The organism is Bradyrhizobium sp. USDA 4501 (genome assembly GCF_054062115.1).
In genome coordinates, this window is record NZ_JBSSEX010000001.1 from 506306 (window position 1) to 563976 (window position 57671).

The following is a 57671-nucleotide window of genomic DNA, read 5'->3' on the forward strand; positions in this document are numbered from 1 at the left end:
GGCCTTCTCGAACACCTGGGTCAGCACCACGTCGACATTGTCGCCCGGCCTGATCAGACCGGACACACCGGTCTCCTCGTCGACCTTGATGCTGATGGCGCGGCTGTCCGGCGCCAGGACGCTGGCAAGGAAGCCGCGATCCTTCGGACGCAGGATGTCGTCCAGTGTAATCGCGCTGCCGGCTTCGACGAACTTGCGAACCAGCGAACCGGGCAACCCGGCCTTGGAGTCAGGCGTTTCAAGGATCGCCCCCGCAGGGACACGGTTCGGTGCTGTCTGGCGCACCGCGAAATCTTCGTCCCGCGCCAGCGTTCCCTTCGAAAGCGGGCGGGTCGCGACAAAGTAGCCGACCGTCGCGGCCGCAGGCGCAGGCTTCTCTTCGACTGCCTGCGCAACAACCGGATCTGCAGGTCGGTTCATGCTGTAGGCGATCATTCCAAGCGCCGTAGCCGCAAGCAGCAGCACCATGATGATCGAGACACGGAGAGCGGACGACATGTCAAATTCCTTTGCTCAAAATGGCCCAGATACCGCCGCATGCGATGGCGACCCCGTAGGGAAGCGGTGCATGTCGCAAATGACGCCAGCGCTCGACCGCGTAGACCCGGCGCATCAGCGATGATCCGGCGGGCGCCAGCTTCGGTTGGGGCAGACGGCGCATCATCAGATGCACCGCGGCCAGAACGCCGCCGGCCAGTGCAGTTGCCGTCAACAGTTCAATCACGCCGGTCAGCGGCAGACCGATCGCCAGGGCAACCAGCAACTTGACGTCGCCACCGCCGATCGCTCCCCGCAGGTAAATCACGAAGAGCGCCAGGAACAGGATTGCGGCAACGATCAGCGACTGGCCGATCTGCATCGGACTGGCCAATTGGCCGACGATCCCAAGGAACGCCAGCGCCAGACAAATTTCGTTTCGGATCAACCGTGTCGCGATATCGATCGTTGCGACATACAACAACAATGCGATTTCCAGACACAAGGTCGTGGACGCAATCCAATTCATGAAATAATCGCCTTAGAAAAATGGCGGGGGGCAAAAAATAATGCCCCCCTCCGGAGCGCCGTCCCTCTGGACTTAGGCGCTAACCGCGTTGGCAACCGCGGTGCCGATCGAAGTGAGCGAGGTGGTCAGAACACTGCCAATGCCACTCGCGGTACCCGTACCGAACGCTGCGGAAACGGCAGCGACGATACAGCGCGGCGACGATCACGTACTCGAACGACACAACGCCGTCCTTGTCCGTGCGCAAACGCCTCAATATTTCTGTGACCTTGATATATGACTGCAACATAGGAGAAAGCCTCCTTAAGGCTCGCGCACATCGCAATCCGGTTGACCGCTGTTGACAGAAAGAATCTGCCAACAGCATTCAACATCCGGAGTTAAGCGGAGACTGCGGTGGCGACCTTGCTGGCGATCGTGGTGATGGAGGCGTTCAGAACCGAGCCGATGCCGCTGGCGGTACCCGTACCGAACGCAGCAGAGACGGCGGCCACGATGCAAGCGGCGACGATCACGTACTCGAACGACACAACGCCGTCCTTGTCCGAGCGGAGACGCTTGAAGGCTTCGGTGGTCTGGATGTACAGCTTCAACATAGGAAAATATCCCTTTTACGATGAAATTTACGCAATACGTTGGCGGGGGGCAAAATCCGGGTGCCAACTAGCATTTTCTTATAATGCGTCGCGAGAAAACTGTCGATTGGTAATCGTTTATTAACCCTACCGGCGTAGCGGCGCACACCTTCTCCTCGGCGAGGCGCTCCGACAACGATGCACGAAACCCCTTAAATTGTAGGACTTTCGACATTTCACGACATTTCAGTTCGGCTGCTCCGTGCGAATACGGTACCGGCGCTGCCCAGATCGGCGCGGGCGCTTGCCCAGCTCTCCGGGCCGGCTCGGCACGGCATTTTGCAGTTGCCGCCACTGGGTGACCGCCAGCGGCGACTAGCCCGGGTCGGCTGGCGCGGCCGATGCCTGCTGCGCCCTTCATCGAGGAGCTGCGAATGAAGCTTCTGGATCTGCATGTTTCGCTCGAGTAGGGACATTGTCCTTGCCCGGACTTGCCCTGCCAACGCCTTGCGCTGGGCGTTCTCCCGATCGAGCAATTCGGGAAACGGCAGCAGCGGCCGCGCGGGCTCCGTTCGCCTTGATCTCGCCGGACGCCCTCGCTCGGCCGGCGCGATCTGATCCGGGACCGCGCCGCGGCATTCCGCGCGCGCCGTTCAGGCTGACCGCTGCCGGACTCGCGGTCCGGCTCCGCCTTCTCCTCAGCGGCCTGATGCGCGGGCAGGTCACGCAAGATAGAGGTCAAATAACCAGCGCACAGCGGATGTTCTCCCCCAGATCACGCTGCCCGTTTTGGCAATCACCGAACGTGTCATGAGTTGCAGGGTGACGCAGAGTGCAATCGTTGATCAGCTCAGGGGCCATGGTTGCCCAGCCCCGCTGCTACACCGACCGGGAGCATTGAGAGGTCGTTCGGAACGCGTGATTGAGCGACGTCACGAGCGGCCCCACGATGTAGTCAAATGCGGTTCGTTGAATCGTCTGGATCATCACCGTTGCCGGCATTCCCGGATCAAGACGAATGTTGGGCATGGTCGCAGTTCGTCCTGGTCGATCCGAACGCAGGCTGTGTAATAGGGATTGTTGGTCTTGGGATCCGTCAAGCGGTCCGCCGAGACCTGAATGACGTCGCCATGAATGATCGGGACGATCCGCTGCTTGGAGGCGGTTAGGTGAACTTCCGCGCGCGTGTTCGGATGCACGTCGCTGATATCCTCGATCACCACCTGCGCTTCGATCGTCAACGAATCCTCGTCGGGCACGATGTCGAGGATTTTGTCACTGCGCTGGATCACGCCTCCCACCGAAAACACGCTGAGGCCAACCACGCGCCCTCGGCAACGATTGGGCTTCGTACCAGCGAGGGTGGTCCCGGACTGCGGCGTAACGCCTGGTCCCGTCGCGCCGGTCCACCGCGACGGGTCGATCGAGATCGAGTTTGCTGCCGGGGTTCGCGGGCTGTAGCGTGGTCGGCGCTTCGCGCAGACATCATCGGCCTTACATGTCCGTGGGGCCCGTTGCATGGACATTGGGAGATTTTAGCAAACAAACTTGAATTCACTCCAGTTTCTGAGTGCAACTGAAGATTCGTTGCATCCTTATTCCGGGAAAAATACGCATTCCCTTAATGGTTTTGTATAACGGGTGAAGCATTGATTTGTGCTTTCCGGTCCTCGTGAATGATCAATGTGGATTGTCGTGGCCGTTTCTTCGATGTTTTTTCATATCCGCAGCCTGCGCTCGGATGATTGTACGCACACGACGAGGGCCGCCCGATTGACGCATGCGCGCGGGTCTCGAGAGCGCTATGATGGCGTTGGGTGAAGATCAGGCGGCCCGCTGATCGGAGGGCTCTGCAGCCTGGCGCAGAAGCTTCCATTCCCAGGGCAGCAGTTCGTGCAGACGCGAAGTGGGAAGATCGGCGATACGGGTGAGGACGTCGGCAAGCCAGGCCTTTGGATCGACGTCATTGAGACGACACGTCGTGATCATCGTCAGCATGATGGCGGCACGGTTGGCCCCACGCTGGCTGCCGGCGAAGGTCCAGTTGCGCCGTCCCAAGGCGATGCCTCTCAATGCGCGTTCAGCGCAATTGTTGGTCAAGCAGATCCTGCCGTCGTCGAGGAAGCGGGCGAAGCCCTCCCAGCGCCTGAGCATGTAGTTGATCGGCTTCAGGACCTCGGACGAGCGCGAGAGGGTTTCGCGCTCGCGCAGCAGCCAGGCGTGCATGTCGTCGAGAAGCGGCTTGCTCTGTTCCTGGCGGACGGCGCGCCGGTCGTCAGCGTCACAGCCGTTGATGGCGCGCTCGATCTCGAACAACGCGTCCAGCCGCTTGACCGCCTCCAGTGCGATCGGGGAGACCGGTTTACCCTTCTTGCCCTCCCGAGCATTTTTCTCGATGTCAGCCAGCTCGAAGAAGCCTCGCCGGGCATGGGCAAAGCAATACGCCGGCGTAATTGGTAGTGTCTTCTTCTGCGGATCGAACAGCGGCTCGAAGCCGTTGTAGCAATCGGCTTGCAGGATGCCGGCGAAGGCGGCCAGATGCTTCTGGGGATGCTCGCCTCGTCGGTCACCCGAGGCGTAATAGACCGCCGCAGGCGGCGCAGGCCCGGCAAAGGGCCGATCATCCCGTACATACGTCCAGATCCGTCCGGTCGTGCACTTGCCCTTCGCCAGGATCCGGATGGTAGTGTCATCGCCATGAAGGCGCTCGGCAGCGAGCACATGGCGTTCGATCAGGTGGAAGAGCGGCATGACCGCGAAGGTCCCGTGGCCGACCTGGTCCGCCAGCGTCGACAACGACAGGTCGATCCTCTCGCTCTTGAAGCGCGCGCTTTGGCGGTTGAGCGGGATATGCATGCCGAACTTGTCGAACAGGATGGTCGCCAGCAATTGTGGACCGATGAAGCCGCGCGGCGTGGCATGGAACGGCGCAGGCGCCTGACTGATCGTCTCGCAATCGCGGCAGGTGAACTTCTCGCGTACCGTCTCTATGACCTTGAAGCGGCGCGGGATCTCCTCCAGCGTCTTGGTCACATCCTCGCCGACCTTCGCCAGCCGTGATCCACCGCAGCAGGCGCAGGTCGTTGGAGCTTCAACGACGACGCGCTCGTGTTCGATATCGTCTGGCCAAGGCTTGCGCACCGGCCGCTTACGCGTGAAGGGACGGACGTTCTGCGTCTTCGCCGCCGCCGCCTGAGCGGCAAGCTCATCCTCGCTCGCCGTGGTTACGAGTTCCTCGAGCTCCAACTCCAACTGCTCGAGCAGCCGTGCCGAGCGCTCGGATCGCTGCCCGTGCAGTTCGCGCTTGAGCTTCTCGATCCGCAGCTCAAGATGTGCGATCAGCGCTTCGTTGTCCGACAGCTCCGCCCGCGCACTGGCGGCATCCGCGACGGCGACATCGCGCTCAGCCTGCAACATCTCTCGCTCGGCCAGCAGCGCAAGGTAGGCGCTCGCGAGGTCAGAAGGAAGATCGTCCGGCTTCGATGTCATGAAGCCATTGAATCAGATCGAGCAGCAGATTCAAATCGTAAAAGCGGCTATCCGACCCGCGTCGGCCGATGGGTTTCTTGAGGGTTACGCCAATCGATTCCGGACAACAGGTAGCTCATCTGAGCCGGCGAGATCGTCACAGCTTCACCCGCAACCGATGGCCAGACGAACTTTCCTCTCTCGAGTCTCTTGGTGAACAGGCATGCTCCCTGGCCATCGTGCCAGATCACCTTCACAAGATCGCTTCGGCGACCGCGGAAGACGAACAGATGACCGCTAAACGGTTATGTTGCACGCAACATAACCGTTCTTATGTGTCGGACGAGATTATGTGGCGGAGGCGCTCTAACGCCAGCCCGGGCCGGCCACGGCTGGATTCCTCCGCCACATAATATTTCGTGCCCCTCGTGGCGACGCGGGATCCCCCTGCGCCGTAACGCCGGAGGGGCACAATGCTCGAGTTCTATTTTTCGTACCGCGGGGTGCTTAAACGCCTTCGTGACGGGGCGCTCGGCGCCGAGATGGATCGCATCGCGGGGCACTTTTTCTCGCTCGGTTACAAGCAAGCATCCGCTAAGCTTTATCTGAGCCGGATCGCGCGGTTCGGCCGTTTTGCTGCAGCACATTGCGGTTCACGGCCGATCGGCGAAGCTATCGTCGATAGCTATCTATGCACATTCACCACGGACTCACCACGGATTGCGGCAGTGTCTGCGATCCAACACGCGCGACGGGTGGCGCCCGAACGATTCATTGCTTCGACGCCCATTGTAGTCGATGATCCGGACGCTCCGCTTTTGCGCTCCTTTTCTCACTATCTGAGCAGGGTACGAGGCCTTGAGCCAAGGTCCCGCGATGGCGTTCTCTTGGGCGCACGGCGCTTTCTGGATTGGCTCCACCATCGCCATCCTGGCCAAGACCTCGAGGCGTTGACGGCAGAGCATGTCCTTGCCGCTGTCGAGTATCGGCTGTCGCTCTCGGCGACCTCCGGCACTCGCACGGCGGCGATCTCTCACATCCGAACGTTTCTCCGCTTTCTGCATTGGGGTGGTCACCACGAGCAGGATCTGGCTCCCATCGTTCCAAGAACGCCATATTGGCGACTGGCCCATTTACCGCCCCGGCTTTCGTGGGATGATGTTCGCCGCGCCATCGATGCGATCGGCAAGGTGACGCCGATCGACCTTCGCGATCGAGCTGTTCTGTTGTTGCTCGCCACCACAGGCATTCGCAACGGCGAGCTACGCGCTCTTCAGCTCCGGGATATCGACTGGCGAGCTGGTGAGTTTTTTGTCCGGCGCACCAAGGGCAAGCGTGACCGAGTGGCCCCGCTCATCGAGGAGACCGGCGCCGCGCTCGCCGACTATATCCTGCGGGCTAGACCGAAGGTCGATAGTAAGCATCTGTTCCTGTCCTTCACGCCGCCCGTGGGACCATTCAAGTACGCGTCGTCTGTTTCAAGGATCGTGCGGAGGCGGTTGCAGCATGGTGGGATCGAGCTCGGTCGCGTCGGAGGCGCACATCTCCTGCGCCACAGTCTAGCCACCCAGCTCGTCGGGCGACGAAGGCCGATCAACGAGGTCGCCGATCTTCTAGGGCACCGAAGCATCAACACAACGGCGCTGTACGTGAAGGTCGCGGCCTCGCAGCTCGCTGAGGTCGCGCTCCCCTTTCCGGGAGGCGCCGCATGACTGCCTTCGCCGCATTCCTCGGCGACAAGGTCGAGCGCTACATCGAGCTGCGCCGCTCCCTCGGCTACGCCTTCAACAAGCAAGCCGGCACGCTGCGGGCTTTCGTTCGCTACGTCGAGCAATCTCAGCTGGGTGCGCCCGCCACCCGGACGATGGCGCTGGACTTCGTCCTATCGTTCGGTGGCGCCGCCGACAGCCGCGCGGTCCGTCACGGCGTGCTCCGCCGATTCTACGAGTACCTGGTCCTCTACGCCCCCCAGACCGAGGTCTTGGAGCGCAAAGCTTTCCCGCGGTCCAGGGCGATTCCGCCGCCGCGCATCCTAAGTGAGGCTGAGCTGACGTCGCTTATCGACGCATGCAGCTTCATTTCGCCAGGGAACCCTCTCAGGGGCCGTACGATGGCGACGCTAATCGGATTGTTGGCCAGCACGGGATTACGATCGGGCGAAGCGGTCAGCCTTGATCGCGGCGACGTCGATCTGACCAACGGGATCGTCCTCGTCCGTAAAACCAAGTTCCGTAAAGACCGCCTGATTCCTGTTCACCCAACGACCCAGGCAGCCCTTCGTCGATACGCCCGTGAGCGCGACACCGTGTTTCCCAGGCCCAAAGGCGAGGCCTTCTTCCTCAGCTCGCGAGGCTGCCGTCTGTCAGCGACCGGCCTGCAAAGCAACTTCGCTAAGGTCCGCAAGCTCGCGGGTCTTGACAATGGCAAGCCTCTGCGACCGCACGATCTCCGGCACCGGTTCGCGGTGACCAGGCTCAGGCTGTGGCACCAACAGCGCGCAGACGTCCAAGCGCTGCTGCCCTTACTCGCCACCTACCTCGGCCACGCCAACTATAGCGACACAGCCTACTACCTCACCGGCTCGTCGGATCTCCTCGCCATCGCGGCTGAGCGCGCCTTCCTCGACGGAGGCGCGGCATGAACGAACACCTCCTGCTGGCGCCGCTCCTGGAGTCGTACTTTCGTCGCCGGTTGACCAAGCAGCGCAACGCGACCTCCGCGACCTTAGCCAGCTATCGCGATGCCTTGCGCATGCTGATCCTCTTTGCCGCCGCCCATTTGGGGAAGAAGCCGGCGGCGCTGGCCCTTGAGGATCTCGATCGGGACCTTGTTCTCGCCTTTCTTGACGAGCTTGAGGAGAAGCGGAACAACTCCGTCGCAACGCGCAACGCCCGATTAGCCGCGATCCGATCCTTCTTCCATCACGTCGCTGCCGCCGATCCCGCCTCGTTCGGCGTCGCCCAACGGGTTCTGACGATCCCCACCAAACGGGCCCACATCGAGGTGACGCATCATCTCACCAACGCCGAGGTGGAGGCCATCATCGCAGCCCCTGATCAGACGACGCCCCGCGGCCGGCGCGACCGGGCCTTTCTGCTCTTCTTGGCGAGAACCGGCGCTCGCGTGTCCGAAGCGACTGGCGTCAACGCGAACGACCTTCAGTTGGAGCGAGGACGCCCGCAGGTGCTGCTTCATGGCAAAGGACGCCGAGATCGCGTCGTTCCCATTCCTAAGGATCTGGTGCGATCGCTGACGGACCTATTGAGCGAACGCGGTCTCGCCAATCATGAACCGCGGCCGATCTTCGTCGGGGTTCACAACGAGCGCCTGACGCGTTTCGGCGCGACACACATCGTGCGGCGTGCCGCCTCCCAGGCCGGGTCCACGAGGCCAAGCTTGGAGGGCAAGCCGATATCGCCGCACATCTTCCGGCATTCCCTCGCCATGAAGCTTCTCCGGTCAGGTGTGGACCTCCTGACGATCCAGGCTTGGCTTGGCCATGCTCAGGTCGCCACAACCCACCGATACGCCGCTGCGGATGTCGAGATGATGCGCCGGGGACTTGAGAAGGCGGGCGTCTCAGGCGACCGCAGCGCGCGCTTCCGGCCGAACGACACCATCCTGCAGCTGCTGGCCAACATCTGATTATTATGTGGCGGAGAAACCCTGAGTGGCCGGCCCGGGCTGGCGTTAGAGCGCCTCCGCCACATAATCTCGTCCGACACATAAGAGCGGGTCCTTGCGCAGCACCTCCTGCACCTGGAGTGCCAACGACGGAAAGCCTCGGCGCATGTCCGTGTAGCCTGTCGCGAGCCACACTCGCGCGCCCGTGGGAACTGGGATCATCGGCGGACCAAAGCATCGAGAACACGACGTAGCGCGTCTCCATCAACGTCGCCATCGACCCGGATGCGGTGCCCGGTACCAAGATCAATCTCGATGATGCCGTGGCTCTTGCGTCGACGCGTCGTCGTCGTCAACGGCGCTTCGGCCACCTCCCGCGGTGGCGCGGACGACCCAATCTCGACCGGAACAAACGGCGCTATGCTCGCTTCGCCGTGCCTGCAAAGCTCCTTGCGCCACCTGAACAGCTGGCTCACATGAAGCCCGGCCACGCGAGCCACCTCGGAAACATTGGCGCCGGGCTCCAGCGACGCTGCAACAAGCCGTTCCTTCTCATCTTGCGACCAGCGGCGCCGCCGCTCGACCGACGTGATCACCTCCGCCCTCGAAATCGTCATAGCGCTTCTCCTAGGATTACCCCTAGGACCTGCAGCGATCGCGTTCGTCAAACAAGGCGGCCCTCAACGGAGGGATACGGATGATTGCGGCGCCGTCAATGTGATCATGGGTGTCCTGCTCGTTCCTCTGATCGGAGCCCTGGGTATCGGCTTTGAGGTTTCGAACTGGTCCATGAGGACGCGCGGCATGCAAAACGCGGCCGATGCGGCCGCGCTCGCGGCTGCGACCAACAACAGCTCAAACTACGATGTCGAGCCAAGGCAGTTGCGGCGCGATACGGTAACCAGAGCCTTAAGCAAGCGCGGGGTGGGTCTAAGTTCCAGGAAAAAGCGCGACGGGCACGACCTGTATGCCAGCTAAGAGCGAGCTCGCCGGACATTGCTCTCCCGCTTTTTGGTTGCGTGGCGAAACGGACCGAGCGCTCTCCGCCGCGTTCGACCGTTATGGCAATCGATGGTTCGCGTTCCGAGGTAGAGCAGCATTAACCAGGGATTGGCCGAAGGCGTAAGCAGAACCCGCGCTTCAGTTAGCTGTCTCACCGAATCTGGCTGGCCAGCTTGCGCCAGTGATAGCCACGTTTTTCGACGTCCTCGCGGATTTTTTCGCTCACCGATCGCACGGTGCGCTTCCTTTTGCGCCAAATTCCGCCCAAGTTCGATGGGAAGTCCGCGTCGGATAACCAGCAGATCGTTCTTCCCACTCAAGTATACATCATACATGAGAGCGCCCTGTTGCGGGGAGCAACATAGACCTATGCAGGGCATCGTTGGTGGCACGGGTGCCACAGCAATTTCAAAACTATTATGTCGGCGCCAGTTAGCTTCGAGGGATGCGTCCAAGGCTCACTTCTGCCGGAACGCGTGATTGAATGACATCACCAGCGGCCCGACGATGTAGTCAAAAGCGGTTCGCTGAATCGTCGGGATCATCACCGTTGCCGGCATTCCCGGATAAAGGCGAATGTTGGGCATGGTCGCCAGCTCGTCCTGATCGATCCGAACGAAGGCCGTGTAATAGGGATTGTTGGTCTTCGGATCAGTCAAGCGGTCCGCCGAGACCTGAATGACGTCGCCATGGATGATCGGAACGATGCGCTGTTTGTAAGCGGTTAGGTGAACTTCCGCGCGCGTGTTCGGATGCACGTCGCTGATATCCTCGACCGCCACCTGCGCTTCGATTGTGAGCGAATCCTCGTCGGGCACGATGTCCAGGATCTTGTCGCCGCGCTGAATCACACCGCCCACCGAAAACACGCTGAGGCCAACCACGCGTCCGGTATAGGGCGCACGAATTTCCATCCGGCCGAGCACGGCTTTGGCGTTCGTCGCCTTCGGGATAACCTCCAGGAGCTTGGCTTGCGTATCGCGCAAATCCTTCGTGACGTCTGTCATCCGATCGTTGTCGAACTGGGCGATCTGCTGCTCCTGCTCGGCGATCGCCTGGCGAGCCTTGGCGATGTTGGCGTTCGCATCGGCGATCTGGCCTTCGAGGCCGTACGCGGTCCGCTCCAGCTGCAGGATGCGGGGACGGGCGATCAACCCGCGTTCGACGAGCGGTGCGATGTCTTTGGCCTCCTTGCGCACTGAGTCGATCTGGTTGGTGAACGATTTCACCTGCGCTTCCGAGCCAACGATCTGGGACCCCAGCTGGTTGATCTTCTCGCGGACCACGCTTCTTTGTCCTTTGAGCGACGCCCTGCGGCTGTCAAACTGACTGACCTGCCCGTTCCAGACGCTTTTGAAATAGGGATCGTCAGAGCGCGCCTTCAGATCCGGCGGCATGACAAGCTGGGAGCCATGGTCAAGCTCGGTCAGCAGCCGGACCTCCGTTGCGCGCAGCACGGCATATTGCTGCGTCAGCACCTCATGTTCGGCGCGAGCTTGGGTCTCGTCCAGGACGATCAGCAGGTCGCCTGCGAGCACCCTGTCGCCTTCCCTGACGTGCAATTCCTTGACGATGCCGCCATCGAGGTGCTGAAGGCTCTTGCGGTTGCCATCGACCTTCACGACGGCATTGGCAACTACCGCACCGTTGAGCGGCGCACTCACGGCCCAAGTACCGATCCCGCCGAAAAAGACCGCGATGATCAGCCACCCCGCTATTGCAACCTTGCGAATGGAGTCGTTTGGCGATCCATCCTTGTTGGCGCGTTTTGTTCCGCGTGGGGCAGCAGCGGGACGCATCGACAGGTCTGTGACATCAAGCAATGTCATGATTTCTCCTAACCGGTCGCTCCCCGAACTGCAGGAACCGGCACAGGCCGCGTGAGGCGCGCCAAGATTTCGCTCCGCGGTCCGAACATCTCAGCCACGCCTTCGCGCAACACCAATATCTTGTCGACCACGCCGATTGTGGCCGGCCGATGCGAAATGATCACCACCGTGGTTCCGCGCTTCTTCAGCTGCGTGATGCAGTCGGCGAGCGCCGCATCGCCCTCGGCATCAAGGTTCGAGCTGGGCTCATCGAGCACGACCAGGCTTGGATTGCCGTAAACCGCGCGTGCGAGGCCGATGCGCTGGCGGTAGCCTCCGGACAGGATCGCGCCGCCCTCCCCGACCTGGGTGTCGTAGCCATCGACGAGCCGCAGGATCGTCTCGTGCACGTCGGCCATTCGCGCCGCCAGAATGATGTCCTTGTCGTCTCCGTCCTTGAACCGACAAATATTGGCTGCCACCGTATCGGCAAACAGCTCGATATCCTGGGGCAGATAGCCAAGATGCTCGCCGAGCGACGACCTGATCCAGCTCGAAACGTCGGACCCGTCGAGGCGGACGGCCCCTGCGGATGGCGCCTGAACGCCGACAATATGGCGCGCGAGCGTGGATTTGCCGGCGCCCGAAGGACCGATTATCCCCAGGACTTCACCCGGCTCGATCTGGAAGGTGACCCCGCGCAGAATAGGCTTCGATGTTCCAGGCGCAGCAAAAGACAGCGCTTCGACGGAAAGATGGCCCTCCGGCCGCGGCAACGTCAGTCCTGTTTCGCGCGGCGGGTTGGCCGCCAACAGTTCCCGCACCCGCAGGAATGCGCCGCGGGCCGAGACGAGACTACGCCAGGATCCAACGATTTGTTCGATCGGCTGCAACGCGCGGCCAAGCAGGATGCTGGCGGCAAACATGGCACCGGCGGTGGTCATGCGCTCGATCACCAGATAGGCACCAAGACCGAGGATCAGGGATTGCATCGAAAGCCGCAAGAAACGAATCATGCTCTGCATGGTCGCCGCGCGATCGCTGGCGGCAACTTGGCGCTCGAGCATGCGGTCGCGGTCCCGGCTCCAGCGCTTCAGGAGGCCACCGGTCATCCCCATGGCGCGCACCACTTCGGTGTTGCGCAGGCTCATCTCGGTGAAGCCGTAATTTCGGTTCGCCGCCTCGCCGGATTCGGCGAGCGGAGGCTTGACGATCCATTCATTGAGAAATGCCATCAGCACCAGAATGACCGAAGATCCCAGTGCAAAGGCACCCAGGAACGGGTGCAGGCAAAAGATGACCGCGATGTAGATCGGCGACCACGGCAGATCGAAGATAGCGTGAATTCCGGACCCGGTGATGAACTGGCGGAACGTATCAAAATCACGCAACAGCTGGCTGCGCGCGCCGCCGATTTTTGCCGAATGGTCGATGATGGCGGTCATCACCCGCGGCGCGATCTTGCGATCGAGGCGAATGCTGGTGCGGGTCAGAACACGAGCGCGCACGGCGTCGAGACCTGCGAGTGCCATGAACGCTAGTAATAGCGCAAGCGTCAGCATCAGCAGCGTGATCTCGCTCCCGCTCGAGATCACGCGGTCATAGACCTGCAGCATGTAGAGCGGGCCGGCCAAGTACAGCAGGTTAATGGCAAGGCTGAAGATAGCCGCAGTGACAAAATAGCCTTGGCAGGCTTGCAGCGACTGCCGGAATTCGTCCGGCCTTTTGCGAAGGGTACTCACGCGGAATCTGGCTGGAGCCATCCCTAAGAATGATGACTGACAGCCAATAGGCGACAGTCAAAAGGATCAAGTAAATCAATCATTCAATCTGTCCCACTTAGCATAGGCGGCAGCTGTACCAAAGCCGCTGCCGGCGCAAAAACGGCAGGAAGGTAAATCTACGGGGTTCAGCTCCTCTCGCGGTCCATTTCCTTCCCTGGAGCCTCAGGCTACGTGGTGTGGATCGTAAGTAATCATCGTGCCGTTCGTTGCGTCGGCCTTCTCGGCAAAGCCATTCGGATCGTATTGGCCGAGCAGGACGATATTGGCCGTATGCGCGCCGTCCGACACCGTCAGAGTGCCACCAGTTCCCGCCTGGTTCTCCGTGAAGCTCAACGTGGTGCCTGCGCCGAAACTGATGCCCTTGAGGTCGATGTCGTCATTGCCATCGAGGCCGGTCACCGTACCGGAGAAGTGGAATGCATCATCCAGGATCAGGTGGCCAGCGGCGGTCGTGTCGAAGGTGACGCCCGCCGCCGAGGCTGCCCCGAACTCGATGGTGCCAGCCCCGCTGATCAAGGCGTTGCCGTTGCCGGTAACGTCGCCTTCTGCTGTGACCGTGCCGCCGTTGGCCCAGATCAGACCGCTGTTGGCCACCGCACTGGCGAGCACCAGCCCACCCGTGCCGGTTGCCTCCAGCGTGCCAGCGTTGGCGATCACGTTGGCTCCGGTGTCGATCACAAGGGCATGGGTGCCGGTGGCATCGATAGTGCCCTCGTTGCTCAGCGTCAGGCTGCCCTGCCCGATCTGGCCGGCACCCGAGATGACGTTGTCAACGTTGTCGAGTGTGACGTTCGAGGCCGTACCGGCGATGATGTTGTGATCGTCGTCGGACAGGAGCACGTGACCGCCGCCGTTGAGCGTAATGCCAGTCTGGATGATCTGGAGAAGCGTGTCGTCGCCGGAGGCCTGCAGGTCGATCTCGCCGGTGTTGTGGATGACGCCCGACAGCGGCAGCATCGCGCCGTCGCCGATTGTCATCTGGCCGGGATTTTCGACCGTCGGCGTCACGTCGAATTCGAAGTTCGCGGCGGTGAGATCCGATGCATGAACGCCATCGAGCGTGATCGTTTGGCCATCAGCCAACGTGATCACAGCATTGCCATGCGCGTCGTCCGCGGTGTGGGCTTGAACGTCCGCGAAACTTTGCCAGCCATAGCTGATCAGGTCGATGACGTCGGAGGACACCTCGAAACTGTGCACGACGTCGTTGCCAATCGGCTGCGAAAACACAAAGGTATCGTGGCCGCTTGAACCGGTCAGATGGTCATCGCCCGACCAGGCGAAAATTGGAGATCCCGGGGCGTACGCTTCGACATTGTCGCGAACCAGAATTGTGTCAAAGCTACCATCGGGATTGGCCCAGGTGGCGGAAATGGTGATAACCGCGGCTCCGACAAATTCAAGGGGCGTCGTAACGGTGAGCGCGCCTAAGTCGACGCCCGTTACGGCAAATGAACCGTCGCTAAGCTTGGTGCCGTTTGGTACGGTCCACCCCGTTGGCAGGCTTGTGATCGTCACTGAGACAGCGGCGTCGTTTGCTTCGGGTTGTTCCAGACCGAGATTAATCGGCTGCCCCGAAATACCCGCAGGAGCTTTTTTCGAGATAGTCAAAGATCCGCCACCTGTCCCGGGATTTCCCGAAAGGTCGGTCCAATACGGATCCGTGGCAGCCGTAGTGCCACTGTTGAAAACGCTGATTGTTGTACTATTGGAGCTGCCCTTGGTGAACGTCGCTGTCCAAGTGAGCCCGCCATCCGTGGACTGAAGGTTGCTCAAACTGGTGCCGTTTGAGCTATCGGCTAGCGATATATCTCCAAGCGTAAGATTAGTCACTTTTTCGCTGAATGTAAACGTGATCGTTTCGCTGTTGCCCGCAGGCAACGAGGTGCCACCCGTAATCGATATCACCGTCGGCGGAGTTGTGTCGGTCGCATTGATAGTAATGTTCGCAGTATCAATGGCTGTCGAAAATGCCGTCGTACCGCCATTGGATGACGTGTCCACCTTAACTCCGTTCGAGCCGCTGGTCTGATCCCAAGCACGGAAGGTGATGGCATTCGTATCTGTTCCGGCAAAGCCCGCGCTTGGCTGGAAGTAGAGCCGCGTGTTGGCGTCCGCCGAGAGGAGTAGGGCCGTGGTGTTCGACACTGCTCCTATAGCCGTCCATGTTGCGCCGTTATTTGTGGAAAAGAACCAGGTGCCGTGGCTCGTATCGGTACCCGTCAGTGCGATTCCGGTCACGGCCCCTGAATCGACGTCAGTAACGTTGTCCAAGCCACCACTGGGTGGATTAAGATCCACCAAGCTAGAGACCAACGTACCGACAGCTCCTGCCGGCGCACCGCTGCCTTGGTTCTCGGCCGTGAGCACTGGCGTTTTGGACGGATCGAGAACTGGGGCGTCATTGGTGCCGGTCACCGTGATCTTCAGCGTCGTGCTGTTGGACACTAGCCCGCCCGGGTCCTTGGCCGTGTAGGTGAAGGTGTCCACCGCCGTGACACCCGTGGCGAGACTGTTAGCGGTGTCGGCCACATAGCTGTACGAGCCGTTCGCATTCAGCGTCAGATGACCGTAGGTGCCCGCGATCGAGGTCGCCACCCCAACACCCTGCGTCACCGACCCCGTTCCGGCAACCACGCCTGAGACCACCAGCGTGCTGGTTGCATTGTCGACGTCGGTATCAGCCACCGATCCGCCCGTGGTGCCCTGAATCACGCCATTCGCGGCAGGCATGGTGAGGGTCGCGTCCTCATTGACTGTCCCAGTGTCGGCGTTGGCAACCGGCGCGTCGTTGGTGCCGGTAATCGTGATCGTCTCGGTCTGCGCCACCGTCGCACCCTGCGCGTCCTTCACATTGTAGGACACCACGATCGTCATGTGCTCGCCGACCGCCAGGCTGTTGAACGCCGGGTCGGTCGGATCAACCGTCAGCGTCGAGCCCGACAGGCTCACCCCGGCCGGCGCCGTCGAAGACGAGGCTCCGCCGTCGACCGCATAGCTCACATCGGCAACGCTCAGCGTCGCCGTCTCGCCGTGGTCGGGATCGCTCGCCCCGCTCAGCAGGTTCAGCGGGTACGACGCAGCACCCTCCGCCGCCGTCGAGGTCAGCGCCGCCGCAACCACCGGCGCGTCGTTGGTGCCGGTGATCGTGATCGTCTCGGTCTGCGCCACCGTCGCACCCTGCGCGTCCTTCACATTGTAGGACACCACGATCGTCATATGCTCGCCGACCGCCAGGCTGTTGAACGCCGGGTCGGTCGGATCGACCGTCAGCGTCGAGCCCGACAGGCTCACCCCGGCCGGCGCCGTCGAAGACGAGGCTCCGCCGTCGACCGCATAGCTCACATCGGCAACGCTCAGCGTCGCCGTCTCGCCGTGGTCGGGATCGCTCGCCCCGCTCAGCAGGTTCAGCGGGTACGACGCAGCACCTTCCGCCGCCGTCGAGGTCAGCGCCGCCGCAACCACCGGCGCGTCGTTGGTGCCGGTAATCGTGATCGTCTCGGTCTGCGCCACCGTCGCACCCTGCGCGTCCTTCACATTGTAGGACACCACGATCGTCATGTGCTCGCCGACCGCCAGGCTGTTGAACGCCGGGTCGGTCGGATCAACCGTCAGCGTCGAGCCCGACAGGCTCACCCCGGCCGGCGCCGTCGAAGACGAGGCTCCGCCGTCGACCGCATAGCTCACATCGGCAACGCTCAGCGTCGCCGTCTCGCCATGGTCGGGATCGCTCGCCCCGCTCAGCAGGTTCAGCGGGTACGACGCAGCACCTTCCGCCGCCGTCGAGGTCAGCGCCGCCGTAACCACCGGCGCGTCGTTGGTGCCGGTGATCGTGATCGTCTCGGTCTGCGCCACCGTCGCACCCTGCGCGTCCTTCACATTGTAGGACACCACGATCGTCATGTGCTCGCCGACCGCCAGGCTGTTGAACGCCGGGTCGGTCGGATCAACCGTCAGCGTCGAGCCCGACAGGCTCACCCCGGCCGGCGCCGTCGAAGACGAGGCTCCGCCGTCGACCGCATAGCTCACATCGGCAACGCTCAGCGTCGCCGTCTCGCCATGGTCGGGATCGCTCGCCCCGCTCAGCAGGTTCAGCGGGTACGACGCAGCACCTTCCGCCGCCGTCGAGGTCAGCGCCGCCGTAACCACCGGCGCGTCGTTGGTGCCGGTGATCGTGATCGTCTCGGTCTGCGCCACCGTCGCACCCTGCGCGTCCTTCACATTGTAGGACACCACGATCGTCATGTGCTCGCCGACCGCCAGGCTGTTGAACGCCGGGTCGGTCGGATCAACCGTCAGCGTCGAGCCCGACAGGCTCACCCCGGCCGGCGCCGTCGAAGACGAGGCTCCGCCGTCGACCGCATAGCTCACATCGGCAACGCTCAGCGTCGCCGTCTCGCCATGGTCGGGATCGCTCGCCCCGCTCAGCAGGTTCAGCGGGTACGACGCAGCACCTTCCGCCGCCGTCGAGGTCAGCGCCGCCGTAACCACCGGCGCGTCGTTGGTGCCGGTGATCGTGATCGTCTCGGTCTGCGCCACCGTCGCACCCTGCGCGTCCTTCACATTGTAGGACACCACGATCGTCATGTGCTCGCCGACCGCCAGGCTGTTGAACGCCGGGTCGGTCGGATCAACCGTCAGCGTCGAGCCCGACAGGCTCACCCCGGCCGGCGCCGTCGAAGACGAGGCTCCGCCGTCGACCGCATAGCTCACATCGGCAACGCTCAGCGTCGCCGTCTCGCCATGGTCGGGATCGCTCGCCCCGCTCAGCAGGTTCAGCGGGTACGACGCAGCACCTTCCGCCGCCGTCGAGGTCAGCGCCGCCGTAACCACCGGCGCGTCGTTGGTGCCGGTGATCGTGATCGTCTCGGTCTGCGCCACCGTCGCACCCTGCGCGTCCTTCACATTGTAGGACACCACGATCGTCATATGCTCGCCGACCGCCAGGCTGTTGAACGCCGGGTCGGTCGGATCAACCGTCAGCGTCGAGCCCGACAGGCTCACCCCGGCCGGCGCCGTCGAAGACGAGGCTCCGCCATCGACCGCATAGCTCACATCGGCAACGCTCAGCGTTGCCGTCTCGCCGTGGTCGGGATCGCTCGCCCCGCTCAGCAGGTTCAGCGGGTACGACGCAGCACCCTCCGCCGCCGTCGAGGTCAGCGCCGCCGCAACCACCGGCGCGTCGTTGGTGCCGGTGATCGTGATCGTCTCGGTCTGCGCCACCGTCGCACCCTGCGCGTCCTTCACATTGTAGGACACCACGATCGTCATGTGCTCGCCGACCGCCAGGCTGTTGAACGCCGGGTCGGTCGGATCAACCGTCAGCGTCGAGCCCGACAGGCTCACCCCGGCCGGCGCCGTCGAAGACGAGGCTCCGCCGTCGACCGCATAGCTCACATCGGCAACGCTCAGCGTCGCCGTCTCGCCGTGGTCGGGATCGCTCGCCCCGCTCAGCAGGTTCAGCGGGTACGACGCAGCACCTTCCGCCGCCGTCGAGGTCAGCGCCGCCGCAACCACCGGCGCGTCGTTGGTGCCGGTGATCGTGATCGTCTCGGTCTGCGCCACCGTCGCACCCTGCGCGTCCTTCACATTGTAGGACACCACGATCGTCATGTGCTCGCCGACCGCCAGGCTGTTGAACGCCGGGTCGGTCGGATCGACCGTCAGCGTCGAGCCCGACAGGCTCACCCCGGCCGGCGCCGTCGAAGACGAGGCTCCGCCGTCGACCGCATAGCTCACATCGGCAACGCTCAGCGTCGCCGTCTCGCCGTGGTCGGGATCGCTCGCCCCGCTCAGCAGGTTCAGCGGGTACGACGCAGCACCTTCCGCCGCCGTCGAGGTCAGCGCCGCCGCAACCACCGGCGCGTCGTTGGTGCCGGTGATCGTGATCGTCTCGGTCTGCGCCACCGTCGCACCCTGCGCGTCCTTCACATTGTAGGACACCACGATCGTCATGTGCTCGCCGACCGCCAGGCTGTTGAACGCCGGGTCGGTCGGATCGACCGTCAGCGTCGAGCCCGACAGGCTCACCCCGGCCGGCGCCGTCGAAGACGAGGCTCCGCCGTCGACCGCATAGCTCACATCGGCAACGCTCAGCGTTGCCGTCTCGCCGTGGTCGGGATCGCTCGCCCCGCTCAGCAGGTTCAGCGGGTACGACGCAGCACCTTCCGCCGCCGTCGAGGTCAGCGCCGCCGCAACCACCGGCGCGTCGTTGGTGCCGGTGATCGTGATCGTCTCGGTCTGCGCCACCGTCGCACCCTGCGCGTCCTTCACATTGTAGGACACCACGATCGTCATGTGCTCGCCGACCGCCAGGCTGTTGAACGCCGGGTCGGTCGGATCGACCGTCAGCGTCGAGCCCGACAGGCTCACCCCGGCCGGCGCCGTCGAAGACGAGGCTCCGCCGTCGACCGCATAGCTCACATCGGCAACGCTCAGCGTCGCCGTCTCGCCGTGGTCGGGATCGCTCGCCCCGCTCAGCAGGTTCAGCGGGTACGACGCAGCACCCTCCGCCGCCGTCGAGGTCAGCGCCGCCGCAACCACCGGCGCGTCGTTGGTGCCGGTGATCGTGATCGTCTCGGTCTGCGCCACCGTCGCACCCTGCGCGTCCTTCACATTGTAGGACACCACGATCGTCATGTGCTCGCCGACCGCCAGGCTGTTGAACGCCGGGTCGGTCGGATCAACCGTCAGCGTCGAGCCCGACAGGCTCACCCCGGCCGGCGCCGTCGAAGACGAGGCTCCGCCGTCGACCGCATAGCTCACATCGGCAACGCTCAGCGTCGCCGTCTCGCCGTGGTCGGGATCGCTCGCCCCGCTCAGCAGGTTCAGCGGGTACGACGCAGCACCTTCCGCCGCCGTCGAGGTCAGCGCCGCCGCAACCACCGGCGCGTCGTTGGTGCCGGTGATCGTGATCGTCTCGGTCTGCGCCACCGTCGCACCCTGCGCGTCCTTCACATTGTAGGACACCACGATCGTCATGTGCTCGCCGACCGCCAGGCTGTTGAACGCCGGGTCGGTCGGATCGACCGTCAGCGTCGAGCCCGACAGGCTCACCCCGGCCGGCGCCGTCGAAGACGAGGCTCCGCCGTCGACCGCATAGCTCACATCGGCAACGCTCAGCGTCGCCGTCTCGCCGTGGTCGGGATCGCTCGCCCCGCTCAGCAGGTTCAGCGGGTACGACGCAGCACCTTCCGCCGCCGTCGAGGTCAGCGCCGCCGCAACCACCGGCGCGTCGTTGGTGCCGGTGATCGTGATCGTCTCGGTCTGCGCCACCGTCGCACCCTGCGCGTCCTTCACATTGTAGGACACCACGATCGTCATGTGCTCGCCGACCGCCAGGCTGTTGAACGCCGGGTCGGTCGGATCGACCGTCAGCGTCGAGCCCGACAGGCTCACCCCGGCCGGCGCCGTCGAAGACGAGGCTCCGCCGTCGACCGCATAGCTCACATCGGCAACGCTCAGCGTCGCCGTCTCGCCATGGTCGGGATCGCTCGCCCCGCTCAGCAGGTTCAGCGGGTACGACGCAGCACCTTCCGCCGCCGTCGAGGTCAGCGCCGCCGCAACCACCGGCGCGTCGTTGGTGCCGGTAATCGTGATCGTCTCGGTCTGCGCCACCGTCGCACCCTGCGCGTCCTTCACATTGTAGGACACCACGATCGTCATGTGCTCGCCGACCGCCAGGCTGTTGAACGCCGGGTCGGTCGGATCAACCGTCAGCGTCGAGCCCGACAGGCTCACCCCGGCCGGCGCCGTCGAAGACGAGGCTCCGCCGTCGACCGCATAGCTCACATCGGCAACGCTCAGCGTCGCCGTCTCGCCATGGTCGGGATCGCTCGCCCCGCTCAGCAGGTTCAGCGGGTACGACGCAGCACCTTCCGCCGCCGTCGAGGTCAGCGCCGCCGTAACCACCGGCGCGTCGTTGGTGCCGGTGATCGTGATCGTCTCGGTCTGCGCCACCGTCGCACCCTGCGCGTCCTTCACATTGTAGGACACCACGATCGTCATGTGCTCGCCGACCGCCAGGCTGTTGAACGCCGGGTCGGTCGGATCAACCGTCAGCGTCGAGCCCGACAGGCTCACCCCGGCCGGCGCCGTCGAAGACGAGGCTCCGCCGTCGACCGCATAGCTCACATCGGCAACGCTCAGCGTCGCCGTCTCGCCATGGTCGGGATCGCTCGCCCCGCTCAGCAGGTTCAGCGGGTACGACGCAGCACCTTCCGCCGCCGTCGAGGTCAGCGCCGCCGTAACCACCGGCGCGTCGTTGGTGCCGGTGATCGTGATCGTCTCGGTCTGCGCCACCGTCGCACCCTGCGCGTCCTTCACATTGTAGGACACCACGATCGTCATATGCTCGCCGACCGCCAGGCTGTTGAACGCCGGGTCGGTCGGATCAACCGTCAGCGTCGAGCCCGACAGGCTCACCCCGGCCGGCGCCGTCGAAGACGAGGCTCCGCCGTCGACCGCATAGCTCACATCGGCAACGCTCAGCGTTGCCGTCTCGCCGTGGTCGGGATCGCTCGCCCCGCTCAGCAGGTTCAGCGGGTACGACGCAGCACCCTCCGCCGCCGTCGAGGTCAGCGCCGCCGCAACCACCGGCGCGTCGTTGGTGCCGGTGATCGTGATCGTCTCGGTCTGCGCCACCGTCGCACCCTGCGCGTCCTTCACATTGTAGGACACCACGATCGTCATGTGCTCGCCGACCGCCAGGCTGTTGAACGCCGGGTCGGTCGGATCAACCGTCAGCGTCGAGCCCGACAGGCTCACCCCGGCCGGCGCCGTCGAAGACGAGGCTCCGCCGTCGACCGCATAGCTCACATCGGCAACGCTCAGCGTCGCCGTCTCGCCGTGGTCGGGATCGCTCGCCCCGCTCAGCAGGTTCAGCGGGTACGACGCAGCACCTTCCGCCGCCGTCGAGGTCAGCGCCGCCGCAACCACCGGCGCGTCGTTGGTGCCGGTGATCGTGATCGTCTCGGTCTGCGCCACCGTCGCACCCTGCGCGTCCTTCACATTGTAGGACACCACGATCGTCATGTGCTCGCCGACCGCCAGGCTGTTGAACGCCGGGTCGGTCGGATCGACCGTCAGCGTCGAGCCCGACAGGCTCACCCCGGCCGGCGCCGTCGAAGACGAGGCTCCGCCGTCGACCGCATAGCTCACATCGGCAACGCTCAGCGTCGCCGTCTCGCCGTGGTCGGGATCGCTCGCCCCGCTCAGCAGGTTCAGCGGGTACGACGCAGCACCTTCCGCCGCCGTCGAGGTCAGCGCCGCCGCAACCACCGGCGCGTCGTTGGTGCCGGTGATCGTGATCGTCTCGGTCTGCGCCACCGTCGCACCCTGCGCGTCCTTCACATTGTAGGACACCACGATCGTCATGTGCTCGCCGACCGCCAGGCTGTTGAACGCCGGGTCGGTCGGATCGACCGTCAGCGTCGAGCCCGACAGGCTCACCCCGGCCGGCGCCGTCGAAGACGAGGCTCCGCCGTCGACCGCATAGCTCACATCGGCAACGCTCAGCGTCGCCGTCTCGCCATGGTCGGGATCGCTCGCCCCGCTCAGCAGGTTCAGCGGGTACGACGCAGCACCCTCCGCCGCCGTCGAGGTCAGCGCCGCCGCAACCACCGGCGCGTCGTTGGTGCCGGTAATCGTGATCGTGATAGGTTTGGTCGAGCTTGCGCCGTGGTTGTCCGTGACCGTCAGATTGTAGGTGACCGTCAGGGTCTCGCCCTGAGCCAGGAAATCGAAGGTCTGGTCGATTGCGCTGTAGCTGAAGCTGACCGAACCCGAGCCCGATCCCGTGCTGTCGGTCTCAGTCACTGTCAGCGAACTTGCCGTGGTTAACGCCGATACCTGAGCCGCGGTGAGCGGGCCGCCTGACCACGCAAAGTTGGGATCACTTTTGCTCACCACGTGCGTGTCGCTAAGATCAGCGTCGGTGAACGCTAGCGTCCCTGTCGTCGTGTCGTGATCGATCGTATCGCCGGTGTGGCCGGCGAGCTCGGTGATATTGTGCGGCCCGGAGGCGTCGGCGGAGAGCACCGGACCGTCGTTCACCCCCGTAAATGTCAACGTAGTCGTCGCCCAGCTCAGCGTTCCATTGCCCAGCCGAATGGCGTAGGTGAACTTGTCAACAAGAGTCTCGCCTGCCGCTTTCGCCTGAAGTTGCGCTGAGATGCTCGATGCGTCGTATCCAATTGTCCCGTCCGAATTGATCCAGATTTTAGCACCGAGCAGGCTCGTATCGGAGGTCCCTGCGTCGCCCGCAAGAGTGGTTGAATAGACTGTGTCTTTCGTCAGGAGATCGGCTGGAGCGTATTTACCGTTCGACGATGTAACGCTGACGCTAAGATCGTTGTCGACGGACCACAGCGACTTGGCGGCGCCACCAAGATCGTTGGCCATCACATTCAAGATGAGTATTCCCGACACGCTCGCTGAATAATTGTAACTATCGTCAACCGCCTGGGGCGTATTGCTGAACGACGTTGTCGTACCGCCTGAGGTGTTCTGAGTGGTGGCCATAGCTGCAATGCCTTTATGCGTTCAATATTCTGTTCGTACAATTCGCGTGTAAGTAATGGTTCAGCGATTCAATGAGAGCGATGAACGGCCTCGAATTTAGTGATGGGATTGATAGGTGACAGCGAAATAGCGCCTCGGCGACAAGGAGCGCATGTCGGACGGATCGTGTTCGGCTTCCATCGGCGCATCAGTTGCTACCGACGGGCTCGAAGCCAGCGGATCATTGGCCGGGGTGAGCGAGGTCTCGATCGAAAAATCGGCTAACCATGAAGGAGATGTAGACGCAGAATTTAAAGTTCCTTGGGAACGCGATTCGACTTCGCACCAGTTGATCATTGGTCGGACCTTCGGGATGAAACAATGCGACTCAATACACACTCCTTGAACTCTGCCGACGCAGAGCAGGCGTGATCGCACCCGAAAATCAATTCACAACAACACGTACACGATGCCCATCAGCAATATTCGTGGGGCGCGCGGCCAAAAGGCCGCCCATGTGCCATTAGACGCCTACCGTGAAAAGACTCCGACCGCCATTACCCTGCCCGTTTCGCGTGCGGCCCTGCACTCCGCATGCTCGCAATTTTTCTTGTCTTTCAATATTCAGCTTCGAGAGGCTTCGGCGCCTGGTCCGCAAGACTGCGGGCGGCCAAACCTCTAAACCTAATTGAATGCAATTTGCCGCAAATTTGCGCAGCCGTCTAGAGCCGTGCGATTTGCTCTACTTTAACGATTAACGCCGTGCCGCCATGTGGTTCCCTCCTGTCGTCAACAATGCCCCGTTGATTTACGGGGTCGCCTCAAACGTAAGCGGCAAGCTGAGGCCGTCAGGCTGCGTGGTTCCATGGCATAAGCGCGTCGATTTGGCTGCTCGGCCAGCCGTTGGCGATACGCTGAAGTGTTAAGGCGAGCCAGGCGAACGGATCGACGTTGTTCATTTTCGCCGTCTGCAGCAGCGTTGCGATGGTCGCCCAGGTTCGTCCGCCGCCGTCGCTGCCAGCGAAGAGGCTATTCTTTCTCGTGATTGTTAGTGGCCTGATGGCGCGTTCGACGACGTTGGAGTCGAGCTCGATGCGACCATCGGTCAGGAAGCGTTCGAAGATGGCACGGCGCGAGACGGCATAGCGGATCGCCTCAGCCAGTTTTGATTTGCCGGAGATCCGCCGCAAGGTCTGCTGCCAGAGATCGAAGAGATCTGCGACGATCGCCGCGGAGGTTTGCTGGCGCGCGGCAACGCGAGCGTCGGGGCTTTGACCGCGCACGGTCTTCTCGACCTGCCAGAGCCTTGCCATCCGCTCGACCGTCGCCGTTGCCACTTCCGAGCTCCCTGCAACATGCAGCTCGTAGAACTTGCGTCTGCAGTGTGACCAGCAGCCAGCCAATGTGATGCCATCATTGCCGCGATCGGATCGCGCGAGCTTGTTATAGGCGGCATAGCCATCCACTTGCAGGATGCCGCGATAACCATTGAGATGGCGGACCGCGCATTCGCCGGAGCGGCTGTCTTCGAAGCGATAAGCCACCATCGGGGGACCGCTGCGGCCAAAGGTTCGGTCATCCCGGGCATAGGCCCATAAGTAGGCCGTCTTTGTCGATCCGGAGCCCGGAGCGAGCGTCGGCAAGGTGGTTTCGTCGGCAAAGACCCGTTCGGCCTTCTTGACCTCGCTGAAGATGTTGTCGGCCACGATCTCGAGCTCGAAGCCGAGCTTGCCCATCCATTGCGCCATCAGCTGGCGGTCGAGCTCGACATGATCGCGGGCGTAGATAGCCTCCTGCCGGTAGAGCGGCAGGCCGTCGGCATATTTGGCGACGGCGATCTGGGCCAGAAGCGCTTCCGTCGGAATGCCTCCTTCAATGATATGGGCCGGGGCCGGCGCCTGGATGACGCCGTCCGCGTTCTTGAAGGCATACCTGGGACGGCGCGTGACGATCACCCGGAACTTCGCCGGCACCACATCCAGGCGCTCCGACACGTCCTCGCCGATCAGCACCTTCTGCTTGCCGGCATGCTCAGCCAGCTCTTCCGGCTCAATGACGGTTTCGATCCGTTCCAGATGGGGCGCAAAGCCCTTGCGCCGACGCGGTGCACGCTTGCCATCCGCCTGCGCACGGCCCTTGCTGACCTGGGCCTTGATCGCGGCGATGCCGGTCTCGATCTCCTCGAAGACGAGGGCCTGCTGTTCATCGTCGCCGTTCGCCGAGCCGAGCTTCTCCGATCGTCGGCCGAACCGGGCGCGGTCGAAGGCCTTCAGGATTTGCGTCAGCCGCTCGATGCGCGCATCGGCATCGGCGTTGCGGGCCTTGAGATCGGCGACTTCGCTCTCCAGAGCATCGGCGCGGGCCGCTTTCTCGGCCATGGCAAGCACCATGGCTTTCAGCGTCTCTACGTCATTCGGGAGGCTGAGATCGGGCGGCGTCATTGACCCGACCAGAGCACATTTTGCCCCGGTTCTCTTGCCCTTTCAGGCCGCTGATTCACTTCGCCGCAGTGCTTTTACCCAACAATCTCCGGCGGCTTGACCGCCGCGGTCCGGACCCGCTTCCAGTCCATCCCATCCACCAGTGCCATCAACTGCGCAGCATTCAGCTGCACCCGATGATGCCCGATCCGCGGCCAGCAGAACCTCGCCTTCTCAAGCCGTTTTAAATAGAGGCACACGCCGGAGCCATCCCACCATACGATCTTTATTCGGTCGGCTCTTTTGGCGCGGAACACATAAAGCGCACCGTCGAACGGTTATGTTGCGTGCAACATAACCGTTTTTATGTGTCGGACGAGATTATGTGGCGGAGGCGCTCTAACGCCAGCCCGGGCCGGCCACTCAGGGTTTCTCCGCCACATAATAATCAGATGTTGGCCAGCAGCTGCAGGATGGTGTCGTTCGGCCGGAAGCGCGCGCTGCGGTCGCCTGAGACGCCCGCCTTCTCAAGTCCCCGGCGCATCATCTCGACATCCGCAGCGGCGTATCGGTGGGTTGTGGCGACCTGAGCATGGCCAAGCCAAGCCTGGATCGTCAGGAGGTCCACACCTGACCGGAGAAGCTTCATGGCGAGGGAATGCCGGAAGATGTGCGGCGATATCGGCTTGCCCTCCAAGCTTGGCCTCGTGGACCCGGCCTGGGAGGCGGCACGCCGCACGATGTGTGTCGCGCCGAAACGCGTCAGGCGCTCGTTGTGAACCCCGACGAAGATCGGCCGCGGTTCATGATTGGCGAGACCGCGTTCGCTCAATAGGTCCGTCAGCGATCGCACCAGATCCTTAGGAATGGGAACGACGCGATCTCGGCGTCCTTTGCCATGAAGCAGCACCTGCGGGCGTCCTCGCTCCAACTGAAGGTCGTTCGCGTTGACGCCAGTCGCTTCGGACACGCGAGCGCCGGTTCTCGCCAAGAAGAGCAGAAAGGCCCGGTCGCGCCGGCCGCGGGGCGTCGTCTGATCAGGGGCTGCGATGATGGCCTCCACCTCGGCGTTGGTGAGATGATGCGTCACCTCGATGTGGGCCCGTTTGGTGGGGATCGTCAGAACCCGTTGGGCGACGCCGAACGAGGCGGGATCGGCGGCAGCGACGTGATGGAAGAAGGATCGGATCGCGGCTAATCGGGCGTTGCGCGTTGCGACGGAGTTGTTCCGCTTCTCCTCAAGCTCGTCAAGAAAGGCGAGAACAAGGTCCCGATCGAGATCCTCAAGGGCCAGCGCCGCCGGCTTCTTCCCCAAATGGGCGGCGGCAAAGAGGATCAGCATGCGCAAGGCATCGCGATAGCTGGCTAAGGTCGCGGAGGTCGCGTTGCGCTGCTTGGTCAACCGGCGACGAAAGTACGACTCCAGGAGCGGCGCCAGCAGGAGGTGTTCGTTCATGCCGCGCCTCCGTCGAGGAAGGCGCGCTCAGCCGCGATGGCGAGGAGATCCGACGAGCCGGTGAGGTAGTAGGCTGTGTCGCTATAGTTGGCGTGGCCGAGGTAGGTGGCGAGTAAGGGCAGCAGCGCTTGGACGTCTGCGCGCTGTTGGTGCCACAGCCTGAGCCTGGTCACCGCGAACCGGTGCCGGAGATCGTGCGGTCGCAGAGGCTTGCCATTGTCAAGACCCGCGAGCTTGCGGACCTTAGCGAAGTTGCTTTGCAGGCCGGTCGCTGACAGACGGCAGCCTCGCGAGCTGAGGAAGAAGGCCTCGCCTTTGGGCCTGGGAAACACGGTGTCGCGCTCACGGGCGTATCGACGAAGGGCTGCCTGGGTCGTTGGGTGAACAGGAATCAGGCGGTCTTTACGGAACTTGGTTTTACGGACGAGGACGATCCCGTTGGTCAGATCGACGTCGCCGCGATCAAGGCTGACCGCTTCGCCCGATCGTAATCCCGTGCTGGCCAACAATCCGATTAGCGTCGCCATCGTACGGCCCCTGAGAGGGTTCCCTGGCGAAATGAAGCTGCATGCGTCGATAAGCGACGTCAGCTCAGCCTCACTTAGGATGCGCGGCGGCGGAATCGCCCTGGACCGCGGGAAAGCTTTGCGCTCCAAGACCTCGGTCTGGGGGGCGTAGAGGACCAGGTACTCGTAGAATCGGCGGAGCACGCCGTGACGGACCGCGCGGCTGTCGGCGGCGCCACCGAACGATAGGACGAAGTCCAGCGCCATCGTCCGGGTGGCGGGCGCACCCAGCTGAGATTGCTCGACGTAGCGAACGAAAGCCCGCAGCGTGCCGGCTTGCTTGTTGAAGGCGTAGCCGAGGGAGCGGCGCAGCTCGATGTAGCGCTCGACCTTGTCGCCGAGGAATGCGGCGAAGGCAGTCATGCGGCGCCTCCCGGAAAGGGGAGCGCGACCTCAGCGAGCTGCGAGGCCGCGACCTTCACGTACAGCGCCGTTGTGTTGATGCTTCGGTGCCCTAGAAGATCGGCGACCTCGTTGATCGGCCTTCGTCGCCCGACGAGCTGGGTGGCTAGACTGTGGCGCAGGAGATGTGCGCCTCCGACGCGACCGAGCTCGATCCCACCATGCTGCAACCGCCTCCGCACGATCCTTGAAACAGACGACGCGTACTTGAATGGTCCCACGGGCGGCGTGAAGGACAGGAACAGATGCTTACTATCGACCTTCGGTCTAGCCCGCAGGATATAGTCGGCGAGCGCGGCGCCGGTCTCCTCGATGAGCGGGGCCACTCGGTCACGCTTGCCCTTGGTGCGCCGGACAAAAAACTCACCAGCTCGCCAGTCGATATCCCGGAGCTGAAGAGCGCGTAGCTCGCCGTTGCGAATGCCTGTGGTGGCGAGCAACAACAGAACAGCTCGATCGCGAAGGTCGATCGGCGTCACCTTGCCGATCGCATCGATGGCGCGGCGAACATCATCCCACGAAAGCCGGGGCGGTAAATGGGCCAGTCGCCAATATGGCGTTCTTGGAACGATGGGAGCCAGATCCTGCTCGTGGTGACCACCCCAATGCAGAAAGCGGAGAAACGTTCGGATGTGAGAGATCGCCGCCGTGCGAGTGCCGGAGGTCGCCGAGAGCGACAGCCGATACTCGACAGCGGCAAGGACATGCTCTGCCGTCAACGCCTCGAGGTCTTGGCCAGGATGGCGATGGTGGAGCCAATCCAGAAAGCGCCGTGCGCCCAAGAGAACGCCATCGCGGGACCTTGGCTCAAGGCCTCGTACCCTGCTCAGATAGTGAGAAAAGGAGCGCAAAAGCGGAGCGTCCGGATCATCGACTACAATGGGCGTCGAAGCAATGAATCGTTCGGGCGCCACCCGTCGCGCGTGTTGGATCGCAGACACTGCCGCAATCCGTGGTGAGTCCGTGGTGAATGTGCATAGATAGCTATCGACGATAGCTTCGCCGATCGGCCGTGAACCGCAATGTGCTGCAGCAAAACGGCCGAACCGCGCGATCCGGCTCAGATAAAGCTTAGCGGATGCTTGCTTGTAACCGAGCGAGAAAAAGTGCCCCGCGATGCGATCCATCTCGGCGCCGAGCGCCCCGTCACGAAGGCGTTTAAGCACCCCGCGGTACGAAAAATAGAACTCGAGCATTGTGCCCCTCCGGCGTTACGGCGCAGGGGGATCCCGCGTCGCCACGAGGGGCACGAAATATTATGTGGCGGAGGAATCCAGCCGTGGCCGGCCCGGGCTGGCGTTAGAGCGCCTCCGCCACATAATCTCGTCCGACACATAAGAACGGATCTGAGCCGGCATCGCGCACCAGCGCAACAAGGCCATCGATACCCTTGCGGAAGTCGACTGGATGGCTCGCCAGGAACACCTTCACGCCGGAGGGGATCATGCCGAACGGACCGCCCGGATCACCCGCTGCAACTGCGCCTCGTCGACGTCCACGCCGGCGCGCACGATCACCTCGCCAATGGCAATCTCGATCACCGCGCCTGCCACAGGCGCCACCACACCCTCGCAACTCGAGTGCCGTGAGCGATAACGCCGCCGCTCGGCCCGAGCGTCACGGCGCCAGGCGAACAGCTGCGACGGGTGAATGCCGATCCGGCGGGCGATCGCCGAGACGCTCGCGCCAGGCTCCAGCGCCTCCATCACGACTTGGGCCTTAAACTCGTCCGACCAGCGTCGGCGAAGCTGCCGCGGCGCTCCCTCAAGACGGTCGGCGACCGCTTCGATCATATGGAAGGTTCTAGTTCCAGAACTAGGCGCAGACATAGAAGCTCACATCGGCTCACAAACTTAGCAGCCGATAGCCGATCGTTCACCCCCTCCGCCAGACGGGGTCTCCTTGCCGCTTACCCTCAAACGTCGTATCCACGCGTAGCGCCGGTTTGGGCGCCGCGGGCTCCGACGCCATCCCGACCATGCCTTGTTTCGTCACTGAACAGTCCGCGCGCCGGCGCGGCCGATAGCCTGCTGCGCTCCTCTTCGAGCAGCTGCGAATGAAGCTTCTGGATCTGGATGTTGCGCTCGAGCAGGGAAATGGCCCGTGCTTGCACCTGCTCTGCCAACGCTTTGCGCGTTGTACTCTCGGAAACGCCAGCGACCGAACGGGTTCGGCCGCCTTGATTACGCAGGACGCGCGCTGCACCGCCTGTGCGATCTGGTCGGGGAAGGCGCTGCGGCATTCCGTGAGCGCGCCTTCAGGTTGACCGCTGGCGGCTCAGGCTCGGCCGCCTGCTCGATGGCATGGCGAGCGCCCCCGCAACAGGCCAGCACGATACAGCGCGAAACGACGCGCGCGCCGGACATTGTCCCTCAGATCCTGCTGCGCGATTGACCGGGTCACCGGGCGTCTCATGAGTACGGCTGACGGCAATGCCGGTATCCCGTGGGCAAGCAGAGGATCCCGAACGAGAATACTCTCGTCCGAGCCCCTCCTCTGTCGTGCGGTCAGACGAAGCCTAAGTTGTTGTAGTGATCTAGATCGGTGTGGAGATGGCTTGCCGAGAGATCGATGGCTTGACCGAGCAGCGGCACATTTACCACCGGGCCGCTCCATATCGCAGATGACGTCTTGACGGCCGAGCTCGACGTAAGGTCGTCCGCCACCGACAAGGTATGGAAATCCGCACTGTTTTCGATGGCACCCGGTTTGGCTTGCGTGTATTCGAGCCACTTGATTGCATCATCAATGTCGTGCCTTGCAGTGCCGGCCGAACCATTTCCGATTGCATTACCTTCAAGATAATTGAGCCAAGTGGCTACGACGTCCCTGCCCAACATATAGCGGCCATCCTGGACCTGCTTGTCGGACGCATTCAGCAGCGTAAGTGCATCGGCCGTCGAGATGAACAGCACGTTTTCGCCGATGTCCTGGACTCCGTTGAGATTGTAATCACCGATCAAGAGACCCGCTTTGTCAGCAGAGGTAACATGTGTGTCGTGATTTGAATCTACGGCATAGGTGATTTCGCCGCTCGCAAAGCCATCTGTTCCGGCCTGCTTAGGTTGATTATTTGCGTTACCGTCCCAGAATGTTTGCCAGGTCTTTTGTGCCCAGAAGCCGGGCGTCCGCACGCCCGGTCCCAGTAGGACGTGAGCCGTGTCGTAGTCCGTTACGTTTTGATTGTCAGTGACCGTGGCGGTATTATCGAATACGCCATCGCCACCATTGAGCCAGTTGTTGTCCAAGTCCGCTTGGGTCAATGTGTGGGTCGTTGTGTAGGTCCAGGTTTCACCCACATCGAGGACGTGGTTTCCGTTGTCTCCGGTCACGGTCGAATTGTCCAACGTGGCAAGGGAATAGCCTTCTAGCGCATCCGTTACTTTGACCCCGGTTAGCGTCACGTCGCCGGTGTTCTCCACGGTGATCTGATAGGTGATGACATCGCCAACATGATCAGCATGCCCTCCCGTGACGGAAAGGACCGACTTGGTCAGATCGACCGACGGCTTGTAGTCGATCGGTTGATCCACCGAGTCGCTGACCGGGGTGGTCTGGTCGCTATCCGCGGTCGCCGTATTGGTGATCTTGTCGTCCTGGGTAAGATCAACCAGGTTCGAGCCGTGATTGTCGATGTCAGACTGCGTCAGCGTGTAGGTCGCCGCCAGATCCTCGCTGCTCCCAACCGCCAGGGTCGATAGGCCACCCGTCGGATCGCCCGTCAGCGGGTCGGTCACCGTCACGCCGGTCAACGTCACGTCACCCGTGTTCGCGACATGGATATTGTAGTGAATGATGTCGCCCGCGTCGGTCAGCCCGTCACCATTGACGTCATCTACCGACACCACTGTCTTCACGATCGACATCGACGGCTTGTAGTCGATCGGCTGATCAACCGAGTCGCTGACCGGGGAGGTCTGGTCGCTGTCCGCGGTCGCCGTATTGGTGATCTTGTCGTCCTGGATGAGATCAACCAGGTTGGAGCCGTGGTTGTCGATGTCGGCCTGCGTCAGCGTGTAGGTCGCCACCAGATCCTCGCTGCTACCGACGTTAAGCGTCGACAAACCGCCCGCCGGATCGCCCGTCAGCGGGTCAGTCACCGTCACGCCCGTCAGCGTCACATTACCCGTGTTCGCGACATGGATGTTGTAGTGAATGACGTCGCCCGCGTCGGTCAGCCCGTCACCATTGACGTCGTCGACCGATACCACCGTCTTATCGATCGACATCGACGGCTTGTAGTCGATTGCGACAGACGCTGTATCCATAGCATCGGGAACACCCGGTGCTGATGCTGTAGCCAGGTTGTCGATGAAGCCATCACCTGGCGCGCCACCTGCGCCGGTGCCGTAGCCATCATGGTCGATATCAGCCTGCTGAACGGTGTACGAGGCTGTGTACTGCCAGTGTTCGCCGGGATCGAGCAGGTTATTATGGTTCGTATCACCCAGATTGTACGTCGCATTATTGAAAGTCGTTGTCACGGCAACAGCAGCCGTGGCGCCTAAGCTTTCGATTTGGTCGGTAACTGACGTCAGGGTAAGCACGCCCGTTCCGGTATTCCCAACCTCAATGCTGTAATCAATCTGCTGGCCGGCATGGTCGACCACCAAATTTTGAGTATTGCCATCGATATCGTGAACCTGTTTGACGACGCTCAGCGCGCCGAGCCCGCTCCCTCCACTTCCGATGACACCCCATTCTTCAAAACCGCTATTTGCAGCATAGTCACCGCCAACAGCGCCAAACTGCGAATAGAGATAAACGTAAGGGTCGGCTCCGGACGTATCGAAATTGGAAAGTGGGACAAGGATCACATAATCACCCTTGCCGCTGCCCGCATCCCACTGCGCGTTAAGCAAAACCGTATTGTCGCCAAGGTCGAATTTCGGCGTTTCGCCGGCGAAGTCGGTCAGGAGATTACCGCTGCTTTCCTGATAGATCTTCAATTGATCCAACGAGATCAATTGGGGTTGGTTGGCCGACCCGTTTTGATTGATGTCGAGTCTGAACTCGAGGTACTGAGTTCCTGCAACGGTGCCGTTCTGACCATCTCCGGTGACCACCGGAATCGACGAAAGCAGGATTGCGTTGGTATGCGATGCTTGTTTGTCGTCAAGCGGCAGAGGCGAGCCATCCGTATTGTAGCCCTGCTCGGTGCCGTTGTTCTGGATAACCAGAAAGCTGTCGAATACGCCTGTGCCGGTCGAAGCAACCGACGCTACGTTCGTGAAAACTGCTCCGGTATCGGTGGTGGCTGTTGAGCTCTGAGCTGTAACGTCGATGGTAGCCATGAAGCATAAACCCCCTAAAATATGAGCATTCGCGGCAATGATCCGGCGCTGTATCCGGATCACCTGACCGCGCATTGCACGCGGTCGCTAAGCGCACGCAGCAAAAAAACCGCACCGCTAACGCGCTGCGGGGACACACAAATTCAAACCGGCATGTAATCCGCTTTTTCAAATTAACGCAATATCAACCTATCCGGGAAGAGATCGATCTCCCCCGCGCATCCGATCTCCGCTTTTCCGAGCTTTCGCCAGCGCGCCGACCTCAAAAATGCAAATGATTCCTGCTGGATGACCATTGAAATTTCAAATCCGGTCGAACCGTTGCTCGGCGCTCGCTTCGGACGCAAGCCCTCCGGCCAACGATGCAGGTAATTGTGGACCTCTCCGCGCAGACCAAGCTTCTGCGCCGAACGAGCAGGTATCGCAGCTCCTCTCGAGACGGCTCCCAAATTCCCTGATCGCGGGAGCGCCTGGCAGACCTTCCGCGGCACGAACGCGCAGAATATCAAAATAATGGCATGGCCGCTTGCAAGCCGGCCCGCGACCGCCGTCTTATCAGAAAGCGCACGATTCGTACGCTACCCGCGATCGCAAGAACTTCCGCTTCTTCCCTGCCAAGTCCTTGCTCCAGGATTAATCATTTCGGCTAGGGTGCTCACCCTGGATACGCCCGTGGAATTTTAGAACCACGCACGCCACCTGAGCAGACGCAAACAGAGGCGAACGAGGACTCAAATGATGTTCAACGTCACGCGCCCCGAATTCCTCCTCTATGTCATCGCCGCGTTGACCATTGCAGTGCTATCGCTTGGAACGAACCGTGGATCATGGGGCGAATCTGAAGGTGTCCTTGAGAGACCGGCACGCGATGCAATCCGCAGGCTTTGACGAGAAAAACCTGGGGCGCCGGGCATGCCGACGCAGCCTCGCAGGGACGCGGTACGCTAATTAGGCCTGATGACGCCCCACACGTCGACACCTGCGCGCCAGGCCCGATCCTGCGCTGGCTCTTCCATTTGCCAGCGACGTAAGACGCGAGGTGCGCCTTGGTGTTGCCGAGCATTTGGTTTGCGCCCAGGTAAAGGCCGAAGGCGCGCCAAGCTCGCTCTCGATCCGCCAGACGTGTTCTGGGCTCGCGCATGATCAAGTTGATGGGGCCTCGGCGGTTAGTCTTCACCAGATCGCCGTATTCCTCGCATCAGGGTTGCGTATTCAAGGCCGAGCAATAGGATCAGACGATACAGGCCGTAGCCGGTCGGACAGGCTCCGTAACAGAGCTGCACACCGACAAATCGGCTGGCGATCCGTTCAACGACCCGGCGCATTCTGGTCTCCGACGTGCCGTCGCACGCATCGGCAGGGCGGCGCAGCCCGGGATCAAGCCCGCCGAGACCCAAGCCACGGGCCACAAGGATCCCCGGAGTTGTAGCACGGAATGTGGGGCGGCAGTTGCCGCCCCGAAGTTCGCCGACGCCTCAGGTTATTTGGCTGCTTCCTCTTGCGGCTGCGGCGGTGCCTTGGGCATCGACGTCAGCATACGAATTTTCCACTGGCCATTCTCACGAACATCGAGACTGGTCCAGAAGGCGTTCAATTCCAGAGGATCACCTTTCTCACTCTTGCCGGTTACGCGGGCCTCGCCGGTTCGCATAGCCATGTTCTCCGACAAGAGCTGAACGTCGGTTGTTCTTATTTCCAAGTGATTCATCCCGGCCTTGAACGCTCCTTCATAATATTTCGTGTTGTCAACAATCCCCATTGGCGTAACGCGCAGGTAATTTTTCGCAAAAAGTGAAGTAATGCCTGCAGCATCCTGCTTGTTGAAATACTGCTCATAGGCGGTGCTAATCTTCCCGAGTTCGTCCTTCTGACTTTGATCGAATGCATTTGCAGGAACTGCAGAAAGTAACAGTGAGAAACATACTGCTCCGGATAATTTGCGCATAATGTTCTTCCCTCTGTTGAAGCCTCAGGGATGGAGGCGGAGGCCCGCCTCCATCGCTTGCTTAGTCCGTGATCGCCAGCCTAGACCTTGATGCAGATCAAAGTGCGTCGGCCTGTGGGCGCTTCGCGCAGCACGCGCTCTAACAGCCCACCCACCACGTGCGAAGCTATCTGAGGCACCCACGGTCGTGTTCGTGGCCGAGCCACAGGATCAGGCGATAAAGCCCGTGGCTAGTCGAACCAGCCTCGCACAGAGATGCACACCAACAAGCCGGCTGGCGATCCGTTTAAAGACTCGACGCATGCCGGTCGCCGACGCATCGACCTCACGAAAAAGCGAACCTCTCCTCACCGGCTTGTTTCGGCGATCGCGATGGCATTTTTCAGATTCGCGACGTCGATTCCGACATAGCTTCTCAACAAACTGCCACGGCTCGTCCTCCCATGATGAGGATCGGCTCGGACCGCCCAATTGCCGCAGTGTAGGCGAGCCACCTCTCGGGAAGAGGCGGACCTATGACCTTCCACTCAATAACACGTCCCCGAGTCGCCTCCGAGCCGGCCGCAACTTTCCCCATTGGATTGCCGCCATTGCGTGACCGCCAGCTGCGGCTTGCTCCCGTCCGCCGGCGCGGCCGATAGCCTGCTGCGCTCTTCTTCGAGGAGCTGCGAATGCAGCTTCTGAATCTGGATGTTGCGCTCAAGCAGGGACATTGTTCTTGCTTGAACCTGCTCGGCCAGCGCTTTGCGCAGCGCATTCTCCCGATCGAGCAGATCGGGAAACGGCAATAGCGGTCGGACGAGCTCGGTCGCTTTGATCACACACGACGCTCTCGCGACCGCCTGCGCGATCTGATCCGGAAACGCGTTCCGGCATTCCGCGAGTGCGCCGTTCAGGTTGACCGGTTCCGCCGCCGGTGCCGGCGTCCCTGTCGCCTCCGGCGTCGGCGTCGGTGTCGTTGTCGCCGCTGGTGTCGGCTCTGTGGCCGCTGTTGCCGTCTCCGTTATTGGATCCGGTGCCGGTTTCGCCTCCTTCTCGATGGCCTGGCGAGCGGCCCCGCAACAGGACAGCATGATGCAGAACGAGAGAACGACCAAGCATCTCGCGCGCCTTGCCCAACACTCCCTGGTGCCCGCCTCGATCGGACGCCCGATTGCCACATCGATCACGGCAAGCCCCATCGCGAGCGCCCCACCCTGCCTCCTGCTGATCGGAACATCGAGCAATGGGTCGATCGCGACGGCTCGTTAGCAATGCATGCGAGAGACTGGTTGAGGCGGCACGACAGACACGCCGCCGCGCATCCACACCCGCCCGCTAGAATAAACCATCTGCGTAATGTGGGGACGCAAGGCGGTCTTCCTCTGACGAAATTGGCATCGACCAAAATCTGCATCTGCAAAAAAGTGGTATCTCGAAATATTCCGCCGGCACGAAATGATGCCGCTACACCAGATTGATTTTAGATGTAGTTTTATCGGTGACGCAACTGTCGCCTTGTGACGGCGCGCCGCGCTGCACCATTGTTGGCGTCTACGGCGGCTTTCGTCCGATGCCATTTATTTAGATACTAGGAGATGAGGATCGACGCTGCGCGCAGGCGCTCGGACCGCCGATGCCACCGAATCGCCATCGCAGCCAGCTTTTCTGCGCCGGCGCAAACGGCCGCCTCCTTGTTCAACGACGACCGTGTTGTTTGCGTGGCCGGCCAGCCGCGCACTTTCGATCGTTCTGTTATCAACAGGCGCACGATTCGTATGGCATCCGGGTTGGCGAAAATTTTCACTTTTTCCAGGGCGAGTCCTTGCTCTAGGATCAGTCATTTCAGTTTTGGCGCTCACCCACGATGCGCTCGAGGAATTTTCAGAACCAAAGCGTACAGCACTGATCCGGGCGTCATGGGGATTTGAGATGGCCGATCGCATTGCACTTTTCATTGATGGTGCGAACCTCCACACCACGGTCAAGAACCTCGGCTTCGAAATCGATTTCCGGCGACTGCTCTCGGAGTTCGGCAAGCATGGACAGATCGTCCGCGCCTACTTCTACACGGTCGTGAGAGACGACGACGAGTTCAGCAGCCTTCGGCCGCTGGTGGATTGGCTCGATTACAACGGATATGCGGTCAGGAGAAAGTTAGCCAAAACGCACGATGACGGCGAAGGGCGGCGGCGAATGAAGCGCAGCATCGGCATCGAGCTCGCGGTCGACGCATTGGAAATCGCGCACCGCATCGACCACGCGTACCTGTTCTCCGGCGACGGTGATCTGCGCGCCGTTGTCGAAGCCGTCAGGCGGGCTGGTGTCCGCGTGACGGTCGTTTCCAGCATCCGAACAAAGCCTCCCATGATCGCCGATGAGCTTCGCAGGCAAGCTGACGTCTTCCTCGAACTCGAAACCCTCAGGGCATCGATCGAACGTCCAGCGCACCCGATCGCGCCCGAGTGAAATCGCGGGCGCCTCTTCCGGCGAGGAAGCAAAGCAGCTCTGCTTGTCCGTAAATCACCGAGTTGCGCGAGTCGCGCGCTGACATCACTATCCCCCAAACAACGAAACAGAGGGTAACGCCCATGTGGAGGTCGGTCGGCTGCCTGTTGCTGTTCTTGGCGGCGACGAGCGCCGCGGTCGCCGAACCTTCCCGGTTCACCTGCGACACGCCGCGGGGCAAACGGGTCGAGCTCGGCCCGTCAGGCAAAGGCGGTGACGCCCAGTGGATCGATGACGATCTCGATACGGTCCGGCCCGCCGTCGTGATCGATGGCGACACGTTCACGGTCACCTGGGGGACATCTGTCGCGGCAGAAGGCAAGGGAGGAGCCAAGCTCACGACCTACGTCTTTGCGGCCGCCCGCCGTACCGCCGCGTCGATCTTTGCGACCCGCACGGACGACACCACGGCCGAGATCTTCCGGTTCTATTTTGGCGACAAGTCGCTCTACAAACTAACGAGCCGCCTGGGAGGCCCCTCCGCGGACACCAAGGCCGCGCCCTTCGTTGCAACCTACCTGGCGACCTGTCGCCAGCAGTAGCCGGCTGCCGCCAACCTTAAGATGGGCTTAACTGATCTTTCATGTTCCGGTCCCCGGTGTTGCGGCTCGGCACCAGTTCGCGCGATCACAGAACATCATATAAATCACTGAATTTTAATAAAAATGTTTAGATTTGCGCGCACTGGACCTCGGATGGTTCGGCCCCCACTTAGGGCGCCTGTGTGGCTGAAATGTCATAGGTCGCGGAACTGTCCTTTGTTACCCTTTGGAGGATTCTACATAATATTTTTGTGAGTAGGGGCTGAGATTATGAAGTCGGCATACACGGTCATAGCGTGCCTATGTCTGGCGGCAACGCCAGCATGTGCCGAGGTTTTTTCTATTAATGATGCACTACGCCAGGCCATGCAGACCAACCCGGGTATCGGCGAGGCTTCGGCGAACCGGCGGGCGACGGAAAGCGAGCTGCGGCAAACCCAAAGCACATTGCTGCCGCAGGTGCGCATTGACGCCAGCTACGGCCCGGAAAAATTCGATCAATCGCCGGGCTTCATCACCCCGAACATTCAGGCGGCACCGACCGTGGGCTCAGGACCATGGCGCAATGGCAGCCAGGAATCGGTCGTGGTGCGCCAGCTGCTGTGGGACGGTTTTTCGTCGATCTATGACGTCTGGCGCCAGACCGCGCGGGTCAATGCCGCCGCCTCCCGCGTCAAGGAGAGAACCGAGCTGCTGGCCCTCGACGCCGCCGAAGGCTACATGGACGTCGTCCGCTACATCCGGCTGGTCAGCCTCGCCCAGCAGAACGTCGCCAACCACGAGAAGATCTTTGCAAACGTGAACTCCCGCTTCTCGGGTGGCCGGGCCGGCGAAGGCGACCTGGAGCAAGCGCGGGAGCGCGTCGAAGCTGCCCGTGCGGCACTCGCCGAATTCCAGCGCAGCCTCGATGACGCCCGGGCAAAGTACCGCAAGGTTGTTGGCCTTGAGCCGATCAATGTTCGCTTCCCCGCCCCTCTCGCAGGATTGCCGCACAGCCGCGACGAAGCGCTGGCGACCACCCTCCGATTCAATTCGACGATCGCGGCGGCCCAGTCCGACGCCGACGCCGCCAAGCATGCGTTCAAGGCCACCGACGGCACGTTCGGCCCGAAATTCTATCTCGAGGGACGGGCAACCCATTACGACAACTCCTACCCCTACGTGGCGACCCCCGGGACTCCCTCCATCACGCATGAGGACTACAGCGGCAAGGTCGTCATGTCGTGGGACATCTTCCGCGGCGGCCAGGATGCCTGGAACAGGTCGGAGAAGGCCGAGCGCTATACCGAAGCCACCATGCGCCACGCCCGCCTGCAGCGCGACGCGTATGAGTCGATCGACAAGGCGTGGAATGCCCGTACAATTACGGCTACCCGCATCGGTGCTCTGACCCGTGAGCTGGAAGCAGCCAGGAAGACCATCACGGCGTTCCAGAAGGAATATGAACTCGGCCAGCGTTCGCTGATCGATCTCCTGAACGCGCAGAACCAGTTCTTCAACGCATCGGTCTCGCTCACCTCCGCCCGCAGCGTCGTCGTTTTCGCCGACTACCAGCTGCTGGCCGCGATGGGGACCCTGATTGAGTACCTGAAGGCTCCGCCGCCGGTCGATGCTGCGCCGACGGACATGCTTTCGATTGGCCTGCCCCGCTACTCGTTCCCGACTCTTCGCGTGAACCTCCCGCAAACCGGGTCCGAGCCGCTGCACGTCGCCGTTCCGGCGCCTGTCGCACGTCCTGCCAAGACCTATGCGGCAACCCAGCCGAAGGACGTTGGCTTTGCGGACCGTTTCACCGGTGCGACGACGACCGCAGCGGTGCCCGGTTCAACGGAATGGATGCAGCAGCAAAAGACGGCTGCGGACGGCCCGAACGTGATTTACGCGGATCCGTCGGTCACGGCGAACGCGAGCTCCTATGCGTCGACCAAGCCCCACTGGCTGCTGTCGGCCTTCCCGAGTTCCGCTCGATAGTGACCGCCAACAAGCTCAGGACAGGACTGCCGGAAGGGCCCCAAGTCGGGGCCCTTTCGATTCCTTATTAATCGTTAAGATAAGTTTCGCTGAATTTGTTCGCTGTTTGTTGTAGTCTGCCCGAAATCTAATGCGATTGCTGCATTTCCATTTTGCTTGTCGAGGTTTCAGTTGTTGTTTCGCACCCCCAGCGCGGCGGCCGACGCCGTCCGCCCCTCGCCGGATGACTCAACCTCAAAGCCTGCCGCGACAAACAGGCCACGCGCGCTGGGCGACGATCCCCTCACCGCGTCGTTGACTTATCTCGCCGCCCATCATGGCCGCGCGGTGAGCCGCGAAGCTCTGCTCGGCGGACTTCCGATCACGGACGGACGCTTGTCCGTTTCGCTCTACGAGCGCGCCGCCAGGCGCGCGGGTCTGGAGACCGAGGCCGTCAAGCGCGACATTTCAGACATTCCCGCGCTGGTCCTGCCGGCCGTCCTCGTCATGAAGAACGGCTCTGCGCTGATCCTTCTGGGTGTGGACCCGGCGAACAAGTCGATCAAGGTCGTTGATCCGGCGACGCCGAACAGCCCGCGCGTCGCCGACATCGCCTCGCTCGCCACGGACTATACCGGCTATGCGTTCCTGGTGAGAAGCGCGGCGCAGGCCGATGCGCGCGCCGCCGCCGCAGGCGACATCCCCAAGAGCCACTGGTTCTGGTCGGTGGTGAAGACGCATTGGCGCAGCTACGGGCACATCGCGGTCGCGGCTTTTCTGACCAACATCCTCGCGCTCGCGACGCCGCTGTTCACGATGAGCGTCTATGACCGCGTCATCCCCAACGGGGCAATCCCCTCCCTGATCGCGCTCTCGATCGGCATGGGGCTCGGCATCGTGTTCGATTTCATCTTCCGCATGGTCCGCAGCCGCATGATCGACGTGACCGGCAAGACCATCGACGTCGTGCTGGCCGCAAACATCTTCGAGCACGTGATGTCGGTGAAGATGGCGCAGCGGCCGACTTCGGTTGGCATCCTGGCCAATCAGCTCCGCGACTTCGACTCGGTGCGCGAGTTCTTCACCTCCGGAAGCGTGGTTTCGGCAACCGACCTGCTGTTCGCCATCCTCTTCGTCGGGGTGCTGTTCCTCATCGCCGGACCGCTGGCCTGGATCCCGCTGATCATGCTGCCGCTGGTCATGCTGATCGGCTTTCTGCTGCAGCGTCCGCTCGATCGGGCCATCAAGCGGCTGCAGGCCGAATCCGCCGCCCGGCACGGCGTGCTGGTCGAATCCCTGTCCGGCCTCGAAACCGTGCGCGCGACCGGCGCCGAGGCCCGCATGCAGACCTTGTGGGAACGCTCGGTTGCCGCGACCGCCCGATCCGGCGAGGACGTTCACTTCTGGTCGTCGATGTCGCTGACGAGCGCGAGCACGGCCCAGCAGATCACGAGCCTGCTCCTCGTCATCGTCGGCATTTTCCTGATCCTCGACGGCAAGCTGAGCGTCGGCGCGCTGGTCGCCGCAAACATGCTCGCCGGGCGCGTTCTGGCGCCGATCGCCGGGATCGCCGCGGTGATCACCAAGGGTACGCAGACGATCACGGCCCTCAAGGCGATCGATCGCATCATGTCGATCGAGCGGGAACGCTCGCCGACCCGGTCCTACGTCGCAAGACGAATCGAAGACGGCAAGGTCGCCTTCGAGAACGTATCGTTCGCCTACCCCAACGCGCCGGCTAACGCGCTCGAAAAGGTCAGCTTCAAGATCGAGGGCGGAGAAAGGGTCGGCATCATCGGCAGGGTGGGCTCTGGCAAGACCACGGTCGGCAGGTTGCTGCTCGGATTTTACGAGCCGAAGGAGGGCCGCATCCTGGTCGATGGCGTCGACTCGCGCCAATACGATCCCTCGGACCTGCGCGCCGGCATCGGCTTTGCGATGCAGGATACCGACCTGTTCTTCGGCAAGCTGCGCGACAACATCGCCCTTGGCAAACCGGAAGCGACCGACGAGGAAGTCCTGCTTGCCGCGCGGCTTTCGGGCGTCGAAAGCTTCATCGCCGGTCACCCGATGGGCTATGACATGCCCATCTCGGAAGGCGGCCGCAGCCTGTCGGGCGGCCAGAAGCAGGCCATCGGACTCGCGCGCGTTCTGATCCGCAAGCCTCGCGTGCTCTTTCTCGACGAGCCGACGGCGCACTTCGATATTCGCAGCGAACAGGAGTTCCTTGAGCGGCTCAAGGGCCTCGATGATGATCGCATGACCATCATCATTTCGACCCACCGCCTGTCATTGCTGAACATGGTCGATCGCTTGCTGCTGTTCGACAATGGCCGCCTGGTTGCCGACGGCCCGCGCGACAAGGTGCTCGCTTTGCTCCAGGGCCGGCCGGCGTCCGCGGCCCCGTCGCCGGAGAATACGATTCAGCCGAAATCTGCATAACGAGCAAATACATTATGGCGTCTTCCGATTTCACATTTGCAAATGATATCCGGTCCGCGGCGCTGCTGCGCACGCCGCGCACCTCCCGCATGCTGTTGTGGACGTCGTGCGCGCTCCTTGCGACGTTCTTGATCTGGGCTCATTTTGCCGTGCTGGACGAGGTCAAGCGCGGCAGCGGCCGCGTCGTGCCGTCGCGGCAGATGCAGGTGGTTCAATCGCTCGAAGGCGGGATCGTCGGCGACATCCTGATCCGGGAAGGCGACATCGTGCAGCAGGGCCAGTCCCTGATGCGGATCGATGATACGAAATTCGCTTCCGAGTTCGGCGAAATCCGCGAGCGCCGTGCGGCGATGGCGGCGCGGGTGGCCCGCCTCGACGCCGAGGCGCGCGGCCGAGCCGAGATCGCCTTCCCGGATGATCTCGACAAGATGGTTCCCGCCGCCGTCGCGACCGAGACCAGCGTGTTCAAGATGCGGGGTCAGAAGGTCGCGCAGGACATCGACGTCCTCAACCAGCAGGTCACTCGCCTCACCGGCTCCCTCAAACTCCTGGAGCGCGAGCAGACCCTGACGCGCAGGCTGTATGAGCAGAAGGTCGTGCCCGAGATCGAGATGCTGCGACTTGATCGGCAGGCAACCGAGATGAAGGGACAGCTGGCCGAAGCGCAGTCGAAGATCGCGAACATCACCGCGTCGTTCCGTTCACAGGCCGACGAGGACCTGGCCAAATCGCGCGCCGACCTCGCCGTGCTCGACGAGAATATCAAGTCCGCCCAGGACCGGGTGCGCCGCACGGACCTGAAGGCGCCGGTCCACGGCATCGTCAACAAACTGAACATCAGTACCATCGGTGCCGTCGTACAGCCGGGCGCCAACCTGATGGACATCGTGCCGCTGGACGACACGTTGCTGGTGGAAGGCCGGATTCGTCCCCAGGACATCGCGTTTATCCGTCCCGACCAGGACGCGGTGGTGAAGATCAGCGCCTATGATTCCTCGGTCTACGGATCACTGAAGGGCAAGGTCGAACGCATCAGCGCCGACACCATCGTCGACGACAAGGCGGAAAAGACCGAACGCCAGGAGACCTTCTACCGGGTCATGGTGCGTACCGATAAGAACCATCTCGGCACCGAGCAGCATCCGCTGCCGATCATTCCGGGCATGGTGACCACGGTCGAGGTCCTGACCGGCGAGAAATCCGTGCTGGACTACATCGTGAAGCCTGCTCGCCTGCTGCGTGACGAGGCGCTGCGCGAACGGTGATCGGGACCACGGTGGCCGTGGTTAACCAGTCGTAACCTCGGTTCGTTCAATTTCGAACGAACCGGCAATCCCGGATTGACCGCCTTTTCGACATTCGAGGTGGCGCCCCCCTCCACTTAACTCCGCTTAAGCGGCCAAGGCGCCAGTTTGCGTCCCGATAACAGCGGGGACGCAGATCGACGCACAGACGTTGACGGTCCCCGACATTGGGGACGTCATATGAAGTCGCTGAAGTTTGCTTCGTCGGCGGTCATGGCCGCGGCTGCACTGACAATAGGTCTTTGCGCCATGCCTGCCGCGTTTGCCGCGGACGAGCTCACTCTCGGAAAACCCGCCGGCGAGCTCGCGCCCGCTGCGGACGCCGCGTCGAACCGCCCGCCTGCCACCTTCTTCACCATCGCCGACGTCCTGGCCAAGCTCGACCGGCAGCACGGCCGGGGTCCGAACGCCATTCGCACCGCCTCGCTCACGCCGCCAAACACCGCGACCGACGCGGTGCCTGCGGCAAAGCCGCTTCCGCCTGTCGGCGCCGAGCCGTTTGGCCTGTTCACCTTCCGCGCACCGGAAAACGGCCTGTGGCGCAAATGGCGCGGCCTCGAATCCGATCTCGCAAAGGAGCAGAGCGTTCTCGCGCAATGCCGCGAGAACGCGGCCGCCTGCCCGTCGCAGGCCGCGCAATTCCTTCGTCTGATCGGCGCGGTCAAGTCCAAGGCCGGACGCGACCGGCTGGATGAGGCCAACCGCGCCGTCAACCAGGCGATCCGCTATGTCAGCGACTTCGCCCAGCACGGCGAGGCCGACCGCTGGACTGCGCCGCTCGCCACCTTCGCGACCGGCAAGGGCGACTGCGAGGATTATGCGATCGCAAAATACATCGCGCTCAGCGAAGCCGGCTTCCCGCGCGAGGATCTGCGCCTGGTGCTGGGCCGCGATCGCGCCATCCGCCAGGATCATGCCGTGCTGGCGGCGCGCCTGGACGGCCATTGGTTGATCCTGGACAGCCGCCGCTCCGAACTGATTGATGACGGCGAGCTCGGCAACTTCACACCGATGTTCGCGATCAACGACCGCGGCGTGCAGCTGTTTGCGGCACCTTACGCCAAGCGGCTCCCGCTCGGCGATGAGCTCGACGCGGCGCCGGCGGCCGCCAATGCCGCGGAGACCGAATGGACCGGCGTGGAAGCGCTGGACGCGGCAAGCCCGCTCTTGGGCTTCCTGCCCGTGCTGATGTGATTGCGCGCAAGAAAGGCGACAATTCAATCAATAAAAATCCGCGGAGAGGTCTCCGCGGATTTTCGATTTTGCTGCAAGCCTAGCCTAGAAAATATGAACGTTCGTGGCCGCCGGCAAGCCGGTGCTCACATGTGCGAGGTCCACCTTGTCGGAGCCGGTGCCATTTGCCGAGTACCAGAGCTCATGGGTCGTATTGTTGAAGAAGAATTTGTTCGTGCTTGCGCTTTCGTTCCAGGCGCTCGCGTTGTTCTCGGTCCCGCCGGTGACTGCCGATGACGTGAATTGACCAGCCGTAAGGGCGTTTGAAACGCCCGTCGGCAGGCTCAGACCGGCCACGTCGAGAAGGAGCGTATCACCGCTGTTGAAATCACTGATGATATCGTGGGCGCTGAGATTGAGAACAAACTTGTCGTCCCCACCATTGCCAGTGAGCGTCTCGTTGGTTGGTCCGGCGACAATGACATCATTGCCGGCCGTGCCCAGCAGGGTCGCGGTGCCATTGATGTTGATACTGATAGTGCTCGACGCAGTGTCGCCGTCACCGTCAATCGTCGACACGTTGAAGCTCAGATCCTCGGAGACGTTCGTGGTGGACGAAACTCCGACGCCAACCAGGTCGACCTTGCCGCTGCCTGTCACGTCCGTGAACTGGACAGTGTAGAGCTGCAGGCCGGCCGGCGCTGTGGGCGTCGACCATTCGGTGGCGACCGTGGTGTGGGTGGAAGGATCGAAATCACCGGAGACCGATGTGATCGAGGCGGCGTGCACTCCGTCCCAATAGGAGACGACGTAGTGAATGTCGTCGCCGGCTTTGTAACCGCTGAACGTGTAGTTCGCGACCGATTCGTGTGCTGGAGGATGGAACCCCGCGTTGCCGCCGGGGCTGGCGCTTGCGCCGTCCGTGAAGTCAAACAGCAGCTTTTCGTTGGGATCGAAGTTGTTGTTGCCGACGCCCCAACCATTGGTCGATCCGTTCACGCTGCCTTGAGCACCGCCGGAGGCCGTGCCCGAAATAACCGCCAGCTGATCGGTGCTCGAGGAAAGAATCTGCTCTTGCGAGGGTCCCGAGCCGAAGGCGGATGAACTGCCGACATTCTGGATCGTTGTCTCCGTGAATGGCTGAAGCAATGTGAACAGGTAGTGACCGGTTGTGTCATCCAGAGTCAGCGTGAAGATATTATTCGCTGCCGATGGGGCCGCACCGATATAGGCCGTCAAATTCTGTCCAAATGCGTCGATGGAATAGTGCACGGCCTGGCCATTGAACGTCAGGCCGGCCGGCGCCGTGTTTCCAGTCAAGGTGAAGTCATATGCGCCAAAACCATCGGCGCCGGAGAACACGGGTAGGTTACCTAGCACGGACATTCCCGCGTAATCGGCAATGATTCCATGCTCGATCGTGCCGAAACTCGGGCCGTCGTCGAGGAAGCTGATATGAGTGCTGATGTCGGCGGTGGCCGTCACATGATCGCCATCGGCGTCCGTCAACGTGACCGTCGCGCCGATCTTGCCGGCCGTCATCGTCAGCAGATCGTTCGGACTGGCGGTGCTGTTGTGGTGGAGCGAGAGATAGTCCGCCACATAGAGCTGACCGGTGATCGGATCGATGGCGATCGCGAACGCCGTTTGGCCCGTCAGGCTGGGGTTGGCGGCATCGTTGCCCACAGTACCGATGATCCGGCCGCTGGCATCCAGCGACAGCTCGATCCCTGTGCCATCCGTCAATGTCAGGCCTGACGCAGCGCTGAGGACGCTCAACGCATAGGTCGTAGACCCCGCGCCGTCAGAGCCGAAGCTGCCCCCGGCCACCGTCAGGATGCTGCTCGCGCCCGTCGAGGCAAAGCTGAGCGCGCCGTTGTCAAGCGACGCTGCCGACACATCGGTGTCGACGCCCTTGTTCGCAACCGTGCTGAACAGCGCGGCGACAGTGCTGGCGGCACCGTTGAACGTGATCGCAGTGGAGCCGAGCACGTCGCTCGCGCCGCCGGTGGTCTGCACGCCGGGCGTCTCGTCCACGCCGATCGTAGCTGCGCTGACCGTCGCTGTCGGCGCCGTCGGGCCGCTGTCCTGGATTGTGAACACGCCGGTGCCGAGGTCGAGCGGCGTCGACACGCTGTCGCCGTCGGCATCGACGATGGTCTGCACCACCTGCAGCAGGTTGGCGCTCGAGAGCGTCAGCGTCGCGGCATCGTCCGGATTGTTCGGATCGGAGTGCCAGATGTTGTTGACCTGGGTGAAGGTCACGATTCCGGTTGCGGGATCAATGGCGATCGTAAAGTAGGTCGTGCCGTTCGCCGAACCGGTGATCGTGTTGCCGGACTGGTTGAGCACGATTTGTGCGCCCTGTCCGATAGCATCGCCGTCGCCGGCAGTCTTGTCGGTCGCATCGAGCGCATAGAGGCCGGAGGCCACGTTCGAGCCCGTCAGCTTCAGCGTGTAGGTCGTCGAACCAGCACCGTCGCTGCCATAGCTACCGCCGGTGAAGTTGTCGGAGAAGTTCGCCGTCACGGAAACAACCCCGTTCGGCGCCGTGCCGCCCGCGGTGTCGGTGCCAACAGGACGCGTCTCGTCGAGCACGAGCGTGTCGGTCGGGCCGGTCACCGTGCCGGCGGTCGGACCGCTGTCCTGGATCGTGAACACGCCGGTGCCGAGGTTCAGCGACGTCGAAACGCTGTCGCCGTCCGCATCGGTGATGGTCTGCACCACCTGCAGCAGATTGGCAGCCGACAGCGTCAGCGTCGCCGCATCGTCCGGGTTGGTCGGATCGGAGTGCCAGATATTGTTAAGCTGAGCAAAGGTCACGATGCCGGTCGAAGGATCGATCGTGATCGTGAAGTAGTTGGTGCCGCCAACCGAGCCGGTGATGGTGTTGCCGACCTGGTTCAGCAGAATCTGCGCACCCTGTCCGATACCATCGCCGTCGCCGGCGGTCTTGTCGGTCGGATCGAGCGCATAGAGGCCGGAGGCCACGTTCGCACCGGTGAGCTTCAGCGTATACGTCGTGCTGCCAGCACCGTCGCTGCCGTAGCCGCCGCCGGTGAAGTTGTTGGAGAAATCCGCCGTCACGGTGTCGAGCCCGGTCGGCGCTGTGCCGCCCGCGGTGTCACTGCCGACAGGACGCGTCTCGTCCAGCACGAGCGTATCGGTCGGACCGGTCACCGTACCTGCCGTCGGGCCGCTGTCCTGGATCGTGAACACGCCGGTGCCGAGGTTGAGCGGTGTCGTCACGCTGTCGCCGTCCGCATCCGTGATGGTCTGCACCACCTGCAGCAACTCAGGGCGCGTCAGTGTCAGCGTCGCCGCATCGTCCGGGTTGTTCGGATCGGAGTGCCAGATGTTGTTGACCTGCGTGAACGTCACGATCCCGGTCGTCTCATTGATGGTGATCGTGAAGTAGGTCGTGCCGTTCGCCGAGCCGGTGATGGTGTCACCGACCTGGTTGAGCACGATCTGCGTTCCCTGTCCGATGCCGTCGCCGTCACCGGCGGTCTTGTCGGTCGGATCGAGCGCATAGAGGCCGGAGGCCACGTTCAAGCCCGTCAGCTTCAGCGTGCAGGTCGTCGACCCAGCACCATCGCTGCCGTAGCTGCCGGCGGTGAAGTTATTGGAGAAGTCCGCCGTCACGGTGTCGAGCCCGGTCGGCGCTGTGCCGCCTGCGGTGTCGCTGCCAACGGGACGGGTCTCGTCCAGCACCAAGGTGTCGGTCGGGCCGGTTACCGTGCCCGCGGTCGGACCGCTGTCCTGGATCGTGAACACGCCGGTGCCGACGTTGATCGGCGTCGTCACGCTGTCGCCGTCCGCATCGGTGATGGTCTGCACCACCTGCAGCAGGTTCGCGGCCGACAGGGTCAGCGTCGCGGCATCGTCCGGATTGGTCGGATCGGAGTGCCAGATATTGTTGACCTGGGTGAACGTCACGATCCCGGTCGTCTCGTTGATCGTGATCGTGAAGTAGGTCGTGCCGTTCGCCGAGCCGGTGATGGTGTCACCGACCTGGTTGAGCACGATCTGCGTACCTTGGCCGAAATGGGTTGGGTCGGTGTCGGTCGGATCCAGCGCATAGAGGCCGGAGGCGACGTTCGCACCGGTCAGCTTCAGCGTGTAGGTCGTCGACCCAGCACCATCACTACCGTAGCTGCCGGCGGTGAAGTTGTTGGAGAAGTCCGCCGTCACGGTGTCGAGCCCGGTCGGCGCCGTGCCGCCGGCAGTATCCGTTCCGGTGGGACGGGTCTCGTCCAGCACCAAGGTGTCGGTCGGGCCGGTCACCGTGCCCGCGGTCGGACCGCTGTCCTGGATCGTGAACACACCGGTGCCGACGTCGAGCGGCGTCGTCACGCTGTCGCCGTCCGCGTCGGTGATGGTCTGCACCACCTGCAGCAGATTGGCCGCCGACAGCGTCAGCGTCGCAGAATCGTCCGGATTGGTCGGATCGGAGTGCCAGATATTGTTGACCTGGGTGAACGTCACGATCCCGGTCGTCTCGTTGATCGTGATCGTGAAGTAGGTCGTGCCGTTCGCCGAGCCGGTGATGGTGTCACCGACCTGGTTGAGCACGATCTGCGTACCCTGCCCGAAATGGGTCGGGTCGGTGTCGGTCGGATCGAGCGCATAGAGGCCGGAGGCCACGTTCACGCCGGTCAGCTTCAGCGTGTAGGACGTGTTGCCCGCACCATCGCTGCCGTAGTTGCCGCCGGTGAAGTTGTTGGAGAAGTCCGCCGTCACGGTATCGAGCCCGGTCGGCGCCGTGCCGCCTGCGGTGTCGCTGCCAACAGGACGGGTCTCGTCCAGCACCAAAGTGTCGGTCGGACCTGTCACCGTGCCCGCCGTCGGGCCGCTATCCTGGATCGTGAACACGCCGGTGCCGACGTCGAGCGGCGTTGTCACGCTGTCGCCGTCCGCGTCGGTGATGGTCTGCACCACCTGCAGCAGATTGGCAGCCGACAGCGTCAGCGTCGCAGAATCGTCCGGATTGGTCGGATCGGAATGCCAGATGTTGTTGAGCTGGGTGAAGGTGACGATACCGGTCGAGGGGTCGATCGTGATCGTGAAGTAATCGGTGCCGCCGACCGAGCCGGTGATGGTGTTGCCGACCTGGTTCAGCAGAATCTGCGCGCCCTGCCCGATGCCATCGCCGTCGGCGGTGGTCGTGTCGGTCGCTTCGAGCGCAAAGAGGCCGGACGCCACGTTGGCACCGGTCAGCTTCAGCGTGTAGGTCGTGTTGCCCGCACCGTCGCTGCCATAGCTGCCGGCTGAGAAGTTGTTCGAGAAGTCTGCCGTCACGGTGTCGAGGCCGGTCGGCGCCGTGCCGCCCGCCGTATCCGTGCCGACGGGACGGGTCTCGTCCAGAACCAACGTATCCGCCGCCGCGATCACTGTGCCGGCGGTCGGGCCGCTGTCCTGGATTGTGAACACACCGGAGCCGAGGTTGAGCGACGTCGTCACGCTGTCGCCGTCGGCATCGGTGATGGTCTGCACCAATTGCAGGATTTCCGGACGCGACAGCGTCAGCGTCGCGGCGTCATCCGGGTTGGTCGGATCGGAGTGCCAGATGTTGTTGAGCTGGGTGAAGGTCACGATCCCGGTCGAGGGATCGATAGCGATCGTGAAGTAATCGGTGCCGCCGACCGAGCCGGTGATCGTGTTGCCGACCTGATTCAGCAGAATTTGCGCACCCTGCCCGAAATGGGTCGGGTCGGTGTCGGTCGGATCCAGCGCATACAGGCCGGACGCGACATTGGCGCCGGTGAGCTTCAGCGTGTAGGCCGAATTGCCCGGGCCATCGCTGCCATAGCTGCCGCCGGCGAAGCCGTTCGAGAAATCCGCCGTGACGCTGGCAAGGCCGGTCGGCGCCGTGCCGCCTGCGGTGTCGGTGCCGGCAGGCCGCGTCTCGTCGAGCACGAGCGTGTCCGTTGCGCCGGACAGCGCGCTCGCCGTCGGGCCGCTGTCCTGAATGGTGAACACACCGGTGCCGACATCGAGCGGCGTCGACACGTGGTCGCCGTCCGCATCGGTGATGGTCTGCACCACCTGCAGCAGGTTGGCCGCCGACAGCGTCAGCGTCGCAGAATCGTCCGGGTTGGTCGGATCGGAATGCCAGATGTTGTTGAGCTGGGTGAACGTCACGATGCCGGTCGTCTCGTCGATCGTGATCGTGAAGTAGTTGGTGCCGCCAGCCGAGCCGGTGATGGTGTCACCGACCTGGTTCAGCAGAATCTGCGCACCCTGCCCGAAATGGGTCGGATCGGTGTCGGTCGGATCCAGCGCATAAAGGCCGGAGGCGACGTTGGCGCCGGTCAGCTTCAGCGTGTAGGCCGTGTTGCCCGCACCGTCGCTGCCATAATTGCCGCCGGTGAAGTTGTTGGAGAAGTCCGCCGTCACGGTATCGAGGCCGGTCGGCGCGGTGCCGCCTGCGGTGTCGGTGCCGACAGGCCGCGTCTCGTCCAGCACAAGGGTGTCGGTCGGACCTGTCACCGTGCCCGCCGTCGGGCCGCTGTCCTGGATCGTGAACACACCGGTGCCGACATCGAGCGGCGTCGACACGCTGTCGCCGTCCGCATCGGTGATGGTCTGCACCACCTGAAGCAGGTTCGCGCCCGACAGGGTCAGCGTCGCGGCGTCATCCGGGTTGGTCGAATCGGCGTGCCAGATGTTGTTGAGCTGGGTGAACGTCACGATCCCGGTCGTCTCGTCGATCGTGATCGTGAAGTAGGTGGTCCCGCCGACCGAGCCGGTGATGGTGTCACCGGATTGGTTCAGCACGATCTGCGCACCTTGGCCGAAGTGGGTCGGGTCGGTGTCGGTCGGATCGAGCGCATAGAGACCGGAGGCCACATTCACGCCGGTTAGCTTCAGCGTGTAGGCCGTGTTGCCCGCGCCGTCGCTGCCGTAGCTGCCGGCCGAGAAGTTGTTGGAGAAGTCCGCCGTGACGGTGTCGAGGCCGGTCGGCGTGGCGCCGCCCGCAGTGTCGGTGCCGACAGGACGGGTTTCGTCCAGCACCAACGTATCCGCCGCCGCGATCACCGTGCCGGCGCTCGGGCCGCTGTCCTGGATCGTGAACACGCCGGTGCCGACATCGAGCGGCGTCGTCACGCTGTCGCCGTCGGCATCGACGATGGTCTGCACCACCTGCAGCAGATTGGCGCCAGACAGCGTCAGCGTCGCGGCGTCATCCGGGTTGGTCGGATCGGAGTGCCAGATGTTGTTGAGCTGGGTGAACGTCACGATCCCGGTCGAGGGGTCGATCGTGATCGTGAAGTAATTGGTGCCGCCAGCCGAGCCGGTGATGGTGTTGCCGACCTGGTTCAGCAGAATCTGCGCACCCTGCCCGATGCCGTCGCCGTCGGCGGTGGTCGTATCGGTCGCATCAAGTGCGTACAGACCGGACGTCACATTCGCGCCGGCGAGGTTCAGCGTGTAGGTCGTGTGGCCCGGGCCGTCGCTGCCATAGCTGCCGGGCGTGAAGTTGTTGGAGAAGTCTGCCGTCACGGAATCAAGGCCGGTCGGCGCCGTGCCGCCCGCGGTGTCGCTGCCGGCAGGACGCGTTTCGTCCAGCACCAGGGTATCGGTCGCGCCGGTCACCGTGCCGGCGGTCGGGCCGCTGTCCTGGATCGTGAACACACGGGTGCCGACATCGAGCGGCGTCGACACGCTGTCGCCGTCCGCGTCGGTGATGGTCTGCACCACCTGCAGCAGGCTGGGGCTCGACAGCGTTAGCGTTGCCGGATCGTCCGGATTCTTCGGATCAGAATGCCAGACGTTGTTCGACTGCGTGAAGGTGACGATCCCGGTCGACGGATCAATCGTGATGGTGAAATACGTCGTCCCGCCGGCCGAGCCGGTGATCGTGTTGCCGGACTGGTTGAGGACGATCTGCGCGCCCTGTCCGATACCGTCGCCGTCAGCAGTGGTCGTGTCGGTCGGATCCAGCGCGTAGAGACCCGAGGCCACGTTCGAGCCGGTGAGCTTCAGCGCGTAGGCCGTATGGCCGGGTCCGTCGCTGCCGTAGCTGCCGGACGTGAAGTCGTGGGAGAAGTCCGCCGTCACGCTGGCAAGCCCGCTCGGCGCAAAGCCGCCCGGCGTGTCGCTGCCGACCGGGCGCGACTCGTCCAGCACCAGCGTTTCCGCCGGCCCTTCCTTCTCGATCACCGTGCCGGCCGTCGGACCGCTGTCCTGAATTGTGAACACGCCGCCACCGAGGTTGATCGGCGTTGCCACGCTGTCGCCGTCCACGTCAGTGATGGTCTGCACCACCTGCAGCAGGCTGGCGCTGGAGAGGGTCAACGTCGCCGCGTCATCCGGGTTGGTCGGATCGGCATGCCAGATATTGTTGACCTGGGTGAAGGTCACGATCCCGGTCGTCTCGTTGATCGTGATTGTGAAGTAGGTCGTGCCGTTCGCCGAGCCGGTGATGGTGTCACCGGACTGGTTCAGCACGATCTGCGCACCCTGCCCGAAATGGGCCGGGTTGGTGTCGGTCGGATCCAGCGCATAGAGGCCCGAGGCCACGTTCGTGCCGGTGAGATGCAGCGTGTAGGCAGTGCTGCCGGCGCCGTCGGCGCCGTAGCTGCCGCCGGTGAAGTTGTTGGAGAAGTCAGCCGTCACGCTGGCGAGGCCGGTCGGCGTCGTGCCGCCCGCGGTGTCGCTGCCGACAGGACGCGTTTCGTCCAGCACCAGCGTGTCGGTCGCGCCGGTCACCGTGCCCGCCACCGGACCATCGTCAAGGATCGTCAGATGCGAGCCGACATCGACGCTCGCACTTGCCGACTGATTGTTGTTGTCAGTCACGGTGGCGGTCAGCGTGATCAGACCCGATGCCAGCGTGATCCCTTCATTGAAGTTGCCCGGTGTTGCCTCATGAACCGCGCGCAGATCGGTCAGCGTCACATGACCCGCGGCGTCAACCGAGACCGTGAGGACCAGATCGCCACTGATCGCCGTGCGCCCTTCCACGACGCCGGCCGCGTTGACCGTCAGCAGAACGTGCTGACCGGTCGCCGAATCGATCAGACCGGAATCTTCGTTCGGGGTCGTGACCGACAGCGCATAGGTCAGCAACTGCTGGCCGCCCGGTACCGTGACGTTGAACGACACCTGCACAGACGCGACCGTTGCCCCTGCGGGTCCGAGCCCCGAACCGGCGACACCATGGTTGGTGGCCGCGGTCAGGAAGCTCTCGTCGACAATCAGCGCCGACAGGGGGTTGCCGGAAATGGTCGGAGGCGGAGCAATGCCCAGCACGAAGCCGGTCGGCGGCACAGGGGTCACGAGGTTCGGCAACTCTTCCTGCGGCGCCAACACGTTGGTCGGCACAGGAGCTAACGGATCAATCGCGAACGGACTGAAATTCGCGCCGCTCGCCTGCGCGTTGCCGTTCGAGTTGCCGCCATTGTCGGCCGCCGGCAACACGGAGGCGTCCGTGCTGATCGGAAAAAGGGTCGCGAACTCCTGGACCGAGACCTCGCGCCCCGGCGCCATCTCGATCGTGACATTCTTCAGTCCATCCGCACGGGAGTCGAAGAACGGCTCAACCGTGACGGTCGACTGGTTGTCGAACAGGATTATCAGCTTTTCGCCGACGTGAACCAGCGTGATCTTTTCATTGGCGATCGACGAAAAGTCGACCTTCACCTTCTGGTCGTATCCAAGATTGACGACCACCGCCTGATCGGTCAGCGGCTTGGTCAGCTTGTAAATTCGTACGGGAGCCGAATTGGTGGAATTGCCGGTGCCGGTTGCCTGAGCGACCTGAAACGAACCCTGCATTATCAACTCCGCAAAATGCGATTAGAGGAAAAGTTGTAGAAAAATTTAGTTTTAGGCTATTGTTAACCCTCCCCGCGGTCAAGAAATGTATTTGGTTAATCAATGCTTTCCGTGGAAGTGTGGTAAAGATCGGACAGGTCGAAGCTGAAAGAACAACGGCTTAGCCGGATTAACTTGGCCAAAGGCAGTATTTCCCCGGCCCCGTTCGTCCTTCCCGGCGATTTGGAGCAGCAGTCGATGCGGGTGATTCTTCAGGCGTGTGCCGCTGTCCTGATTTGGGGATGTTTCGGCGCGGCGGCCGCGCAAGCCCCCGCACAACCTGTCCCCCAGGAGACCACGGTCGAGCGCCAGGTTCGCGCCCTGGCCAACCGGGACACCCAGATTGGCCTCTATCTCAACGTGTTACCTGATTGCACGTCGGGCCCGCTGCCGACCATCCGCCTAGTCGCCGCGCCGGCTGCCGGAAAGGTTGTGGTGAAGTCGGCGAAGGCGAAGGCCACCAATTACAAGGCCTGCCTGGCGCTCGAGGTGCCGGCCTATGTCGCCTTCTACAAGGCGCCGCCGGAATTTCTCGGCGATGACGCGCTGACCATCGAGGTCAAGTACCAGGGCGGTCGAACCGAAATTCAGAAGATCACCGTCAAGGTGAGTGCACCAGGCGGGCAGCAGAAGATCTGATGGGCGTTGCCGGCGATCTGAGGCCCGCGCGCCGACCAATCGCCTTACAGCGGCTCGCCCTCGGCTTCGTCCAGCTGCAACGACACCTCGCTCGGTGCGGAGGCCGGCTGCCTGAGCGAAGCTCTATCCTCGTGGCAATCGCTGATTCGGCGGGCAACCACCCGGTCGGTCCGCGGCGCCTGACCAACATTGGTCTTGTTGACCTCGGTATAGGCCTCGTCGCTGAGAACCGTGATGACGGTGCTGACCGGCCCGAGATAGTCGCAGCGGTTGGAGAAGACGTATTTGTTGTTGATCTTCTCCGGCCGCGAAGAGTGGCAATTTCCAACGGACGGAGATGAGAAGGTCGCCTTCATCGCCTGGGTTGGATCGACACAGCGCGTCATTTCGCGCTCGAGCAGCGTTTGCCGGACGTTCGAGGACGTGGCGATTTCCAGCGTCCGCACGAAGCGCCACATTCCCTTTCGGAAGGTCGGCCCGCTGAATCCCTCCTCCGCCATGGCGCTCGGGGAGGCGAGCACGAACACGGAAAGCGCGGTCACGACGCCAAGCGCGGATGCGAAGATCTTCGACGGGGCGAAGCCCTCACACGATGTCATTTATTGAATCCCTAACCGGCCGATTGACGCGGATCGCGTGACTTCGCTTGAAGCACGTCCAACCTCACATCATTCAGGAGCATTTCGTGTTAAGACCCCGTAAATGCTTGGGCTTTCCTCGACGCTCTCACGAGCTCTTGCGCCAAACACGGTGAATGCCCGGTTGCTTCAGGCCGGGGCAGCTTCGGCGCGACAGGAAGCGCAGCGTCTGCTCCGTAGAGGGACGAATGGACGCCTCGTCCGCCGTCTGATTGCCAGCTAGTGCTGCAAAGCCGCCGCAGCGGACTTGTCAGTCTTGGCCTCAGACTTGGCCTCAATCTTGGCCGCGCTACCGTCGTCGCAGTCGCCGATCCTTGTCGCGACGACCGTGTCGGTCCGGGGATGCTCACCGGTGCTGATCTCGTTCAGCTCGGTATAGGCCTCGTCGCTACGCACGGTGATGACGGTGCTGACCGTCCCCATGTAATCGCAGCGGTGCCCGAAGGTGTATTGATTACCGACCTTCTCGGGCTTGTCCGAGACGCAGCTTCCGATCGATCCCGAGGCAAAGGTCGCCTTCATGGCGTGGGTCGGGTCGACGCAGCGCGTCGTCTCCGCGTTGACCACCCGATACTTGAAGTTCTTGTTGGCGGTCCTGACCACATCGAGCGTTCGCACGAAGCGCCACAGACCTTTGCGGAAGCTCGGGCCAGAAAAGGCTTGATCGCCCTGAGCCGGCTGCGCCGCCGCTGCCCGGGCGTTCGCCGGTTGAGGAGCTTGAGTCTGCGCATGAGCTGCCAGCGCAGGCAATGAGACAATCATCAGAGTCAGTAGCGAACGTGCAATGCCACCACGGAAGTCCATTCCCACCCCCGATGTCCGTC

General features: G+C 62.6%; 35 protein-coding genes and 2 pseudogenes (1 of these 37 cut by a window edge). 12 read left to right on the forward strand and 25 right to left on the reverse strand.

What is annotated here, in order from left to right; all coding sequences use genetic code 11:
* From cpaB to tnpB (ACVWZM_RS02540), 6 genes and pseudogenes are all read right to left on the reverse strand, one after another.
* Positions 1-498, reverse strand: the 5' portion of a protein-coding gene (cpaB, locus tag ACVWZM_RS02515) for a Flp pilus assembly protein CpaB (RefSeq protein WP_456851738.1). 468 nt of this gene lie to the left of the window's left edge; 498 of the gene's 966 nt are visible here — the first part of the coding sequence; its start codon is at positions 496-498; its stop codon lies beyond the left edge, outside the window.
* Between the two features lies 1 nt (position 499).
* Positions 500-1006, reverse strand: coding sequence for an A24 family peptidase (locus tag ACVWZM_RS02520; RefSeq protein WP_168856863.1), 507 nt, complete (start codon positions 1004-1006; stop codon positions 500-502).
* A gap of 380 nt (positions 1007-1386) precedes the next feature.
* Entirely contained in the window at positions 1387-1602 is a 216-nt protein-coding gene (locus ACVWZM_RS02525) for a Flp family type IVb pilin (protein WP_028334082.1), read from the reverse strand.
* 965 nt (positions 1603-2567) lie between these two features.
* Positions 2568-3107, reverse strand: a complete 540-nt coding sequence (locus ACVWZM_RS02530) for an HlyD family efflux transporter periplasmic adaptor subunit (RefSeq protein WP_253587253.1) — start codon at positions 3105-3107, stop codon at positions 2568-2570.
* A gap of 298 nt (positions 3108-3405) precedes the next feature.
* A complete protein-coding gene (gene tnpC / locus ACVWZM_RS02535; RefSeq protein ID WP_057016788.1) occupies positions 3406-5070 on the reverse strand; it encodes an IS66 family transposase in 1665 nt (554 codons plus the stop codon).
* Between the two features lie 47 nt (positions 5071-5117).
* Positions 5118-5342: pseudogene (tnpB, locus tag ACVWZM_RS02540) on the reverse strand (IS66 family insertion sequence element accessory protein TnpB); the annotation flags it as partial.
* Positions 5343-5522: 180 nt separating this feature from the next.
* Between tnpB (ACVWZM_RS02540) and ACVWZM_RS02545 the strand changes: the two are divergent.
* From ACVWZM_RS02545 to ACVWZM_RS02555, 3 genes are read left to right on the forward strand one after another with little or no spacing between them, the layout of a single operon-like run.
* Positions 5523-6761, forward strand: coding sequence for a tyrosine-type recombinase/integrase (locus tag ACVWZM_RS02545; RefSeq protein WP_456851741.1), 1239 nt, complete (start codon positions 5523-5525; stop codon positions 6759-6761).
* On the forward strand, positions 6758-7690 hold the full coding sequence (locus ACVWZM_RS02550) for a tyrosine-type recombinase/integrase (RefSeq protein ID WP_253610414.1): 933 nt from the start codon (positions 6758-6760) through the stop codon (positions 7688-7690). The genes ACVWZM_RS02545 and ACVWZM_RS02550 overlap by 4 nt, the downstream gene beginning before the upstream one ends.
* The gene (locus tag ACVWZM_RS02555) at positions 7687-8694 is read left to right on the forward strand and encodes a tyrosine-type recombinase/integrase (RefSeq protein WP_456813938.1); all 1008 of its coding nucleotides are present in this window, start codon (positions 7687-7689) and stop codon (positions 8692-8694) included. The genes ACVWZM_RS02550 and ACVWZM_RS02555 overlap by 4 nt, the downstream gene beginning before the upstream one ends.
* Before the next feature lie 45 nt (positions 8695-8739).
* Here ACVWZM_RS02555 and tnpB (ACVWZM_RS02560) read toward each other — a convergent pair whose 3' ends face one another.
* Positions 8740-8895 carry an IS66 family insertion sequence element accessory protein TnpB gene (gene tnpB, locus ACVWZM_RS02560; RefSeq protein ID WP_256520261.1) on the reverse strand — a complete coding sequence of 52 codons (156 nt, stop codon included), beginning with the start codon at positions 8893-8895 and terminating at the stop codon, positions 8740-8742.
* Positions 8892-9269, reverse strand: a complete 378-nt coding sequence (tnpA, locus tag ACVWZM_RS02565) for an IS66-like element accessory protein TnpA (RefSeq protein ID WP_176937120.1) — start codon at positions 9267-9269, stop codon at positions 8892-8894. The genes tnpB (ACVWZM_RS02560) and tnpA overlap by 4 nt, the downstream gene beginning before the upstream one ends.
* A gap of 121 nt (positions 9270-9390) precedes the next feature.
* Between tnpA and ACVWZM_RS02570 the strand changes: the two genes are divergently transcribed.
* The gene (locus ACVWZM_RS02570; protein WP_456856606.1) at positions 9391-9651 is read left to right on the forward strand and encodes a pilus assembly protein TadG-related protein; all 261 of its coding nucleotides are present in this window, start codon (positions 9391-9393) and stop codon (positions 9649-9651) included.
* A gap of 482 nt (positions 9652-10133) precedes the next feature.
* Here ACVWZM_RS02570 and ACVWZM_RS02575 read toward each other — a convergent pair whose 3' ends face one another.
* The 11 genes and pseudogenes from ACVWZM_RS02575 to ACVWZM_RS02625 all read right to left on the reverse strand — a co-directional run bounded on the left by ACVWZM_RS02575 (position 10134) and on the right by ACVWZM_RS02625 (position 33905).
* Entirely contained in the window at positions 10134-11504 is a 1371-nt protein-coding gene (locus ACVWZM_RS02575) for an HlyD family type I secretion periplasmic adaptor subunit (RefSeq protein ID WP_253587255.1), read from the reverse strand.
* Positions 11505-11512: 8 nt separating this feature from the next.
* Positions 11513-13225 carry a type I secretion system permease/ATPase gene (locus ACVWZM_RS02580; protein WP_253587256.1) on the reverse strand — a complete coding sequence of 571 codons (1713 nt, stop codon included), beginning with the start codon at positions 13223-13225 and terminating at the stop codon, positions 11513-11515.
* Between the two features lie 204 nt (positions 13226-13429).
* A complete protein-coding gene (locus ACVWZM_RS02585; protein ID WP_456851744.1) occupies positions 13430-23788 on the reverse strand; it encodes a beta strand repeat-containing protein in 10359 nt (3452 codons plus the stop codon).
* A gap of 827 nt (positions 23789-24615) precedes the next feature.
* Positions 24616-26208: an IS66 family transposase gene (tnpC, locus tag ACVWZM_RS02590; RefSeq protein ID WP_456851746.1), complete on the reverse strand. Its 1593-nt coding sequence runs from the start codon at positions 26206-26208 to the stop codon at positions 24616-24618.
* Between the two features lie 74 nt (positions 26209-26282).
* Positions 26283-26513, reverse strand: a pseudogene (gene tnpB / locus ACVWZM_RS02595) (IS66 family insertion sequence element accessory protein TnpB); the annotation flags it as partial.
* Positions 26514-26635: 122 nt separating this feature from the next.
* On the reverse strand, positions 26636-27643 hold the full coding sequence (locus tag ACVWZM_RS02600; RefSeq protein ID WP_456813938.1) for a tyrosine-type recombinase/integrase: 1008 nt from the start codon (positions 27641-27643) through the stop codon (positions 26636-26638).
* Positions 27640-28572, reverse strand: a complete 933-nt coding sequence (locus ACVWZM_RS02605; RefSeq protein WP_253610414.1) for a tyrosine-type recombinase/integrase — start codon at positions 28570-28572, stop codon at positions 27640-27642. The genes ACVWZM_RS02600 and ACVWZM_RS02605 overlap by 4 nt, the downstream gene beginning before the upstream one ends.
* Positions 28569-29807, reverse strand: coding sequence for a tyrosine-type recombinase/integrase (locus tag ACVWZM_RS02610; protein WP_456851741.1), 1239 nt, complete (start codon positions 29805-29807; stop codon positions 28569-28571). The genes ACVWZM_RS02605 and ACVWZM_RS02610 overlap by 4 nt, the downstream gene beginning before the upstream one ends.
* A gap of 103 nt (positions 29808-29910) precedes the next feature.
* On the reverse strand, positions 29911-30057 hold the full coding sequence (gene tnpB / locus ACVWZM_RS02615; RefSeq protein WP_076824769.1) for an IS66 family insertion sequence element accessory protein TnpB: 147 nt from the start codon (positions 30055-30057) through the stop codon (positions 29911-29913).
* A complete protein-coding gene (locus tag ACVWZM_RS02620; RefSeq protein ID WP_253606702.1) occupies positions 30054-30404 on the reverse strand; it encodes a transposase in 351 nt (116 codons plus the stop codon). The genes tnpB (ACVWZM_RS02615) and ACVWZM_RS02620 overlap by 4 nt, the downstream gene beginning before the upstream one ends.
* 714 nt (positions 30405-31118) lie before the next feature.
* Positions 31119-33905, reverse strand: coding sequence for a DUF7507 domain-containing protein (locus tag ACVWZM_RS02625; protein WP_253587258.1), 2787 nt, complete (start codon positions 33903-33905; stop codon positions 31119-31121).
* A gap of 735 nt (positions 33906-34640) precedes the next feature.
* On the opposite strand from ACVWZM_RS02625, the gene ACVWZM_RS02630 reads away from it, so the two are divergent.
* On the forward strand, positions 34641-34793 hold the full coding sequence (locus tag ACVWZM_RS02630; RefSeq protein ID WP_168859126.1) for a hypothetical protein: 153 nt from the start codon (positions 34641-34643) through the stop codon (positions 34791-34793).
* A gap of 592 nt (positions 34794-35385) precedes the next feature.
* Here ACVWZM_RS02630 and ACVWZM_RS02635 read toward each other — a convergent pair.
* From ACVWZM_RS02635 to ACVWZM_RS02645, 3 genes are all read right to left on the reverse strand, one after another.
* Positions 35386-35850, reverse strand: coding sequence for a nuclear transport factor 2 family protein (locus ACVWZM_RS02635; protein ID WP_076826199.1), 465 nt, complete (start codon positions 35848-35850; stop codon positions 35386-35388).
* 527 nt (positions 35851-36377) lie between these two features.
* Positions 36378-36947, reverse strand: a complete 570-nt coding sequence (locus tag ACVWZM_RS02640; RefSeq protein WP_456848368.1) for a hypothetical protein — start codon at positions 36945-36947, stop codon at positions 36378-36380.
* A gap of 473 nt (positions 36948-37420) precedes the next feature.
* Positions 37421-37636 (reverse strand): hypothetical protein, encoded by a 216-nt coding sequence (locus ACVWZM_RS02645; RefSeq protein WP_168859128.1) that lies wholly within the window; start codon positions 37634-37636, stop codon positions 37421-37423.
* A 125-nt stretch (positions 37637-37761) separates the two neighbouring features.
* Between ACVWZM_RS02645 and ACVWZM_RS02650 the strand changes: the two genes are divergently transcribed.
* The 6 genes from ACVWZM_RS02650 (at position 37762) to ACVWZM_RS02675 (ending at position 45769) form a co-directional block, all read left to right on the forward strand.
* Complete coding sequence (locus ACVWZM_RS02650; RefSeq protein WP_456815942.1) at positions 37762-38298, forward strand: LabA-like NYN domain-containing protein; 537 nt, start codon at positions 37762-37764, stop codon at positions 38296-38298.
* A gap of 122 nt (positions 38299-38420) precedes the next feature.
* Entirely contained in the window at positions 38421-38879 is a 459-nt protein-coding gene (locus ACVWZM_RS02655; RefSeq protein ID WP_076826195.1) for a hypothetical protein, read from the forward strand.
* A 270-nt stretch (positions 38880-39149) separates the two neighbouring features.
* Entirely contained in the window at positions 39150-40850 is a 1701-nt protein-coding gene (locus ACVWZM_RS02660; RefSeq protein WP_057017074.1) for a TolC family outer membrane protein, read from the forward strand.
* 267 nt (positions 40851-41117) lie between these two features.
* Positions 41118-43271 carry a type I secretion system permease/ATPase gene (locus ACVWZM_RS02665; protein ID WP_456856608.1) on the forward strand — a complete coding sequence of 718 codons (2154 nt, stop codon included), beginning with the start codon at positions 41118-41120 and terminating at the stop codon, positions 43269-43271.
* A 14-nt stretch (positions 43272-43285) separates the two neighbouring features.
* Complete coding sequence (locus ACVWZM_RS02670) at positions 43286-44536, forward strand: HlyD family type I secretion periplasmic adaptor subunit (RefSeq protein WP_076826192.1); 1251 nt, start codon at positions 43286-43288, stop codon at positions 44534-44536.
* 219 nt (positions 44537-44755) lie between these two features.
* Positions 44756-45769, forward strand: coding sequence for a transglutaminase-like cysteine peptidase (locus tag ACVWZM_RS02675; RefSeq protein WP_168859129.1), 1014 nt, complete (start codon positions 44756-44758; stop codon positions 45767-45769).
* A gap of 84 nt (positions 45770-45853) precedes the next feature.
* On the opposite strand, the gene ACVWZM_RS02680 is transcribed toward ACVWZM_RS02675, so the two are convergent.
* Positions 45854-55531: a DUF5801 repeats-in-toxin domain-containing protein gene (locus tag ACVWZM_RS02680; RefSeq protein ID WP_456851748.1), complete on the reverse strand. Its 9678-nt coding sequence runs from the start codon at positions 55529-55531 to the stop codon at positions 45854-45856.
* 237 nt (positions 55532-55768) lie between these two features.
* Between ACVWZM_RS02680 and ACVWZM_RS02685 the strand changes: the two genes are divergently transcribed.
* On the forward strand, positions 55769-56209 hold the full coding sequence (locus ACVWZM_RS02685; protein ID WP_233443129.1) for a hypothetical protein: 441 nt from the start codon (positions 55769-55771) through the stop codon (positions 56207-56209).
* Between the two features lie 44 nt (positions 56210-56253).
* Here ACVWZM_RS02685 and ACVWZM_RS02690 read toward each other — a convergent pair whose 3' ends face one another.
* Complete coding sequence (locus ACVWZM_RS02690) at positions 56254-56808, reverse strand: DUF3617 domain-containing protein (protein WP_456851751.1); 555 nt, start codon at positions 56806-56808, stop codon at positions 56254-56256.
* A gap of 258 nt (positions 56809-57066) precedes the next feature.
* Positions 57067-57651, reverse strand: a complete 585-nt coding sequence (locus tag ACVWZM_RS02695) for a DUF3617 family protein (protein WP_057017070.1) — start codon at positions 57649-57651, stop codon at positions 57067-57069.
* Positions 57652-57671 lie beyond the last annotated feature (20 nt).

What these genes read in the sequence shown, in the direction of transcription:
- ACVWZM_RS02520 (WP_168856863.1), bottom strand. Translation starts at nt 1,006, where the DNA reads ATGAATTGGATTGCGTCCACGACCTTGTGTCTGGAAATCGCATTGTTG.
- ACVWZM_RS02525 (WP_028334082.1), bottom strand. Translation starts at nt 1,602, where the DNA reads ATGTTGAAGCTGTACATCCAGACCACCGAAGCCTTCAAGCGTCTCCGC.
- ACVWZM_RS02530 (WP_253587253.1), bottom strand. Translation starts at nt 3,107, where the DNA reads ATGTCCATGCAACGGGCCCCACGGACATGTAAGGCCGATGATGTCTGC.
- tnpC (WP_057016788.1), bottom strand. Translation starts at nt 5,070, where the DNA reads ATGACATCGAAGCCGGACGATCTTCCTTCTGACCTCGCGAGCGCCTAC.
- ACVWZM_RS02545 (WP_456851741.1), top strand. Translation starts at nt 5,523, where the DNA reads ATGCTCGAGTTCTATTTTTCGTACCGCGGGGTGCTTAAACGCCTTCGT.
- ACVWZM_RS02550 (WP_253610414.1), top strand. Translation starts at nt 6,758, where the DNA reads ATGACTGCCTTCGCCGCATTCCTCGGCGACAAGGTCGAGCGCTACATC.
- ACVWZM_RS02555 (WP_456813938.1), top strand. Translation starts at nt 7,687, where the DNA reads ATGAACGAACACCTCCTGCTGGCGCCGCTCCTGGAGTCGTACTTTCGT.
- tnpB (WP_256520261.1), bottom strand. Translation starts at nt 8,895, where the DNA reads ATGATCCCAGTTCCCACGGGCGCGCGAGTGTGGCTCGCGACAGGCTAC.
- ACVWZM_RS02575 (WP_253587255.1), bottom strand. Translation starts at nt 11,504, where the DNA reads ATGACATTGCTTGATGTCACAGACCTGTCGATGCGTCCCGCTGCTGCC.
- ACVWZM_RS02585 (WP_456851744.1), bottom strand. Translation starts at nt 23,788, where the DNA reads ATGGCCACCACTCAGAACACCTCAGGCGGTACGACAACGTCGTTCAGC.
- tnpC (WP_456851746.1), bottom strand. Translation starts at nt 26,208, where the DNA reads ATGACGCCGCCCGATCTCAGCCTCCCGAATGACGTAGAGACGCTGAAA.
- ACVWZM_RS02600 (WP_456813938.1), bottom strand. Translation starts at nt 27,643, where the DNA reads ATGAACGAACACCTCCTGCTGGCGCCGCTCCTGGAGTCGTACTTTCGT.
- ACVWZM_RS02605 (WP_253610414.1), bottom strand. Translation starts at nt 28,572, where the DNA reads ATGACTGCCTTCGCCGCATTCCTCGGCGACAAGGTCGAGCGCTACATC.
- ACVWZM_RS02610 (WP_456851741.1), bottom strand. Translation starts at nt 29,807, where the DNA reads ATGCTCGAGTTCTATTTTTCGTACCGCGGGGTGCTTAAACGCCTTCGT.
- tnpB (WP_076824769.1), bottom strand. Translation starts at nt 30,057, where the DNA reads ATGATCCCCTCCGGCGTGAAGGTGTTCCTGGCGAGCCATCCAGTCGAC.
- ACVWZM_RS02620 (WP_253606702.1), bottom strand. Translation starts at nt 30,404, where the DNA reads ATGATCGAAGCGGTCGCCGACCGTCTTGAGGGAGCGCCGCGGCAGCTT.
- ACVWZM_RS02625 (WP_253587258.1), bottom strand. Translation starts at nt 33,905, where the DNA reads ATGGCTACCATCGACGTTACAGCTCAGAGCTCAACAGCCACCACCGAT.
- ACVWZM_RS02630 (WP_168859126.1), top strand. Translation starts at nt 34,641, where the DNA reads ATGATGTTCAACGTCACGCGCCCCGAATTCCTCCTCTATGTCATCGCC.
- ACVWZM_RS02635 (WP_076826199.1), bottom strand. Translation starts at nt 35,850, where the DNA reads ATGCGCAAATTATCCGGAGCAGTATGTTTCTCACTGTTACTTTCTGCA.
- ACVWZM_RS02650 (WP_456815942.1), top strand. Translation starts at nt 37,762, where the DNA reads ATGGCCGATCGCATTGCACTTTTCATTGATGGTGCGAACCTCCACACC.
- ACVWZM_RS02655 (WP_076826195.1), top strand. Translation starts at nt 38,421, where the DNA reads ATGTGGAGGTCGGTCGGCTGCCTGTTGCTGTTCTTGGCGGCGACGAGC.
- ACVWZM_RS02660 (WP_057017074.1), top strand. Translation starts at nt 39,150, where the DNA reads ATGAAGTCGGCATACACGGTCATAGCGTGCCTATGTCTGGCGGCAACG.
- ACVWZM_RS02670 (WP_076826192.1), top strand. Translation starts at nt 43,286, where the DNA reads ATGGCGTCTTCCGATTTCACATTTGCAAATGATATCCGGTCCGCGGCG.
- ACVWZM_RS02675 (WP_168859129.1), top strand. Translation starts at nt 44,756, where the DNA reads ATGAAGTCGCTGAAGTTTGCTTCGTCGGCGGTCATGGCCGCGGCTGCA.
- ACVWZM_RS02680 (WP_456851748.1), bottom strand. Translation starts at nt 55,531, where the DNA reads ATGCAGGGTTCGTTTCAGGTCGCTCAGGCAACCGGCACCGGCAATTCC.
- ACVWZM_RS02685 (WP_233443129.1), top strand. Translation starts at nt 55,769, where the DNA reads ATGCGGGTGATTCTTCAGGCGTGTGCCGCTGTCCTGATTTGGGGATGT.
- ACVWZM_RS02690 (WP_456851751.1), bottom strand. Translation starts at nt 56,808, where the DNA reads ATGACATCGTGTGAGGGCTTCGCCCCGTCGAAGATCTTCGCATCCGCG.
- ACVWZM_RS02695 (WP_057017070.1), bottom strand. Translation starts at nt 57,651, where the DNA reads ATGGACTTCCGTGGTGGCATTGCACGTTCGCTACTGACTCTGATGATT.